The sequence below is a fragment of the Streptomyces sp. NPDC017520 genome, assembly GCF_044329855.1.
Lineage (GTDB): Bacteria > Actinomycetota > Actinomycetes > Streptomycetales > Streptomycetaceae > Streptomyces.
In genome coordinates, this window is the sequence record NZ_JBIRKB010000025.1 from 1 (window position 1) to 56,918 (window position 56,918).

A 56,918-nucleotide genomic window follows, 5' to 3' on the forward strand; every position below is an offset into this window, starting at 1 on the left:
CGGGCGGGGGGGGGGGGGTGGTGGGGGGGGGGGGGGGGGGGGCGGGGGGGGGGGGGGGGGGGGGGGGGGGGGGGGGGGGGGGGGGGGGGGGGGGGGGGGGGGGGGGGGGGGGGGGGGGGGGGGGGGGGGGGGCCCCCCCCCCCCCCGGGCGCGGGACCGGCGCGGGCCGGTCCGGTGTCAGGTCAGCCGATGGCCTTGTCGATCGTCCGCACGGCCGCGTCCCAGGCGTCGTCGGGGCTGGTGCCGCGCTGCTCCATGTTGTTGATCTGGGTGGAGATGGAGTCCTTGATCACGCCGTCCTTCGGGCCGAGGACCGCCTCGGGGATGGACTTCGCGCCGTCGGCGTAGATCTGGCCGATGGGGGCGTTGTTGAAGTACGGCAGGGTCGCGTTCTTCACGTCGGGCAGCTCGTAGGCGCCCTGGTTGGACGGGAAGACGCCGATCGCCTTGAAGACGGCGGCCTGCTGCTCGGGGGCGGTCAGCCACTTGACGAGCTTGGTGGCCTCGGCGACGTTCTTCCCGGACTTCGGGACGGCGAGGAAGGAGCCGCCCCAGTTGGCTGAGGTGTTGCCCGGGGCGCTGGTGATGTCCCACTTGCCCTTGTTGGCGTCACCGGCGTAGGTGGAGATCTGGCCGGCCATCCAGGCGGGGCAGACGACGGTGGCGACGGTGCTCTTGCGCAGGGCCGCCTGCCACTGGTCCTCGAACTGGGCCAGCCCCTGCGTCAGCTTCTTGGACGCGGCCTCGGCGGCGAGCTTCCAGCCCTTCTCGACGCTGGCGCTCTTGTCGTAGATCGGCTTGCCGCTCGCGTCGTAGTACTGCTCGGGGCTGGAGCTGACCACGGCGTTGAACATGGCGCTCGCGGAGTCCATGAAGTACGTGCCCTTGGGGGCCTTCTTCTTGTACTGCTCACCCAGGGCGAGGAAGTCCTCCCAGCCGCCCTCGGTCAGCTTCGCGACCTCGGTCCGGTCGGTGGGCAGTCCGGCCTTCTCGAACAGCTCACGGTTGTAGCAGAGGGACATGGGGCCGATGTCGGTGCCGGCGCCGATGACCGCGCCGCTGGGGGCGGTGGCCTGCTTCGCCTTCCACGACACCCACTCGTCCACGCTGATCGCCTTGGAGAGGTCGGCGAACGAGTCCGCCTTGGTGTCGACGATCTCCTTGATCCGGCCGACCTCGATGCCCTGGACGTCGGCGAGGCCGCTGCCGGAGTTCAGCTGCTGGAGGAGCTTGGGGTAGTAGTTCTTCTCCTCGGCGGTGGTGTCCTCCTTGACCGTGATCTTCGGGTTCAGCTCGTGATACTTCTCGAAGAGCCCGGCCTCCTTGTAGCCGAACTGCCCGAAGTCGGCCAGGGTCAGGGTGATGTTCCCGTCCGCGTCGGCTCCCTTGTCCGAATCGGACGAGCCGCCGCATCCGGTGAGGAGGAGGGCGGTGACCGTGAGGCCCGTGGTGGCCACGAAGGCGGTTCTCCTGCGTCGACCGGCAACGCTGCGGGTGATGCGCATTCCACTGCTCCTTGTTCCGGGAAGGGGAAGCGCGCGAGACCTTCCCCCAGAGTGGGAGCGCTCCCATGCGCCGTTGCCGGAAGGTTGCTGCCTGAAGGGGGTGGGTGTCAAGAGTTGAAGACGATTCCGTTGCCGAGGGATGTCCAGCGGGCGATCAAGGGGGTGTTGAGCCGCCCTCCCGTCGGAAGATGAACGGGGGCGGACCGGGCCGGGCGCGCTGCCGGACCACCCCGCCCCTGTTAATTTCTCCTTTATGTACCTTTTGATCACCCTGGTCGCCGACACCAGCTCCGGTGAGTGAGGCGGGATGGGCGTACTGCGTGACCATCCCGAACTGGCCCTCTTCTTCTGCCTCGCGGCCGGCTACCTCGTCGGCAAACTACGCGTCGGCCCGATCACGCTCGGCGGCATCTGCGGCACCCTGATCGTGTCGCTGCTGCTCGGCACGCGGCACGTCAGCGTCGACGACGACGTCAAGACCGTCTTCTTCGCGCTGTTCATCTTCTCCCTCGGCTACATGGCCGGACCGCAGTTCTTCGCCAACCTCAACCGCAAGAGCCTGCGCTTCTTCGCGCTCTGCCTGATCGAGGTGGTCTGCGTCCTGGGCATCGCCTACGGGCTCGCCAAGGCCTTCGACCTGGACGTGGGCACGGCATCCGGAATCCTCGCCGGGGCGGCCACCGAGTCCGCCGTCGTGGGGACGGCGACCGAGGCCATCGGCAAGCTGGAGGACCTGACCTCCGAGCAGATCAGCCAGTATCAGGGGCACGTGGCCACCGCGTACACGGTCTGCTACCTGTTCGGCCTGATCACCATCGTGCTCTACACCAGCCAGATCATGCCGATGCTGATGCGCATCAACCTGGCGGACGCCTCGCGCGAGCTGTGGGAGAAGATGCGCGGCGGCCAGGCCGGGCTGGAGTCCGACGAGCGCGAGGCGCTGCCCGGCATGGTCGGCCGCACCTATCTGGTGACGCTGGCGGACGGGCGGACCGTCGGCGGTCTGGAGAGCGCCCTGGGCGGGCGGATCACCGTCGAGGGCGTCAAGCGCGGCAGCAGGCTGCTGACGCCCTCTCCGGGCCTTGAGCTGACGCTCAGCGACCTGATCCAGGTGGTCGGGGAGCGGGCGGCCATCATCGAGGCGGGCCGGGAGATCGGCCCGGAGACCCCGGCCGTGCCGGGGCTCGACGCCCCGCTGGCCACCAGTCAGGTCGCGGTCACCGAGAAGGAGACGATCGGCGCCACGATCGACCGGCTGGAGAAGCGCCATCCGGAGTTCCGCAAGGACGGCGTCTACGTCACCGACGTACTGCGCAACGACCAGCACCTGCCCGCCAGCGGGGAGACGGTCCTCGCGCGGGGTGACGTGCTCACCCTGGTCGGCGCCCGGGGCGGGCTCAACCGGCTCGTCGCGAAGCTCGGCGCGGTGGTGAAGAACGACGCCACCGACTTCATCTACCTCGGTTTCGGCATCGTGGCGGGCTCCCTGCTCGGCCAGATCGTCGTGAAGCTCGGGGACATCCCGATGTCGCTCGGCACCGGCGGCGGCTGTCTGATCTCCGGCCTGGTCTTCGGCTGGTTCCGCTCCCGCAGCCAGACCTTCGGGGCGTTTCCGCCGCAGGCCGCGAGCACGCTCAAGGACATGGGGCTGGCCGTCTTCATCGCCTGCACGGGGCTGGCGGCGGGACCCCAGGCCTGGCCGCTGCTGAAGGAGTACGGGGCGCTGCTGCCGTTCGCGGGCATCGCCATGGTGCTGGTCCCGGCGACGATCTCCCTGGTCGTCGGGCGCAAGCTGCTGAAGATCGAGAAACCGCTGCTGATCGGCGCGATCGCCGGACAGCAGTGCTCGACCCCGGCGATCACCTCCATCACCCAGGTGGCCCAGAGCTCCGTACCGCTTCTCGGCTACACGATCACGTACACGCTCTCCAACTTCCTGCTGCCCCTGACCGGGCCCCTCCTCGTCGGCGTACTGGGGGCGTGACGTGATCGACTTCCTGAACCGGAACATCTTCCAGCCCCACCCCGAGCTGCTCGTCTTCCTCGTCGTCGCGTTCGGCTTCCTGCTCGGGAAGGTCCGCTACCGGACGATCGCGCTGGGCGCGGTGACGGGCTGTCTGGTGGCCGGGCTGCTGCTCGGGGCCCAGTTCGAGGTCCAGATCGACGACACGGTGAAGAACCTGTTCTTCATCATGTTCCTGTTCGCCCTTGGATACCGGGTCGGCCCGCAGTTCTTCAGGGGGCTGCGCAAGGACGGGTTGCCGCAGGTCGTCAACGCGGTGGTCGTCTGTGTGACCGGGCTGCTGGTGTCGTGGCTCTTCGCGAACCTGCTCGGTTACGGTCCCGGGCTCGGCGCCGGACTGATGAGCGGGGCGCTGACCCAGTCTGCCGCGATCGGTGTCGCCCAGGACGCGATCGGCACCCTGCCGGGCCTCTCCCCCGCCGAGGTGAAGACCCAGGAGAACCTGGTCGCCGTCGGGTACGCGGTGACGTATCCGCTCGGCACCATCCTGTGCGCGATGCTCCTGGCCAACGTCCTGCCGCGGCTCTACCGCCGCGACCTGGCGAAGGAGAGCGCGGAGCTGGCGGCGGAGCTGGACGCGCCGGACGAGAGCCCGGACGAGGGCGAGGGGTACTACGAGGTGGTGCTGCGCGCGTACAGCGTCGAGCGGCCCGATCTGGTGGGCCGCTCGGTGGCGGACTTCGAGGAGCAGCAGAAGGCGCTGGGCCGCCGGGTCTACCTCACCGGGATCCGCCGCGACGGCACGGTCCTGGAGCACGACCAGTCCCGCACACTGCGTCTCGGCGACACCGTCGCTGTCAGCGCCGTCCGGGGCGACCTGGTGGAGTTCGACGCCCGCACGCACATCGGGTCCGAGGCCGACGACGTGACGCTGCTGGGCTACCGCACCGAGACGCTGCACGTCGTCGTCTCGGAGAAGGCGCAGCTGGGCCGGACCGTGGAGGAGGTGCGGCGGGAGCCGTTCATGGTCGGCGTGTACATCGACAAGCTGTACCGGGCGGGGGCCCTCTTCCCCTACCGGCTGTCCACGAAGCTGGAGCGCGGTGACACGCTCGTCCTCACCGGCCCGGCACGCCTGGTCGGCCCGGCGGGCAAGGCGCTGGGCAAGCCCGTCCCGACGAGCTTCGCGACGGACATGGTCTGGGTCGGCCTCGGCATCTTCCTCGGCGGCTGCGTCGGCATCCCGGCGCTGACGGCGGGCGGGGTGCCGATCTCCCTGTCGACCTCGGGCGGCGGCCTGATCATGGGGCTCGTCTTCGGCTGGATCCGCGGCAAGTACCCGACGTACGGGAATGTGCCGCCCGGCGCGCAGTGGTTCATGGACACGCTCGGGCTCTGCCTGTTCGTGGCCGTCGTCGGCATCAACGCCGGGCCCGGATTCACCAGCGGGCTTTCCTCGGCCGGCTGGGGGCTGCTGCTCCTGGGCGCGGTCGCCACCGTCGTGCCGCTGATCGTCGGGTTCCTGGTCGGGCACTACGTGCAGAAGATCCGCTTCCCGATCCTGATGGGCGTCCTGGCGGGCGGCCAGACCACCACGGCGGCGATCGGCGCCGTCAACGAGACCTCGAAGTCCCAGATCCCCACCCTCGGCTACACCATCCCGTACGCGGTCGGCAACGTGCTGCTGACGGTGTGGGGCGCCGTGATCGTCCTGCTGAACCACTGACCCGCTACGGAGTGGACACCACCATGCCCAAGACCAGCATCAGCCGTGAAGAGATCCGGTCGTTCGCCCAGCTCTCCCCGTTCGAGCTGAAGGACAAGTTCATCCAGATCGCGACGGCCGCGCAGAGCGATCAGCCGGGTCAGAAGGGGAAGTCGACCCGGACGATGCTCAACGCGGGCCGAGGCAACCCGAACTGGGTGGCCACGGGGCCCCGCGAGGCGTACCACGCGCTCGGCTACTTCGCGCTGTCGGAGTCCCGCCGGGTGTGGACGGCCGACAACCTGGGCGGCATGCCGGAGGAGCCGGGGTGCGCGGAGCGCTTCGAGCACTTCGTCCGTACGCACCCGGAGCTGCCGGGCATCGAGCTGCTGAAGGCGAGCGTGGACCTGGCGGTGAAGCGGTTCGGTTTTGACCGGGACGCGTTCGTGCACGAGCTGGCGGACTCCTCGATCGGCGACAACTATCCCGTACCGGACCGGATCCTGCACCACACCGAGCAGATCGTGCGCGGCTACATCGCGGACGAGATGTTCGACCACCGGCCGCCGGAGGGACAGACGTTGAGCCTCTTCGCGACCGAGGGCGGCACGGCGGCGATGTGCTACGTCTTCGACTCGCTGATGAAGAACGGAATCCTGGAGAAGGGCGACCGGATCGCCCTGATGGTTCCGGTGTTCACCCCGTACCTGGAGATCCCGGAGCTGGACACGTACGACTTCGACGTGGTGCGGGTGGAGGCGAGCCTGTTCACGGAGACCGGGGTGCGGCAGTGGCGCTACCCGGAGGAGGAGATCGACAAGCTGGCGGACCCGTCGGTGAAGCTGGTCTGCTGTGTGAACCCGAGCAACCCGCCCTCCCTCGCGCTCTCCACCCGGGTCTCCGAGAGAATCGTGTCCGTCGTCGGCGAGCGGAACCCGAACCTGATCATCGTGACCGACGACGTGTACGGGACCTTCGTGGAGGGCTTCCGCTCGCTCGCGGCCGATCTGCCGCGCAACACGCTGCTCGTCTACTCCTACTCCAAGCACTACGGGGCGACGGGGTGGCGGCTCGGAGTGATCGCACTGCACGACGACAACGTGATCGACGCGATGCTGGCGGAACAGGACCGGGAACAGAAGAACCGGCTCGACAAGCGTTACGGCACCCTGTCGTTGGAGCCGGAGAAGATCCGGTTCATCGACCGGCTGGTGGCGGACTCCCGGCAGGTGGCGCTGAACCACACGGCGGGTCTGTCGCTGCCGCAGCAGATGATGATGGTGCTGTTCTCGCTGTTCGACATGTTGGACGAGGGCCAGGCCTACAAGCACCGGATCCGGTCGATCGTCCGGCAGCGGCTCGAACTCCTTCTGGAGGGCGCGCACATGAAGGTCTCGGAGGACCCGAAGCGGGCGGCGTACTACATCGAGCTGGATCTGCTGGCCGAGGCGGAGCGCGTGCACGGGAAGCCGTTCGCCGACTTCCTGGAGAAGAACTACGAGCCGGTCGACCCGCTGTTCCGGCTGGCCGAGCAGACGTCGGTGGTGCTGCTCAACGGCGGCGGCTTCGACGGCCCTCAGTGGTCGGTGCGGGTGTCGCTGGCCAACCTGGACGATCTGGACTACCTGAAGATCGGCCACCACCTGCGGGCGATCTTCGACGCGTACGCACAGGAGTGGCGGGCCCAGGCCGGGTGAGGTGCACGCCCCGGCCGGAGGTGGGGTGGGGTCCGGCCGGGGCGCGCGGTGGGGGGCCATGGTGCGGCTCGGGGCCCGAGGGGGACGTGCGGGCTGCTGGCCGCCGGTTTCCCCACCGCCACCGGGGCGACCGGTGGCAGCGGGGGCCGGCGTGGGGGGGGCTGTACCGCCGACGAGGAGGTACGACGAACACGCTAGCGGCAACGGAACGGGCAAAGAGGGTGTTACGGACCGCCGTTGAGGTTCTTAGGGCGGGCTTAAGGAACCCATCGGCGCGGGTTAATGCTGGGGCCCGGGGACGGTCGTGGCCCGGGGTTCCTTGCGCCGCTGCCAGCCGGCCCGGCGGCCGACCCGGCGGCCGTGACCGCGCCGGCCGCGCTCGGGGCGGCTGCCGTACAGGCCGATCCAGATCCGGACCTCCGTGCCGCCGAGGACGGACCGGCCGATGCGCAGGTCGCCGCCGGTGGACTCGGCGACCCGGCGCACGATGTCGAGGCCGAGGCCGGTGGAGCCGACGGACCCGCTCGCTCCGTCGCGCCCGCTGGCGCCCCGGGCGAGGGCGGCCTCCGGGTCGGAGATCCCGGGGCCGGCGTCGGAGACGAGCACGATGACCGCGTCGCCGCTGTGGTGGACGTCGACGGAGAAGGCGGTGCCCTCGGGGGTGTGGCGGAAGACGTTGCCGAGCAACGCGTCCAGGGCGGCGGCCAGTTCGGGGCGGGCCACGGGGATGCGCACCGTACGGTCGACTCCCGCGAGGCGCACCTCGCGGCCCTCGTCCTCCGCGAGCGCCGACCAGAAGCCCATGCGTTCACGGATCACCTCGGAGGCGTCGCAGCCCGCCCCCGCCTGCCCGCCCGGGGACTGCGGGCGCTGCTCGCGGGCGGTCCGGATGACCGTGTCGACCTCGCGCTCCAACTGCTGGACCGCCGCCCGGGTCTGTTCGGCCGCCGGGCCCTCGCCGAGGGACGCGGCGTTCAGCCGGAGCACGGTGAGCGGGGTGCGCAGCCGGTGCGAGAGGTCGGCGGCCAGCTCGCGCTCGTTGGCCAGGAGCTGGACGACCTGGTCGGCCATGGAGTTGAACGCGACGGCGGCGGACCGTAGTTCGGTGGGGCCGTCCTCGGGTACCCGGGTGCCGAGGCGGCCCTCCCCCAGGTCCTGGGCGGCGCCCGCGAGGCGCTGGGCGGGCTGCACCATCCGTACGCCGAGCCGGTCGGCGACCGCGACCGAGCCGACGATCAGCGCGACGCCGACGCCCGCCAGCGTCAGCCAGGCGGTGGCGACGCCGTGGGAGACCTCACCCTCGGGGACGAACACCTCGACGACGGCGATGTCCCCGGTGCCCAGCGCGGTCGGCTGGAGGAGCGCGAAGCCGCCGGTGACCTCGGTGATGGAGGCGCGCCCGGCCTTGCGCACGGTCGCCACGTCCTTGGGGGTGGCGCGCCGGGTGCCGATGTCCAGAGCCCCGCCCTCGGCGGGGACATGGACGGCGAGGCGTCCCCGGTCGCCCGGTTCGGTGGACAGGACGGCCCGGGTCAGCTCCTCGCGGTCGGTGGTGATGGAGAGCGTCGGGGCGATCATCGCGGCTTGGCGTTCGGCGTCGGAGAACGCCCGGTCGCTGGCCATCTCCCGGATGACGAGTCCGAGCGGCACGGCGAAGGCGATGACGACCATGGCGGTGACCGCGAGGCAGACCTTGACCAGGGCCCATCTCATGCGGGCGGCTCCGAGAGCGGCGTATCGAACGGTCTACCGGCCTGGGCGTCGGTCCTGGCGCCGGCCTGGGCGTCGGCCCTGGCACCGGCCTGGGCGTCGGTCCTGGCACCGGCCGGGGCATCGGCCGGCGGCTGGAGCTTCACGCCGACGCCGCGCAGCGTGTGCAGATAGCGCGGCCGGGCGGCGGTCTCGCCGAGCTTGCGGCGCAGCCAGGACAGATGGACGTCGATGGTCTGGTCGTCGCCGTAGGCCTGCTGCCAGACCTCGGCCAGCAGCTCCTTGCGGGCGACGACCACACCGGGCCGTCCGGCCAGGAAGGTGAGCAGGTCGAATTCGCGGCGGGTCAGGTCGAGTTCGGCCCCGTCGAGCTCGGCGGTGCGGCGCAGCGGGTCGATGGAGAGCCCGCCGACGCGGATGACCCTGGGCGGCGGCGCCTCACCGCCGGCGGCGCGCGAGCGGCGCAGCACGGCGGCCATCCGGGCGGAGAGGTGCTCGACGGAGAACGGCTTCGTCAGGTAGTCGTCGGCGCCGTCGTTGAGCAGCCGGACGATCTCGCTCTCGTCGTCCCGGGCGGTGGCGATGATCACGGGCACATCGGTGATGGACCGCAGCATCTTCAGCGCCTCGGCGCCGTCCAGGTCGGGCAGCCCGAGGTCGAGGATGACCACGTCGAAGCGGAAGTGCGCTACCTCGCGCAGCGCTTCGAGCGCGGTGCCCACGCTCCGTACCGTGTGGGAGGCCTCACTGAGGTGCCGGATGAGGGCGGAACGTACGAACTGGTCGTCCTCGACCACGAGCACACTTGCCATGGGCGGCACCGTACGCCATGCCGACGGGCCCGGTCGCGGTCCCGCCGGAAACCTCCGTAAAGGCCGGAGAAGGCCGGTTGTTCACGGCCTCCGGGGCCGGCGGGGCGAGCGGGGCGGGCCGGGTAGTGCAGGATGTGCCGATGCAACGAGGACTCGTACACGCGCTGGCGTGGACGCTCGCCACCGGCGCGGCGGTCACGCTCTGCTGGTGGGGCGTGCACACGGTCATGACGGGGACGGCCTACGACCCGCCCCGGGCCGTGCCGGTCTCGCTGGGTTCGGGGCCGCCTCAGCGCATCGGGCAGAGCACCGGGGAGCCGCTCGTCTCTTCGACGCACCGGACCTCCCCCTCCCCCTCCCCGTCCGTCTCCCCCTCCGCCTCGTCGCGCACCGGCGGGGCGAGCCCGTCGCCGTCCGCCCCGCGCCCCTCCCGTACGCCGTCGGCCACCCCGGCGAAGCCGCCCGCGCCGGCGACCTCGGGCAAGGTGAAGAACTATCGCACCGACGGCGGCCGGGTGGTGTTCGAGCTCGGCAGGCGCTCGGCGAAGCTCGTCTCGGCGACTCCGGAGCCGGGCTGGTCGATGCAGGTGTGGACGAACGACGCGTGGATCCGGGTGGACTTCAGCGACGGGGGCGGGAAGAACGGGAAGACGTACTCGGTGTTCTGCACCTGGAACGGGACTCCGCCGACGGTGCAGGTCGTCGAACCGTGATCAGGGTCGCCCCAGGGCGTCACGGGTTCTCGAAGACGGAGGGCGGCGGTGCGGGCGAGGGTCTGGCCGCCGCGTCGGTGACGACGGCCGCTCCGCCGGTGAAGTCGGTGAGCGCGCGGCCGTGTTCGACGCGGCCGGGGTGCGGGTCGCTCGCCACCCGCCGGGTGAACTCCGCGACCGGGAGCGCCACGGCCGAGGCGAGCAGGACCGCGTTGCCGAAGCGGCGGCCCCGCCACACCACCGGGTCGGCGGCCAGCGCCAGTTCGGGGAAGACGGCGGCGGCGGTGGCGACCTGGCCGCGCAGGTGGGCGAGCGGGGGGCCGTCGGCGAGGTTGGCGGCGTACCGCCCTTCGGGCTTCAGGACCCGGCGCACCTCGGCGAGGAATTCGGCGGAGGTCAGGTGGGCGGGGGTACGGGCGCCGCTGAACACGTCCGCGATGATCAGGTCGGCCCAGCCGTCCGGGAACCTGCCGAGCCCCTCGCGGGCGTCGGCGGCCCGGACCCGGACCCGGGCCTGGGGGTCCAGCGGGAGGTGGTCGCGGACGAGCTGGACGAGGGGCGCGTCGAGCTCGACGATCTGCTGGGTGGAGCGGGGGCGGGTCGCGGCGGTGTACCGGGCGAGGGTGAAGGCGCCGCCGCCCAGATGCAGGACGTGCAGCGGCTGGGGCGGGGGTGCGGCGAGGTCGATGACGTGGCCGAGGCGGCGCTGGTAGGCGAACGAGAGGTGCCCGGGGTCGTCGAGGTCCACGTGGGACTGCGGGGCGCCGTCGATCAGGAGCGTCCAGGCGCCCGGGCGTTCCCGGTCGGGTAGGAGCTCGGCGAGTCCGCCGCCGACCTGCTGGGAGACCGGCTCCCGCTCGGCCCGGCCTGATCCCCGGCCGCCGCGTGGACGCCCCTTCGCGCCGTCGGCTCCGCCCTTGCCCGCGGCCTTGTTCCGGCCGGCTGCCTTGCCCTTGCCCGCGGCCTTGTCCTTGCCTTGGGCCGGCGCTCCTCGACGTGCCACGTTCGCTGGTCCTTGCTGGTGGGGGCCCGGGTCGCCGGCCGCGCGGAGGTGTTCCGCCCGTCCGGCCATTATGGGCTCAGCAGCAGTTGTCGGCCGCCTCGATCAGCCGGGCGGCCTGGTCGAGGGCGGCGCGGAGCACGGCGGGATCGGTGACCGGGGCGTCCTCGGCGGGCGGGAGCAGCCAGCCGGAGCCGGAGCCGGGCGGCTCGGCGGGGATGCGCAGCCCACGGCCGTCGGTCCGCGTACAGGCGCTGCCCGGTACGTCCCAGGCGTCGGCGGTGCCCGGCGGAACGAGGAATCCGAGGGTGTCGCAGGCTCCGTCGTGCAGGACCGGGCCGACGGGCTCCTGGTCCCGTCCGCGGCGGAGGATGTCGACGGCCTCCAGCCCCTGCCGGGCGGGGACCGTGACGAGGTCGCAGGACTGGTCGCCCTGCGCCGGGGCCATCGGTTTCGTCGAGGTCGTCCGTGAGCCGGTCTCCCTGCCGAGATGCAACAAGGGAACCCCTCCTCTCATCGCCGAACGGAGCCACGCTCCGTCTCCACATGGACCAACGGCCCCGGTGCGTCAAGGGCTACGGGCCCACACCGCCGCAAAGGGTGGCAGTTCATGGCAGATCGGGGGCGGTACATCCCTTTCCTTCCGAAATGCTGCGTGTGCGCTCTGTCACAGCGGGTACGTTCTTGCTCCGCCGGGGCACCGGGATCCACGGGCCCCGGCCGCACCAGAGAGGGGCCGGCCATGGTGGCGACAGCGGCAGTTCCCAACCTCGCCTTCCGTCAGCTGCGCGGGCAGCGTTCCGCCGGGGAGTTCGCGGCGGCCGTCCGCAGAGCGGCGCGGGAGATCGGGGAGCAGGTCGCGTGCGACGCCCGCTACATCGGACGCGTGGAGTCCGGGGAGATCCGCTGCCCCAACTACGCCTATGAACGCGTGTTCCTGCACATGTTCCCGGGGGCGTCCCTGGCCGACCTGGGGTTCTCGGCCCGCGAGAGCGTACGGGGGCGGGGCGCCCGGGTCGTGTCCGAACCGCCGCCCGCGACGGCTCCACCCAAGTTCACCCCTACCCCCACCCCTTCCCCTTCCCCTCCTTCTTCCCCGACCCCTTCCCGCCCCGCCCCTCTCCACCGCGATACCGAAACCGACGACATCCCCGAGGAGAGCGACGTGCTGCGTCGCGTGTTCATGACGAGCGGCACCACCACGGTGGCGGCCGCTTCCCTGGGTCTCGGCGCGGCGCCCGCCTCCGCCGCCCGGGTCTCTCTGCCCGCGCAGCGCAGAGTCGGCGAGGCGGAGGTGACCGCCGTCGAGAAGGCCGTACGGCAGATCCGGCTGCTGGACGACCGGCACGGCGCCGACGGGCTCTACCGGCAGGCCGCCCAGCCGCTGCGCGCGGCGTACGAGCTGCTGGACGCCGGGACCACCGCACGGCGCGCCACCTCGGACCGGCTGCACGCGGGCGCGGGCGAGCTGGCCATCTCGGTGGGCTGGCTGGCCCACGACTCGGGCCGCTTCGACGACGCCCGCTCGCACTACGCGGAGGCACTGGCCACGGCGCGGCTGGCCGGGGACGCGGGACTTGAGGCGCACGCGTTCTGCAACACGTCGTTCCTGGCCCGGGACGCGGGGCGGCCCCGGGAGGCGGTACGGGCGGCAGAGGCCGGCCAGCGGGCCGCGCGCACGCTGGGGTCGCCCCGGCTGCTGGCCCTGCTCGCGCTGCGGGAGGCGGGGGGCCGGGCGGGGCTCGGGGACCGGACGGGGTGCGACCGGGCGATCGGGCGGGCCCGGGCGGCGTTCGACCGGGGCAGGGCGGCGGGTGATCCGGAGTGGATGAGCTTCTTCCGGGAGGCGGAACTGGAGCTGCTGGAGGCACAGTGCTGGTCGGCGCTGGGCGACTGGTCCCGGGCCGCGCGGCACGGACGGCGGGCGACGGCGCTCCAGGACGCGCACTTCACCCGGAACCTGGCGCTGTACCGGGCCCAGCTCACGGGTGACCTGGCCCGGGCGGGGCGGGTGGACGAGGCGGCGGCGACGGGGCACCAGGTGCTGGACCTGCTGACCCGGGTCCAGTCCTCGCGGATCCGGGGGATGTTGGCGGGGGCGGCGCGGGTACTGGAGCCGCGGGCCGGGGCGGGCCCGGTGGCCGCCTTCCTGACCCGCCACCAGGAGTCGGCCCCGGGCCCGGCGGGCGCCCCGTCGGTCCCGAGCGACCACCCCGGCCGGTAGGACGACTGCCCGGCCCGCCGGGGGCCATCCCAGCCGGTCCGGCGCTGGAGAACGAAAGCAGCCAGCACATTCTGGGGGCGCTACCCCAGCCCGTCCGGCGCTTGAGGACGGAACCGACCAGCGGATTCCGGGGAGCTGATCAGGGCCTCCCGCGCCACGGGACCCGTGAAGATCCCGCCCACCGGACGAAGGGTTCCGTCCTCAAACGCCGGACGGGCTTGGGGAGGACGGGGGGGAGGACGGGCTTGGGGGGTGAGCCCTCAGCGGTCCAGGTGGCCCGTGTCGTTCCAGCGTTCCATGGCCGGCAGGCCGTACGCCCAGCCCAGGACCGACAGCGACGTCGGGTCCAGGCGGATGCGGGCGCCGAAGGACAGGTCCTCGCCCAGCCATCGCGCGCCCAGCGCCCGCAGGATGTGGCCGTGGGCGAAGACCAGGACGTCCCGGTCCGCCGAGCGGGCCCAGGCGACGATCTCGTCCGCGCGGGCCGTGACGTCGGCGACGGACTCCCCGTCCGGGACCCCGTCGCGCCAGATCAGCCAGTCGGGCCGGTCCGCCTTGATCTGGGCCGGGGTCAGACCCTCGTACGCCCCGTAGTCCCATTCCATCAGCGCGTCCCACGGCACGGCCCGCTCCCCGAACCCGGCGAGTTGGCAGGTCTCGGCGGCCCGGACGAGCGGGCTGGTGCGGACCTCGACGCCGGGCAGCCCCGCCCACGGCGCCCGGTGCAGCCGCTCGCCGAGGAGCTTCGCGCCCTCGCGCCCGTCGTCCAGGAGCGGGATGTCCGTCCTGCCGGTGTGGTTGCCCCGGACCGACCACTGGGTCTGGCCGTGCCGGGCGAGCAGGATGCGCGATGCCATGAAGGCTCTCCCTGGAACGTTGGTGCTGCTGGGCCCTTCCATCATCCCGTACCGGCCCGGCAGGCAACCTCCCGGGCCGTGCGGGCGTCCCCACCTGAGCAGCGCCCCGGCCGGGAATTCGGACCAGGGCTGGGGACCGCTGCGTACGGGATGTCCGGAAGGGGACCCCCGGGGGACCGGCGGCACGGCGCCGCCGTACGGTTGAACGTTCGTCGTCGGCCGCATGAACATGGGGAGAGCTACCGGATGCCGCACGCCACCGCGCCGCCCGCGACCGGTCATCGGCCCCGCTGGTGGACGGAGCTGCCACTGATCGCGGTGGTGTACGCGCTGTATTCGGTGGGCCGGCTCCTGGTGCGCGGCGATGTGTCGACGGCGGTCGACCACGGCCTGGCGATCCTGCGGCTGGAACAGGCGCTGTACCTCAACGCCGAGCACCCGCTGAACCGTCTCTTCACCAGCACCCCGTCGCTCGGGATACCCGCCGACTTCGCTTATGCGTCCCTGCACTACCTGGTCACCCCGGCCGTCCTCATCTGGATGTTCCGGCGCAGGTCGGCCGCGTACCGGGCGGCCCGGGTCTGGCTGATGAACTCCACGCTGCTGGGGCTGGTCGGCTTCACGCTGATGCCGACCTGCCCGCCCCGGCTGCTCGACGCGAGCCACGGCTTCGTCGACACGATGGCGCAGTACAGCGCGTACGGCTGGTGGGGCGCGGGGGCGAGCGCCCCGCGCGGGCTGAGCGGGATGACCAACCAGTACGCGGCGATGCCCAGCCTGCACGTCGGGTGGTCCCTCTGGTGCGGGATCCTGCTGTGGCGGCACGGCCGCCACCCCCTCGTACGGGCGGCGGGCGTCGCCTATCCGCTGATCACCACGGTCATCGTGATGGGCACCGCCAACCACTACTTCCTGGACGCCGTCGCGGGCGCCGCGGTGATGGGCGTCGGAGCCCTGCTGGTCAGGCCCGTCATACGGGTCGCCGACCGGTTCAAGGCGTGGGGCGCGGCTCGGTTCACCGGGCCGGCCGCCGTCCTGTTCGCGGGGAGCGGCGGGGGCGGCCGGGCCGCTGTCGCCGGGTCCGTATCCGCGGGCGTGCCCCCGAATGTCAGTACCGGATGCAAGACTTCCCCGGGTGAGCGAATCCCCGGCCAGCGGACCACCTCCGCAGATCCCCCCGGCCCGGCAGTCAGCGGCACAACAGCCGGCGACGACGCCGCCGCCGCCGCGAGCGACGACGCTCCGGCAGCGGCTCGCTGAGCTGCGCGGCCCGTCCGTCCAACCGCACCCGCTCGACGCGAGAGCCCTGGCCGCCCTCGCCGCCAATCCCGGCTGCAAGCGGCGGGCCCTGCTCGACGGCGCCGGGGTGGACAAGGGCGTGCTGGCCACCGCGCTCGGCTCCCCCGCCCCCTTCGGGCAGTCCCAGTTCGCCTTCATGCGGGGCAACGCGTTCGAGGCGAAGGTCAAGGCCGACGGCGGGGCGGAGCTGCTGCGTCTGCTGTACGAGCGGCTCGGCGGCGGGGCCGACGCCCCGGCGGGGGACGCCGCCACGCCGGATCTGAGCGCCGCCGGTCCCGAGGGCCGCGCCGCGCGCACCGCGCTCGCGCTGCGGGAGGCCACGGCGGCGGGCGGCTGGGCGCTGCTGGACCACCCGATGCTGGCCCTGGAGGTGGCGGGCTCCCCCGCCTATCTGGAGCCCGACGCGGTCGTGGTGCACCCCGACGGCCGGTGGACGGTGGTCGAGATCAAGTCGTTTCCCATGATCGACGCGTCGGCCGACCCGTCGAAGGTCGGCGCAGCCGCCCGGCAGGCCGCGGTGTACGTGCTGGCGCTGGAGCGGGTCGCGGCGGTCACCGAGGGTGCGGAGGTCGGGCACCGGGTGCTGCTGGTCTGCCCCAAGGACTTCTCGAACCTGCCGACCGCCTCCGTCGTCGACGTACGCAAGCAGCGCGCCGTGACCCGCCGGCAGCTGACCCGGCTGACGCGCGTCGAGGACATCGCGGCGGCGCTGCCGGAGGGCACGACGTTCGATCCGGCGTGCCCGCCCGAGGAGCTGGACGCCGCCGTGGCGGCGGTGCCCCCGGCGTACGCCCCGGAGTGCCTGGCCGCCTGCGAGCTGGCCTTCCACTGCCGGGCGAGGTCCCGGGCCGAGGGGGCCGTGGAGACGCTGGGCCGCAGTGTGCGCGGTGAGCTGGGCGGGCTGACCACGGTGGCCGGGGTGCTGGCCGCCGCGGCGGGCAAGGAGGGCGATCCCGCCGATCCGACGGTCGCCGCGCTGCGCCGGGCCGCCGCCCTGCGTGCCGAGGCGCTGGAGAGCGCGTCCGCCGCACGCGCCGGGGTGGACGTGCCGGAGGGTGCGCCCACATGTCGCTGATCACCACCCTGGCCCGGCTGGAGGCCGTCGACACCGGCCGCGCCCAGCCGCTGGCGACCGTCCGGCACCGTCATCTCACCGACCGGCCGCTCGTGCTGGTGCCGCTGACCACCGCCGGTGAGGCCGGGGCCCCGCTCGGGGCGCTGGTCGGCACGGACCGGGAGGCGCCCCGGCTGCTGGCCGTCGCCCAGCCCCGCGACCGGGATCTGCGGTTCGCGTTCCTGGCCGAGCTGGCGGAGGCCGTCCTCCCGCACATCGAGGCGTACGCGGACGTCGTCGAGCCCGCCGAGCGGAATGAGACGGACCCGGCGACGGGCAAGAAGACCAAGGTCGAGGTCGAGCTGTGCACGGACGCCGCCCAGCTGATCGTGCCGAGCCGGGCGGGCGTCGAGTTCGTCCGGCTGCTGGGCCGCTCCATGCGTTTCCGCCGTACCGCCGAGGACGATCCGGACACCCCGTATCCGGCCCCGGCGCGGGTGCCGCTGCTCGGCCGCTGGCTGACGCACTACGGGGAGCGGGCCCGGGTGCCCGGATCCTCGCTGCTGCCCGCCGTCACGGATCTGCTGAACCGGCACTGGGCGACCGGGCAGAGCAGCCTGGAGGATCAGCACCTGGGCGCGCTGCTGGCCTGGATCGATCCACCGGCCGGCTCCTCGGGGGCCGAGGCCGCGCTCCGGGCCGAGCTGGCCCGGGACCGGGAGGGCCAGTTGCTGTGCCCGCCGGCGGGTCCGGCCACCGACCCGGACTTCGACAACCGCCTCCTCGCCCCGGCGATCGAGCGGTACGACCGGGCGCGCACGGCGCTCGCGTCCGCCGAGGACGGGCTCGCCGCCGATGCCCGCCTCGGTGAGCTGAGCGCCGCCGAGCGGGAGATCCGGTCGCTGCTGGCGCGGGTCATGCTGCCGACCTGGGACGCCGTCTGGCGGGGTCTCGACCTGCTGCGGGAGCTGCCCGAGGGGGCCCGGGCCGAGGACCGCTGGACCCGGGACCGGTGGTCGTTCACCGGGCACCGGGACCGGGTGCGTTCGGGCGAGCCGCCGCAGCCGCGCCGCGACGACGCGGTGACGGCGGCCCAGAAGCTGGCCTCCCGGGAGACCGCCCAGGCCCAGCTGGAGGCGCAGGAGGCGCTGGATGATCCGCTGGTGCTCGCGGGGCGGCGGCTGGCGGGCGAGGCGTTCCTCGCCACGGTGTCCGAGGTGGAGATGGCGTACACCGAGTCCAAGCGGCCCTCCCCGCGCCCGCTGGTCACCGTCCGCACGGACGAGCGTCCGCACCTGGCCGAGCGGACGAAGGTCTACCGCTCGCTGGAGGGCAAGCCGCAGACGGCGGAGTTCGTGCGGTACGCGGACGGGCCCCCGGCCGACGACGGCGAGGCCCCGCTGGTGCTGCGGATCCTGGACCGGATGGGCCGGAGCAAGGAGCCCGCGCCCGGTTCGGTTCCGGAGCCCGGCGAGCGGATCGCCTGGACCCTGTTCGAGCACGACCAGCGCGGCGGCCCGAAGCTTCCGGACCCGGAGGAGACGCCGTGGACCCACGGCGGCCCGCCGGGCGCGGACGCCGCCGTGCGTGCGGAGCGACCCGACCCCGTGACCCCGGAGGACCTGCTGTGAAGACCGTCGTCTGTGAGGGCCTGCTGTGATGAGGACCGTCTTCGACCCGGGTGCGGAGGCGGCGCGCGCGACCGGCGCGATCCTCGACGACACCCTCCGGGGCAGCGCCCGGGGCATCGTCGTGGACTCGCCCCCCGGAGCCGGGAAGTCGACGCTGGTGGTCCGGGCGGCCCTGGAGCTGGCCGCCGCCGGGCATCCGCTGATGGTGATCGCGCAGACCAACGCCCAGGTCGACGACCTGGTGGTGCGGCTCGCGGAGAAGGAGCCGGAGCTGCCGGTGGGCCGGCTCCACAGCAGCGACTCCGACCCGTACGACAAGGTCCTGGACGGGCTGGCGAACGTCAGGAAGTCGGCGAAGGCGGCGGATCTGGCCGGGCTCGACGTGGTGATCTCGACGGCCGCCAAGTGGGCGCACGTGAAGAACGTGGAGCCGTGGGGGCACGCGATCGTCGACGAGGCGTACCAGATGCGCTCCGACGCGCTGCTGGCCGTGGCCGGGCTGTTCGAGCGGGCGCTGTTCGTCGGGGACCCGGGCCAGCTGGACCCGTTCTCGATCGTCGGCGCGGACCAGTGGGCGGGGCTGAGCTACGACCCGTCCGCGAGCGCCGTGTCCACGCTGCTCGCGCACAATCCGGAGCTGCCGCAGCACCGGCTGCCGGTGTCGTGGCGGCTCCCGGCGTCGGCGGCCCCGCTGGTGTCGGACGCGTTCTACCCGTACACACCGTTCCGCAGCGGTACGGACCACGGGGACCGGAAGCTCTCCTTCGGGGTGGCGTCGGACGGTTCCGGCCCCGACCGGGTGCTGGACGAGGCGGCGGAGTCCGGGTGGGGGCTGCTGGAGCTGCCCGCCCGGCACACCCCGCGCACCGACCCCGAGGCGGTACGGGCGGTGGCGCTGGTGGTCCGGCGGCTGCTGGACCGGGGCGGGGTCGCGACGAGCGAGCGGGCCGAGGAGCCGGTGCCGGTGACGGCGGACCGGGTGGCGGTCGGCACGGCCCACCGGGACCAGGCGGCGGCGGTGCGGGCGGCCCTCGCGGAGCTGGGCGTCACGGGGGTGGCGGTGGACACGGCCAACCGCCTCCAGGGCCGCGAGTTCGACGTCACGGTGGTGCTGCACCCGCTGTCGGGACGGCCCGACGCGACCGCGTTCCACCTGGAGACGGGCCGCCTGTGCGTGCTGGCCTCGCGGCACCGGCACGCCTGCGTCGTGGTGTGCCGGGAGGGGGTGGCGGACCTGTTGGACGAGCACCCGTCCACGGAGCCGGTCCAGCTGGGCGTCACCGTGAAGTTCCCCGACGGCTGGGAGGCGAACCACGCGGTGCTGGCCCACCTCTCGGAACGCCGGGTCCGGTGGCGGCCCTGAGCCGGGGACGCGTGCCACCCCGCGTGGGAGGCGCTTCCCCGCGCCCCCGCCGTACGCCCCGGCCCCCTTGCGCGGGGTTGGACAATGGAGGGTGGCCGTCCGGATCCTCCGGTCATCAGGTCGTCCCAGGGAGGAACACCACATGACACAGTCCGAGCGGAACGAACGGCAGCGGCTGCGCCCCGCGCCGCTGCTTTTCGAGCCGTCTCAGGCCACGGCGGATCCGGAGCACTTCTTCGACCTGGAGTCGGTGGAGGACCCCCGTGAGCTGCTGGCCCGTGCGACCGAGCTGACGCAGGCCTTCCGGGCGGCCACGGACCGGTCGGTGGAGTTCCAGGCGATGGCGGCGGCCCAGCTCGCCGACCCGCGCCGGTTCGACCGGCTTACCGCGGCGGACGTGGCGGAGCGCGCGGAGTGGACCGAGGACTACGCGAAGAAGATGATCGAGTTCGGCCGCTCCCTGCTGGACGCGCCCAGAACCTGACCCACGTGGCCGAAGGGCGGTGGCGGGTGGCCGGGGGCCGGTGAGCGGGGGCACGCTCCGCCCGGTGGCCCGTGGGGCAGACAGGGCCGGTGGAGGGCAGATGTCCGGGACGCCAGACCAGGGGTCAGGTCCCGTGGCATATTCCGGCGGGCAAGATACCCCTTCCCCTCCCGGCCTGTCCCGGTTTCCAGCAACCCTGGGAATCCTTCCCGTCACTCCCGGTAGACCTTGTTCCATGAGCGCATGGCTGAAAGACGAAACGACCCTGCAAGCCGGTGCCGCCCCGCACCGCGGCGTCGACATCTTCGCCCTGCTGCGGGACGAGGCCGGCACGCAGGCCGCACAGGTCACGGCGGCCGGCGCCGCCTGGCTGGCGGGGGCCGCCCCCTATCCGCGCAGCACGCTCGCCCACTGGGAGGAGCGCCCCACGGCCCCCGGTGTGCTCCCCTGCGGTTCCGCTTTCGACGTGGTGAACGTGCCGGCGCTGTTCGGGCGACGGATGCTGGAGCGGCTCTGGGCCGAGGGGCCCGGCTCCGGTCCGGTCGCCACGCACCGGGGCCGGATGCTGCTGTTCGCCGCCCCCGGAACGGCCCAGCGGCTGCCCTCGCTGCTCGCCTGGGAGGAGTGGGGAACCAGTGGTTCCGGGGGCGCCGGAGACTCCGGGAAGCAGCGCGGCACGGTGCCGCCCCTGCTCTGTCACGGCACCGGCGACGCCGTGACCGTACCCCCGCTGACCTGCGCGTCGTCCGAGGGCGGGCCGCGTTGGGTGGTCGCCCCCGACACCCGCAATCCCTGGCTCCCGGGCCCCGATGTGCTGCTCTGGGCGTGTGTGCGGGTGAGCCGGTCCGCGTCGTCCCCGAGCGCCGGGCATTCGATTTTTCCTCGGGCGGATCAGGGTGCTAATGTCTACGACGTCACCAGGCGCCGTTAGCTCAGTTGGTTAGAGCAGCTGACTCTTAATCAGCGGGTCCGGGGTTCGAGTCCCTGACGGCGCACAGACAGAAGAAGCCCCCCGCGGAAGCGGGGGGCTTCTTCGTTCACCCGTGTGCGGCGAAGTCCTCCCCGGGGCTCTCCGCAGGGCCGTTCCGGACGCCGGTGGTGATCCGGACGGTCCAGGAGCCGGACGGGGTGCGGTCGGCGACCTCGACGCGGGTGTCGTCGCCCGGCACGGTGAAGGTCTCCCCGACGGCGAGCGGGGCGTCGGCCAGCGGCGGGTAGACCGAGCGGTCCCAGCAGGCCCCGGTGTCCGGGTGGGCGTCGACCACCTCGACGGGCCCCCCGCCGGAGGCCGTCTCGCTGCGGACACGGTAGATCAGGACGCCCTCGGCGCAGGTGTCCCGGTCGTTCCCGGTGGCGCTGCGGGCCTCGACGGCCAGGACGCTGTCGGCACCGGTGCGGACGACCGCGAGCCGGGTCCCGATCGACCCGCCGGGGACCGGGGCGGCGGCGACCGGTTCGAGGGTGAGGTCGGCCGAGCCCCGGACGCAGACGACCTGGCGTCCGCCGAGCCAGCCGAGCTTCCACTTGTGCCAGCCGAACAGGTCCGGGGCGAGGCCGAACTGGCTGCCCATGACGTCCCAGTCGCCGACGTGGGTGTCCCAGTCGCCCTTGCCGTCGGTGGGCCGGTGGTAGAGGTCGGCGAGGTCGAAGACGTGCCCGGTCTCGTGGGCGAGGACGTTGCGGTCGGGCGGGTGCTGTTCGAAGACGGTCACGACGCGCCGGATGTCACTGCCGTCGGCGCGCAGCGGCCGGTCGAAGTTGACGACCTTGGTGGCGTCGGAGTCGACGCCGGGGGCGTCGGGGTCGGCCACCAGGTAGACGACGTCGTACCGGGAGAAGTCCACGTCCGGGTCGGCTGCGTCGATGGCGTCCCGCAGGTAGGCGGTCCGCCGCTCGGCGTTCCAGTCACGCTCTATGCCGTACCAGGTGGAGTCGCGCGGCATCTGCGTCCAGGTCCGCCGCGGATGAGGGCGCAGGGTGAACCGGCCATAACTGGCACGCTCGAAGAAGCGGGTCGTGGCGGGGAAGTGGTCGGCGGTGAGCGCCTCGGGCGTGAGGGTGGGTTCGGAGTCCGGGAAGGACAGGAAGATCATGACCGCGTCCAGCCCCCGGTCGGGGCGCGGGTACGCCGTGTTCCAGGTGTCCAGGCCGAGCGAGTGGTGCGCCGCCGTCCGGGGCAGGGCGCAGGGCGTGGCGTCCTCCATGGCGGCCGCGGCGGGGCCCGCGACGAGGGACGTGGCGGCGAGCGCCAGGAGGGAGGTGGCGGCGGCGGCCAGACTGCGCAGCGGCGGCCGTTCCGCTCCCCCGGGTCCGCGACGGCACGGCACATCGACCTCCGGGTGGGGAAACACGGTCCATCCCGTCCACCCTGTGCCGCTTCACCACGCCACGCCCTGTTGTGCTGCCCCACACGGGTTCAGCGGAACAGAATCGCCACCCACACCTTCACGGAACGTCACCATCGACCATTCGCGCCACTCGATGAAACAGATCCGCACAGAAATGATCAGGATCGGGCAAAGCGGAACGTCTGCTCCCGTCACCTGACGGACCCGCACGGTGGCCCGGACCGGATGGTGAGCTGGAAGGGCCGACGCGGCACCCTCTATGCTTCACCACGCTTTCCCGCGTGGAACGGGCCCGTTCACGGGACCGCCACTCGGTGGCCAGTCCGACCCCACCAGTTCACGACGACCTTCACAGCGGGAGCGAGCGGTGAGCGGAACCTCCGAAGGGCCGAGCGCCCCGGCAGGCACGGCCTCCGGCGTGCCCCCCGCGCCGGTCACGGAGCGTCATACGACGGCGATGGGCCCAACGGCCACAGACCCAACGGACATGGGCCCGCCGGTCACGGACCGAACGCCCTGGGACCCCAGCGCCGGGACCCCACCCCCCGCCGACGGCGATCCCACCGCCTCCGAACTGCGCGACTACCGGGCCGCCTTCAACGCCGCCACGCTCCCCATGGGCGTCATCGACGGCCGGGGCCACGTCGTACGGGCCAATGAGGCGCTCGGCGGGCTCCTGGGCACCGCGGCGGCGGTCCTCGCCGGGCGGCAGGCGAGCGAGCTGCTCGACCTCGCGTCCGACGACCGCACCTGGCACGCCTACCGCGAGGTCCTGCTGGGCCGCCGCTCCCGGTTCCGCTGCACCCGCCGCCTCAAGCACCCCGACGGGCGCTCCCTGTGGGCCGAGATCACCGTCGTGCCGATGACCGGGGCGTCGGCGGCGGAGCCGGCCCGGGTCCTGCTGACGGTCGCGGACGTCAGCGACCGGCGCGAGCTCCAGGAGCGGCTGCGTCACCTCCAGATGCACGACCCGGTGACCCGGCTGCCCAACCGGACGCTGTTCTTCGAGCGCCTCGCCTCGGCCCTGGAGACCCCGCCGTACCAGGACGACTCCCTGCCGCCTCGGCAGCACGCCCGGATCGGGCTCTGCTACCTGGATCTGGACGGCTTCAAGGCGATCAACGACACCCTGGGGCACCGGACCGGGGACCGGCTGCTGGCCGCGGTCGCCGCGCGGCTCACCGACTGCGCCGAGAACGACGCCTCACGCAGTGCCGGCGGCAGCCGGCTGGTGGCGCGCCTGGGCGGCGACGAGTTCGCGATCCTGGTCGAGGACTCGGCGGGCACGGAGGAACTCGCCGAGCTGGCCCGCTCGGTCCTCGCCGCGCTCCAGCAGCCGTTCGACCTCGCCGGACAGCGACTTTCGGTCTCCGCGTCGATCGGGGTGGTCGAACGGACCGCGGCGGGCACCTCGCCCACGGGTCTGATGCAGGCCGCCGACACCACGCTGTACTGGGCGAAGGCGGACGGCAAGGCCCGCTGGACCCTGTTCGACCCCGAGCGCAACGCCCACCGCATGACCCGGCAGTCCCTCTCCTCCACGCTCCGGCCCGCCGTGGAGCGCGGCGAGTTCACGCTGGAGTACCAGCCGCTGGTCGGGATGGCGGACGGGGTGCTGCGGGGCGTCGAGGCGCTGGTGCGCTGGAACCATCCGCAGTTCGGTGTGCTGCCGCCGAATCGGTTCGTCCAGATCGCCGAGGAGGACGGGTCGATCGTCCAGCTCGGCCGGTGGGTGCTGCGCACCGCGTGCCGGCAGGCGCGGCGCTGGCAGCTCGACCACCCGGACGAGCCGCCGCTGTTCATCAGCGTCAACGTCGCCGTACGGCAGGTGTGGGACTCCGACCTGGTGGCCGATGTGGCACAGATCCTGGCCGAGACCGGACTCGCGCCCGGGCTGCTCCAGCTGGAGCTGACCGAGTCGGCGGTGATGGGTTCGGGCGGCCGTCCGCTGCGGGCGCTCCAGGCGCTGAGCGACATGGGCGTACGGATCGCCATCGACGACTTCGGGACCGGCTATTCGAACCTCGCCTACCTCAGCCGGCTGCCCGTCTCCGTGCTGAAGCTGGACGGGGCGTTCGTGAAGGGCTTCCGGTACGAGGACGGTACGCATCCGAGCCCCGCCGACGAGACGATCGTGGAGGCCATGGTGCAGCTGGCGCACCGCCTGGGCCTGACCGTCACCGCTGAGTGCGTGGAGACGGCCGGGCAGGCGGAGCGGCTGCGGCGGATCGGCTGCGACACCGGGCAGGGGTGGCTGTACTCACGGGCCGTGGCGCCGGAGCAGATCGCCGGGCTGATCGGGTCCCGGCCGCTGGAGGGCTGAGCATGACCGGTCGGGTCCCGGCCACTTGACGGCTGGCCGAGCGTGATCGGTCGGGTCCCGGCCGCTGGAGGGCTGACCGGGACCCGACCACGGCAGGCGGCAGCCCTACGGAGCGGCCGGCAGGCCGTACGCGTCCGCGATCAGGTCGTAGCTGCGCAGCCGGGCCTCGCCGCCGTGCGCGTTGGCGGTGATCATCAGCTCGTCGGCGCCGGTCCGCTTGGCCAGGTCGTCGAGGCCACCGCGGACCTCGTCGGCGGTGCCGTGGATCACGTTGGCGAGCCAGCCGTCGACGAACTCCCGCTCCATCGGGGAGAAGTCGTACGCCGCCGCATCCTCGGGGCTGGGGATCAGCCCCGGCCGGCCGGTGCGCAGCCGGACCATGGACAGGGCGCCGGTCAGCACCTGACGGCGGGCCTCGCGCTCGTCGTCGGCGGCCAGCGCCGAGACCCCGATCACGGCGTACGGGGCGTCCAGCGCGGCGGAGGGCCGGAAGGACTCGCGGTACAGGTCCAGTGCGGGAATGGTGTTCTGCGCCGAGAAGTGGTGCGCGAAGGCGAACGGCAGCCCCAGCGTGCCGGCCAGCCGCGCGCTGAAGCCGGAGGAGCCCAGCAGCCAGACCGGCGGCCGGTGGGCGGACTGCACCCCGCCGGGGGCGGTCGCCTGGACCGGGCCCGGCACAGCGTGGATCCGGGCGTAGGGGTGCCCGTCGGGGAAGTCGTCGTCCAGGAACCGGATCAGCTCCATGAGCTGCTGCGGGAAGTCATCAGCGCCCTCGTTGAGCCGGTCGCTGCGGCGCAGGGCCGCCGCCGTCGCGCCGTCGGTGCCGGGAGCCCGGCCGAGGCCGAGGTCGACCCGGCCCGGGGCCATCGCCTCCAGGGTGCCGAACTGCTCGGCGATCACCAGCGGCGCGTGGTTGGGCAGCATCACCCCGCCGGAGCCGAGCCGGATGCGCTCGGTGTGGGCGGCGATGTGCGCCAGGATCACGGCCGGGGAGGACGAGGCGACCCCGGGCATGGAGTGGTGTTCGGCGACCCAGAAGCGGTGGAAGCCGCGGCTCTCGGTGAGCTTCGCGATGTCCACGCTGGTGCGCAGGGCCTGGGTCGCGGTGCGGCCCTGCCCGACGGTGACCAGATCGAGCACGGACAGCGGAACGGCGGCCGTTCCGGCTGCGGCGCCCCGGATCCCGTCGGCATCGGCCGGGCCGCCGCTCGCACCCCCGGCCGCGTCACCACTCGTGTCGCTGCGGGTCTCGTCGCCTCGGATCTCGTCCACGTGTCGGCCTCTCCCGGTACTGCTGTCGTGCGGCTGCGTATCGGAGGGCTACAACAGGAGGATGGCTCCGCTTATTCCCGCGCATCATCCGGTGCCGAGTCCCGACGGCCCGGACGACCGGATGACCGGGACGACCGGACGACCGAGCGACCGGGACGACCGGACGACCGGACGCCGGGGCTACTCCCGTACCTCGATGCCCTTCGGCTCCAGCGACCTCAGCACCGGCTCACGGGTGGCGAACAAGGTGCCGAGCAAGGGGGCCCACGTCCGGCGGTCGGTGAGGCGCAACCCCTCCCACACCGTGACCTGGTTCGCCGTGAGCACCGGCTTGCCGAGCAGCTCCTCCAGCTCGGGGAGGTACGCGGAGGTGTGCAGGGAGGTGTCCGGGATCAGCACCACCTCGGCGTCCGGGTGGTCGGCCTCCCGCGCCAGCCCCTTCACCCGCTCCGGGGCCCAGGATCCGGCCTCGGCCGAGGACGCTGCCCCGCCGGACGCGGCGGCCACCACCTCGACGCCCGCCGACGCCAGGAACTCCGCGAAGAGCCCGGTGACGTCCTCGGGGTAGGGGGCGGCGACGGCGACCCGGCCGGCGCCCAGCTCCCGCACCGCGTGGACGAAGCCGATCGAGGTGCTGGAGGCGGGCAGACCCGCGCTCCGGGCGAGGGTGGCGACCTGCTCGTGGGCGCCCTCCCAGCCCGGCGCGAAGCTGCCGGCACTGGAGGCCCACAGCAGCGCCTCGGCCCCGGCGAGACGCAGTTCCTCGACGCCCTCGGCGATCCGGCCGGGGGCGCCCTGCTCACGCAGCGCGTCGGGACGGTAGGCGTCCTCCCCCGTCCCGGTGGAGAACAGGGGCAGCCGGATGTCGGTGTCGAGCAGGATCTCGGTCCGTGGGTAGTCGTCCTCGGCGGCGTGGCCCGGGTAGAGAAGTCCTACGGTCGTCATGTCCACCCTTCCCGTACGTCGACGGCTCGCCGCACTGCGCGGCGGCCCCGCCAGGGGGTCGCTGCGGGCCGCTCCGGACGCTCCGGCGGCCGCGACCGCGCGACCGGTCACTCTTGCCCCGACGTGTTCCCAGTATTCCCCCGCGCGAGCACCGGGGCGCGCGGCCGGGCCTCGTTGACGGCGGGGGAGCCTGCTGCGAGCGTGGGCGGATCCCGTACGTCCGTTCCGCCACGGAGGGCCGACCAGCGATGCCGGATCCCGTCCTGCTCGTCCTCGACGCCGCGCCCTCCCCGCGGCTCGGCCGGCTGACCGGCCGGGTGGACGTGCGGCACGCGGACGCCTCCTCGCTCGCCGGGCTGCTCCCGGCCGCCGACGTCCTGCTCGTGTGGGACCTCGCGTCCGACGCGGTGCGGCGGGCCTGGCCCGGACCGGGGGCCCGGCCGCGCTGGGTGCACACGGCGAGCGCGGGCGTGGACCGGGTGCTCTGCCCGGAGCTGGTCGCGTCCGACACCGTCCTCACCAACGCGCGGGGCGTCTTCGAGCGGCCGGTCGCGGAGTGCGTGGCCGGTCTGGTGCTGGCCTTCGCCACGGATCTCCCCGGCGTCCTGGAGTGCCGGCGGCAGCGGCGCCCGCACGAGCGGGAGGGGCAGCGGGTCGCCGGTTCGCGGGCGCTGGTCGTGGGCGCGGGACCGGTCGGCCGGGAGGTCACCCGGCTGCTGTACGGCCTGGGGCTCACGGTGGCGCTGGTGGGACGGACGGCCCGGCGCACGATCCACGGGGTGGCGGATCTGGACCGGCTGGCCGCGCGGGCGGACTGGGTGATCGCGGCGGTCCCGCTCACGGAGTCGACGCGCGGGATGTTCGACAGCCGGTTCTTCGGGCTGCTCCAGCCGTCGGCGCGGTTCATCGGCGCGGGGCGCGCGGCGACGGTGGTCGAGGCCGACCTGGTGGACGCGCTGAACCGCCGCTGGCTCGCGGGGGCGGCGCTCAGCACCTTCCAGGAGGAGACACCGGCCCCCGGGAGCCCGTTGTGGGACGTCCCGGGGCTCGTCCTGACACCGGCCCTGGGCGGGAACACCGCGGGCTGGCGGGACCGGCTGGGCGAGCAGTTCGTGGCGATGTACGAACAGTGGTCGCGCGGCCTGCCGTTGCCGAACACGGTCGACAAGGCCCTCGGTCACGCACCGTCCACGGACCTGCCCGACGGCGCGGGCCCGGGTGTCAACGGGTCAGCGGCGCCGCCCGGGTGATGAACTCCTCGATCGCCTGCCTCGCCCCGGCGTCCAACGCGTCGTGCTCGGCCTGGTCCTGTGCGGTCGACACGTCCCGTACGCACCGGTAGGCCTGTTCGGCGGCGAGGACCGCTTCTCGGTCGTCGGTGAGCAGTTTGACCCGGTAGAGCACGTGCCGGGTGGCGGTGCGAAGGCGGTGGGCCTCGTCGCGCGCCTCGATGAAGGCGTCTTCCGTACGCCCCTCCCTCATGCGGTACCAGCGGCCCGCCTGGCCGTGGCGGTAGTCCTCCACCGCCGCGGCGAACGACGCGTAGGCGGCCGTGCGCTCCTGCCGGAGCGCCTCCGACCGCGCGAACCGCTCGGCGCGCGAGGCCGCGAGGCGCTGGAAGAGGTGCGTGACCACTGCGCCCATGAGCGTGCCCCCGACCGCTACGACGCTTGTCCATATGGCAACCATGGCGCCACCAGATCACAGAAGTGGCTGATGCGGAGTCATGAGCCCCACGTGACGGGGGAACACGCCCCGCACTCCCCCGGTAGCGCTCCGCTCTCCTCCGGGCACGGGAAGGTCACCTTCCGGCCACTGTTGGGTTACATGACCCCTGCCTCCTGCATAGACGTACGGGATCGGGCAGGGGGTCACTCTGTCCGGACTGTTCGACCTCCAGGAGATTGCGAACCATGGCTGAATTCCCGAACCTGTCCCGCCGGGGTTTCCTCAACGGATCGGCGGCCGTGGGCGGCCTCCTCGTCGTTCCCGGCCTCCTCACCGCGTGCAGCAAGACCGACTCCGGCTCCGCGACCGGCGAGGGCGCCCTGGAGAAGCTCCGCAAGCAGGGCTTCGTACGGGTGGCCTACGCCAACGAGGCCCCGTACGGATACCTGGAGGGCGAGGAGCTCAAGGGCGAGGCCCCCACACTGCACCGGGAGATCTTCAAGGCGCTCGGGGTGGACGAGCTGAAGCCGACGCTCTCCGAGTGGGACGGCCTGATCCCCGGACTCCAGGCCGGGAAGTACGACGTGGTCAGCGCGGGCATGGCCATCACCCCGGAGCGCTGCGGCAACGCGATCTTCTCCGAGCCGGAGTTCATCTCGCCGACCGCTCTGATGGTGAAGAAGGGCAACCCGAAGAAGATCACCGATCTGGCCTCCGCGAAGGAGGCGGGGATCACCGTCGGCGTGATGTCGGGTGCGGTCGAGGGCAGTTACGCCAAGGGCGCGGGCATCGCCGAGGACAAGATCAAGACGTTGCAGAAGCCGCAGGACGGGGCCGACGCCGTCAAGGGCGGCCGGGTCGACGCCTTCCTGCTCACCGGCATCTCGCTCCGCTGGCTGGCGAAGACCAACCCGGACACCGAGGTCACCGAGGCGTTCGTGCCGCAGCTGGACGGCAAGGAGCAGTTCTCCCCCGGCGGCGCGGTGTTCCGCAAGGGCAACGAGGACCTGCGGGACTCCTTCAACCGCGAGCTGAAGAAGATCGTGTCGGACCGCTCCCGCTATGTGCAGCTGCTGGAGCCGTACGGGTTCGGGGAGACGGAGATCCCGCCCGCCGACCTGAAGACCGCGGATCTGTGCAAGGGCTGACGGGGCGGACGCGCACGCATGAGTGACTTCTTCTCCCTCCTCGTCGAGGAGCTCCCCCGGGTCCGCTCGGGCCTGTGGGTGACGCTCCAGGCCACGGTCCTGGGCGCGCTGCTGGCCGGGGTGCTGGCCTTCGCGCTGGGCCTGATGGCGGGCAGCCGGCTGCTCCTGGCCCGGGGGCTCTCCCGGGTGGTCGTGGAGTTCTTCCGGGGCACCTCCCTCTACATCCAGCTGTTCTGGCTCTACTACGCGATGCCGCTGCTGACCGGGTACGAACTGACCCCGGTCGTCTGCGGCGTGGTCGCGTTCGGCCTCAACTACGGTGCGTACGGCGCCGAAGTGGTGCGCGGTGCGATCAACTCCGTTCCGCGCGGCCAGTACGAGGCGGCGATCGCGCTCAACCTGAGCCCGTCCCGGCGGCTGTGGAAGGTGATCCTGCCGCAGGCCTGGGTCCAGATGATCCCGAGCTTCACCAATCTGCTGATCCAGCTGCTGAAGTGCACCCCGCTGCTGTGGCTGATCTCCGCCGCCGATCTGATGACGGTGATCCAGCAGCTGCGCGACCGTACCGGTGAGACCCTCACCGCCTATCTGACCCTGCTGGCCGCCTACTTCGTCCTGGCGTACGCGCTGACGATGCTGATGAATCTGCTGGAGCGGAGCGCCAAGCGGCGGCTCGGCCTGGACACCGGCGCGAAGAGCCTGTTCAGGAGCCGCAGCGCGGCCACGACCGCCGTGGGAGGTACCCGGTGAACGGCTTCGACTGGAACGCCGTCGGGGAGTCCCTGCCCCTCCTCCTGGAGGGGTTCAAGGTCACCCTGCTCGCCACGGTGCTCGGCACCCTGGTGGCCGCGGTGCTGGGACTGGCCGTCGCGATGGCCGGGCGTGCGCCCAGCAGGTTCGTGACGGTCCCGGTGCGGCTTGTCACGGAGTTCGTCCGCTCCACCCCGCTGCTGGTCCAACTGGTGGGTGCGGCGGCCCTGTTCAACTCGGTGGAGCCGCTGTACATCGGCATCGCCGTGCTGGGCGTCCACTACGCCGCGTACACCTCCGAGGTCTACCGGGCCGGGATCGACGGCGTGCCGAAGGGCCAGTGGGAGGCGTGCCGCGCGCTGTCGCTGTCGCCCCGGCGCACCTGGCAGGCCGTGATCCTGCCGCAGGCGGTGCGCAACGTGCTGCCCGCGCTCGGGAACTACGCGATCTCGATGTTCAAGGAGACGCCGTTCCTCGCCGTGATCACGGTGCAGGAGATGGTCTTCGAGGCCCGGAAGTACGGGGCCGAACAGTTCGCGTACACCGAGGTGTTCACCCTCGCCGGCCTGATCTTCCTGGTCGCGAGCTACCCCACGTCGCTGTTGATGAGAAAGCTGGAGAAGCGCCTTGGCCACTGAACCCCTCCCCCTGAAGAAGACGGAGTCGCCGGGGCCGGCCGCAGCTCCCGAGGACGCCGCCCCGGCCACCGCGCGCACGGGTCAGCCGCTGGTGCGGTTCGACAAGGTGGTGAAGCGCTACGGCGACCATGTGGTCCTGGACGAGCTGGACTTCACCGTGGACCGCGGCGAGCACGTCACGTTGATCGGGCCCAGCGGCTCGGGCAAGACCACGATCCTGCGGCTGCTGATGACGCTGGAGAAGATCAGCGACGGGGTGATCTGGGTCGACGGCTCCCCGCTGACCCACGTCCGCGCCCCGGACGGTTCGCTGAAGCCCGCGGGCGAGAAGCAGCTGCGCGAGTCCCGGAAGAAGATCGGGATGGTCTTCCAGCAGTTCAATCTCTTCCCGAACATGAAGGTGATCGAGAACATCACCGAGGCCCCGGTCAGCGTGCTCGGCAAGAGCCGCGAGGAGGCCGAGACGCGGGCCCGGGAGCTGTTGGACCTGGTCGGCCTCTCCGCCAAGGTCGACGCCCATCCCTCGCAGCTCTCCGGCGGGCAGCAGCAGCGGGTCGCCATCGCCCGCGCGCTGGCCATGGAGCCGGAGATCCTGCTCCTGGACGAGGTGACGTCGGCGCTCGACCCGGAGCTGGTGGCGGGCGTGCTGGAGCTGCTGGGGGACATCGCCCGGAACACCGACATCACCATGCTCTGCGTGACCCACGAGATGAATTTCGCCCGGGACGTCTCGGAGAAGGTGCTGATGTTCGACGCGGGGCGGGTCGTGGAGGCCGGATCCCCGGAAAAAATCTTCTCCGATCCGTCACACGAACGTACGCGCGAGTTCCTCAACGCGGTGCTGTGACCTCGCGGTTGAGACTCCGCCCATGACGGTGGCATATGCCAGGCGGGTGCGCCCCAGTTGACAGCTCCGGGGCGCGCCCACCGGCTCGTCGACTGACGCCCCGTACGGGGGTTTCGGCGGCTATCGTGAGGCGAAAGCTTGCGGTCACAACCTGGTAGGGGGGCACCGTGGCGTTGAAGCCCGAGCCGACCGCGCCGTTCCACTCGGTGCAGTACGCCCTGCGCGTGCTCGAAACGGTTTCCCAGCACGGCAACGGCGTGACCGATGCCCAGATCTCCCGCGATACGGGGCTGCCCACCGGCCACCTCGCCTCCCTGCTCCTCACCCTGCGCCGCGAGGGTTACGTGGAGCAGATCAGCGACGGGGCCTACGTCATCGGCGCCTCGCTGCTGCTGCTCGGCTCCGGGGCGGCCCGTCGCCAGGCCCTGGAGGACCGCCTCCAGCACATCCTGACCGAGCTGCGCGACTCCGTCGGCGCCGCGGTCTATCTCAGCCGGTATGTCGACGGCGAGGTCAGCGTGGAGCAGGTCGCGGACGGGCCGCTGACGCCGGCGGTCAACGAGTGGGTGGACTTCCGCTCCTCCGCGCACGCCAGCGCGGTCGGCAAGTGCCTGCTGTCCCAGCTCGACCACGACGGGCGGCGCGACCACCTCTCCCGGCACCGGACGGCCCGGCTCACCTCCCGGACGATCACCAGCGAGAAGATCCTCTTCTCGCAGCTGGACGCCCAGTCCGCCACGGTCCCGGTGCTGGATCTCCAGGAGTACGCGGTGGGCACCGTCTGCGCGGCCGTGCCGCTGACAGCCGGCTCCGCTGCGGGCTGCCTCGCCCTGTCACTGCCGATCGAGGACGCGCACCGGCTGCGGGCGGCGGCCGACCTCCTCAGCCGCCGGGCGGCGCCGGTTCTGCTGTCACTGGCGCTGTAGCGGCCGGACCGGATCCGCGCGGGGCGGCGGCGTCCCCCCGGGCCCGGGGGGCGGGGCGACGAGGGGTGTCATCAGCACTCATTCGGACCAGGTATTATTTTCGAGTCAGCAGGCGCCGTTAGCTCAGTTGGTTAGAGCAGCTGACTCTTAATCAGCGGGTCCGGGGTTCGAGTCCCTGACGGCGCACGACACACAGTGGGCGGTCTCCTTCACGGAGGCCGCCCACTGTGCTTTCTCCCTGGTCAGAGTGGTCTGCCGTGCTCGGCGCAGCGGGCGAGCAGGGCCTGGAGGCCCTCGGCGTCCAGCGGCGCGTACGAGCCGTCGCCGGCCGGGTCGAAGGCCGCGCCCGCCCGGAGGGCCAGGGCGGCCGTCACCTGGTCGCCGGTGACCGGGTCCGGGACCGCGTGGACGGCGGTGGCGGCCGCCTCCTCCCAGCGGGCCAGGAATTGCTCGATCATCGCGGCGGCCAGGTTCTCGGCCTTGGGCGCGCCGGTGGAGCCGGAGGTGAAGTAGAGGAGCATGCGGCTGTCGGCGCCGACCGGGGCGACGACCGCGTCGCCGGGCCGGGCGCCCGCGTAGGGGGCAAGGAGGGCGGCGTACGCCTCGGTGCCGGTGACCAGGACCCGTACACCCGGCAGCTCCAGGCCGTCGAGGAGCGGCAGGTGGGCGCGCTCGGTGATCAGGACCGGGGCTTCGGTGTGCAGGATGTCGCGGGCCGGTTCGGGGCCGCGCCGGGTCGGGTTGATCCCCGCGACGGCGGCCCCGGCCAGGGCCGCCGCGCTGAGCCACAGCGGGAACTCGGGGGTGTTGTCCAGCAGTATGCCGAGGTGCGGCACACCGCCTCGCGGAAGAAGGTCCGCGAGGAGCGCCGCCCGTGCGGCGGCGCCCTCGACCACCTGGTGATGACTGAGCACGGTGGGGCCGTGCTTCAGGGCGGGCCGGTGGTCACCCCATTGACGTCGTACGAGCTCCGCGACGGTGCCGGTACCTCTCATGGCGCCGCACGATAACTGAAGGAGCGTCAGAACTTAACGTCGGAGCAGGCGTAGAACGCGTTCTGGGTGTCCGCGACGTTCCACACCGCGAGGATGACGTGCTTGCCGTTCTTCTGCGTGGGAATCGTGCCCTGGTGGGTCAGCGTGGCCGGAGGCTGCTTGTTGCCGTAGGGCACGGTCATGAAGGGCTGCGATTCGAGCGCGGCCCGGGTGAGCGGCTTGGTGGAGTCCCAGCCGTCCTTGGTGATGTAGTAGCGGAAGTCGCTGGTGGAGTGGCGGGCGGTGAACTGCCAGCGGAAGCTGTAGCCCTGTCCGCCGGTGACCTGGGTGGCGGGCCAGTTGCCGCCACGCGGGTCGTCGAGCTGGGCGAACTGCCCGTTGCCGCCGGAGCAGATCTTGCCGTCCGCCGGTCCTGCCGCCGGGAAGCCCTTGAGCCCCTCGACGCTCTGCGGCTCCCACTGGATGTTGCCGCAGCCGGTCACCGTGCCGTTGGCACAGAGTTTCTGACGGCTGATCGGGGAGTCCGTGTAGCCGTGGCTGCTGGCGCTCGTGGTCGCGAGCACCGAGACGCCCGCTATCGCCAGACCGATCACGGCCGCGCTTGCCTTTTTCCGCATGGGCTGTCGCTCCTCTAGAACGTGGGGGAGGTTCCATGAGCATTGCTCGACTGCTGCGCGCTTGGTACGTGGTACTTGGTGCGTGGTGCTGTGCATGCGAGGTGCTGCGGTCTAGACCAAGTCTTAGATTATTGACGGGACGTGAACATGTCCAGACCAATGAGGGGTCATATTCCAGCGGCCGGCCGACTGCCCCGGGCCGCCCCCACACCCCTCCCCCACCTCGCCCGGCGCCCGCCGAGCACCTCAGGCCCCGTCTCCTCCCCCGCTGCGACCGGTGTAGAAGGCGACCGTCAAGTCCTTGACGAGTGCCTTGCGTTCGTAGTCGTCGAGTTCGACGATGCCGCGTGTGGTGAGCCGGTTGACGGTGTCGTCGACCGCGTCCACGACGGAAGTGAGCACGCTGTCCCGGTGCTTCGAGTCGATCGCGGCGATCCGCCGCCGCTGCATCGCCGCCGCGACCTCGGGGGCGTACTCGATGCCGGTCGGCTGCGCCGAGTACACCTCGACGCCCACGGGTTCGCAGTCCGCCTTCAGCATCCGGGTCAGGGCGTCGCCGACCGCCTCCGCGTCGCGCAGGCTCGGGGCGTCCTCGTGGAACGCGTCGGCGGGCAGCTGCGAGAGGACCCGGGCCATCGCGGCCTCGACCTGTGCGCTCAGATACGCCTCGTGGTCCTCGATGCCGAGGACGGCCCGGACCGTGTCCTCGATCCGCCACACCACGAGGACGACCACGCGCAACGCGGTGCCGTTCGCGTCGACGGCGGGCAGCGGCTCGCTGCGCCAGTGCCGCAGCCGTACGTCGACGCGGCGGCGCAGCAGCAGGGGCGAGACCCAGACGAGGCCGGTGCGCCGGACGCTGCCCCGGTAGTCGCCGAAGAGCGTCAGCACCCACGCGTACCCGACCCGGCCCCGCCCGAGGCCGCCGAGCGCGAGGAGCACCACGGTGGCGAGGAGGGCGAGCAGGGCCCAGGCGCCGAAGCCGATCCCGAGGTCGGCCCGGGGGGCGAGGCCGACGGCCGTCTGCCAGGCGGCGGGCAGTGCGCCGCGCCACCACAGGACGGCCAGTCCGCCGGCGATTGCGGCCGCGCCGACGAGGAGGGCGGCGGAGCCGGGCAGGGCGGGGCCGGGCCGTTCGGCGAGGCGGGGGTCGGCGACCGGCGCGGGCCGGGTCGACGGCTGGACGCGGGTCTGCGGCGAACGCGGCACGGGGGGCCGCCGGGTGGCGGGCGAGCGGTCGTCGGTGGCGGGGCGGCGGTCGTCGGTGGCGGGGCGGCGGACGACGGCCGCGGGCAGCGCCGCCGCGGCGCCAGGATCGCGCGACTCGGCCGGCTTGGCCGGCTCGGCCGGCTCCTGGTCGTCTCGGAAGAGGAGGTGTACGGGGATGGAGGCGGTGGTCTCGTTGGCGATGACGGAGTGGCGGCGGCCGGGGTACGAGGGCGTCGTCGCGGCCGGAGCGGGTGTCGCGGCGGCGGTCGGGGACGCGGGTACCGGTACTGGTACCGGTACGGAGAACGTGGCGGAGGCGGGCCTGCCGCCGGGGGCCAGGTCCAGGACGAGGTCCAGTTCGGTGTCGGGCCCGGGGTCGCCGTCCTGGGGCCCGTGTCCGGGCGGGGCCTGCCGGGCAGGGCCCTGGCCGGCGCCCGGCTCGGCCCCGTACGACGGATGCGGGGTCCACTCCGCCGAGCGTTCCGTCCTCAAACGCCGGACGGGCTTGAGATGGAGGTTCCCGTCGAGCGGCACAGGGCCGCCGGGGCTGGGGCGGCCGTCGGCGGCGACAGCCGGGGCCGGCCCGCCCGTCCGGCGGCCCGGGGTGGCACGGTCGGAGGCGGGACGCTCACCGACGGAGGCATCGTCGGCGCGACCAGCGGCAGCGGCGGCGGGGATCGGGCCCGGCCCGCCCGTCCGGCGGCCCGGGGTGGGGCCGAGGCGCAGGCTCGCGTTCGGGGACTCCGGGGCTCCGGTCCCAGGAGTCGCGGACCGGGCCTTGCCGGCGTCGGATGCGGCGGAGTCCCGGCCCGCGCGGCCGAGCAGCGTCGGTCCAGGCGCGTCGTCCGGCGGAGGGGAAGGCGGAAGCTCACCGTCCGGCGGCGGGGTCCCGTCGGCGGCCGAACCGAAGAGCGGGGGCGGGGAGCCCTTGCCCGCGCGGCCGAACAGCGGCGGCGGAAGCTCGGCCTCCGGCCCGGACCCGGCCTCCGGCCCGAACCCGGCCTCCGGCACCGGCCCTGGCGCGGGCTTCGCGTCCTGCGGAGGTGCGGAGTCGGCGCCCGGTCGGGGCGGAAGCCCACGCTCCGGCGGCGGGGTCCTGTCGGCGGCCGAACCGAAGAGCGGGGGCGGGCTTCCCTCGCCCGGCGGGGCGAAGAGGGACGGCGGGAGCTGGTCGTCCAGGGAGTTGGGGGTGGGGGTGGTCCGGGGGGTCTGGTCGTCGTTGGGGGTCACCGGGTACCGCTTCCTTTCCGTCACGTCCGTCACGTCCGTCACGCGAAGAGCCGGCGCCAGGTCTCCGGCCCCGGATAGCCGTCGGCCGCTCCGCCGCGCCAGCCCTGGGCCCGCTGGAACGCCTCGACGTTGCGGCGGTCGGCCTCGGTCCAGCGCGGGTCGGGGCCCGACACGTAGTGCTTGCCGTATCCCTTCTTCACCAACTGTTCGCCGAGCCGGTCGACATGGCTGTTGGACTGACCCGGCTTGAAATAGCCGCGTCCGGGGAACGCGACGGCTGTATTCGGGCTGCCGCCCGCACCGGCGGCCGGAATGTTCCGTCCGTCGCCGGTGGCCAGCAGGTGCCAGGTGTGCGGGCCCGGGAGGCCGTCCGCCTCCTCGCCCTGCCAGCCCTGCGCCCGCTGGAACGCCTGGGTCGCCCTCTGGTCGGCCGCGGTCCACACGGGCCCGGGGCCGACCGCGTAGAAACGTTCGCCGCCCCGCTGGACCAGCATCCGGCCGAGCTGGGTGACGTGATCGCTTTTGGTGCCGGGGCCGAACTGCTCGGCCCCGGGGAAGGCGGTGGAGGATCCGGAGCCGGGCGATCCACCCGTGACCCCCTTGTACCGGTACGCCACGTAACGGTCGGAGTTGTTCCAGTACGCCAGGGGCGTCGACTGCTTCCGCGTCCGCGGGCGCGCCTGCTCGTAGGCGACGTAACGGGTGCGCGTCGAGTCGGTCCAGCCGCCGAAGATCGTGACGTGCGAGCCCTCGGAGGGGTCGGCCGGGTTGTGGAAGAGGAGGATGTCGCCGGGCTGGAGGTCGGCGCGGGCGATCCGGGTCCCGTAAGCGGCGAGGCTGCCGGTCCACTCGTTGCTGCCGAGGTTCCAGGCCATCGAGACATAGCCCGAGCAGTCCTGGCGGTAGCCGTCCGACCAGTACTTCTCCATGCTGTACGGGACCTTCGCGCTCACCCACCGCTTGGCCCGGTCGATGATCTCGGCCCGGGTCGTCTTCGGCGCGGCCGATCCGGCGGACGGCGGGCCCGATGCGCCGGCGCCCCGCAGCGGCCCCTTCTCCCCCTGCGGGGTCGCCGGTTCCGGATCGGCTCCCCCGTCGGCGCGCGGGGCCAGAGGGACATACCCCGCGGCCGCGGACGCACCCGCGGCTCCGCAGGAGAGGACCACCCCGGCGGCCGTGGCCAGCACCAGGGCGCGGCGTGCGCCGTGCGCGGCGGGGTGGCCGCCGCGCCCCACCGGCAGAGCCCTCGCGGCGGAGCGGCGCCGCACGGCGCACCCCGCACATCCGCAGTCGATGGCGGGTTCGTACTCCTCGAAGACCGGCACAGTCATGCGATTCCCCTCCGCACTCGTCATTCGTCAAGATCTTTGGGCGCAGCCGTAACGGGCGTCAGTCTCTTAACTCTCCTGACATATCGCATTTTGACGGAACAAAGGAAAAAAACGACTATCTGACAGGGCGTGGCGTCCGGTAAATGGTTCGGAGCACCCCTGGGAGTCGGGTAGAGTTCTCCAGGTCAGCAGGCGCCGTTAGCTCAGTTGGTTAGAGCAGCTGACTCTTAATCAGCGGGTCCGGGGTTCGAGTCCCTGACGGCGCACGCACAGTCAAAGCCCCCTCACGTTCAGTGAGGGGGCTTTGATCGTTCCCTGCCCCCATCGGGCGACCCCCGCAGCGACGTGCGCCTACGAGGGTCCGGTCCCGCAACTCCGCGACGCGATCGGGCCGCCGGCAGGCAGGCCGGTGCGGCAGGGCGGGCCGCCCACGCCTCGCGCCTCGCACCCCCTCGCCGCCGGAGTAGATACACCCGATCGGCCGACCAGGTGCGGTGAACCCGCAAAGATCCCTGATGGCGAAGATCACTTGTCGAAGACGGGAAAAGGGGGTGGCCCGGGGCAGCGATGAGGTGCCATTGTTCGACTCGCGTTATCGAACAGATGCACGATTACTGGGGGGGTTCATCGATGCGAAGATCCATACGCCTGTCCGTGGCTGAGTCCGCACGAAGAGGCGGGGGCGCACGACGGCTGAGGGCACTGGCCGTGCCGCTGTCCGTGCTGCTGCTGGCCGAGGTCGGTGTGACGGTCGGCACCGCGGTCGCCGACGGCACGCAGGGCAGGAAGGTGGCCGACGCCGCTCAGGCGCCCGCGCGCGACAAGGCCGCCGAGGCCCCGGACGAAGTGTCGGCCCGTGTCGCCGCCGCTGCCCAGGAGCGTCAGATCGAGGTTCTCGGCGCACGGACCGAGAACACCACACTCTGGGCCAACCCCGACGGCACCATGACGCAGGAGACCCACGCCGGACCGGTCCGGTTCCGCGAGGGCACGACCTGGTCCGCCATCGACGTCGACCTGGAGAAGGCCGAGGACGGTTCGGTGCGGGCCAAGAGCCACCCCCGCGGCCTTGAGCTCGCCGGGCGCACCGGCGCCGCCGGCGGCGACCTGGTCACGCTCGGCGGCGGAGCGCACCAGGTCAGCCTGGGCTGGGAGGGCGCGCTGCCCGACCCCGTCCTCAAGGGCAACAAGGCCACCTATGTGAACGTCCGGCCCGCCACCGACCTGGTGGTCGAGGCGACGCGGACCGGGTTCGAGCAGTATCTGGTGGTCAAGGACCGATCGGCGGCCGACGCGGCGGCCCGTATCACTCTCCCGCTCTCGGCGGAGGGACTGAACACCACGCAGAACGCGGACAGCTCCGTCACGTTCACCGACACCAGGACCAAGAAGACCGTGGGCAGGCTCCCTGCCCCGGTGATGTGGGACGCCTCCCGCAACAAGCAGGGGCTCGCGGCGACCAACCGCGCCCCTGTGGGCCTGAAGGTCGCGGGGCAGGGCGAGGACCTGGAGCTGCGGCTGACCCCTGACCGGGAGTTCCTCGCGGACAAGGACACGCAGTTCCCGGTCACCATCGACCCTGCCGTCTTCTTCGGCACCAACTTCGACACCGCCGTACGCGACGGCGTGACCGAGGATCTCTCCGCCTCCATCGACCTGCCCGTCGGCCGTGAGTACGGCAAGCAGGCGGCACGCTCCTTCGTGCACTTCCCGAGGAACTTCGTCGTCTCGGGCAAGGAGATCCTCAACGCGGAGCTGAACCTCTACGCGGTCTGGTCCGACTCCTGCGAGCCGAGGTCATGGGAGCTCTGGGACACCGGGCTCACCTCCGCCTCCACCCGCTGGAGCAACCAGCCCGCCTGGCGCTCGAAGGCCGCGACCTCCACAGAGACCCTCGGCCACTCCCCGGCCTGCGGCTCCCAGTGGATCCAGACCGATGTCACCGGCCTGGTGAAGGAATGGGCCGTGGCGGACCGTGCGGAGAACGCCATCGGCATCCGCGCCACCGACGAGGCCGACACCAAGGCGTACAAGATCTTCGCCTCCGGCGACGCGCCGAGCAACGGACCGTCGATGCTGGTCACCTACGAGGTCCCGGCCGACCCCGTCCAGGACCACGTCACCTACTGGAACGACGTGCTGCAGGCGACCTACCGTCAGATCGGCGGCGCTCCGGGGCCGCTGGCCCGGGCCGGCGCGATGATGCACGGCGCGATCTACGACGCCGCGAACTCCGCGCAGTGCGCCCAGGGCTCCACGAAGTGCCTGGGGGACGCCTACCTCGTCAAGGTCGCCTCGTCCGGTGAACTGCCGGACATCAACAGCGCCATCGACCACGCGGCGTTCGACGTGCTGCGGTCGGTGTACCCGCAGCGCAACTTCGACGAGGATCTCGCGAAGGCTCGCGCCACCATCCCGGCCGGGGTCACCGGCGCCCAGCGTGCGGCCGGCACCTCCGTCGGCCAGCAGGCCGCGGCGGCCATGATCCAGGACCGGCAGAGCGACGGTGCCACCAGTAACACCTCGTACACGCCCAGCACGGCCCCCGGCCAGTGGCGGCCCACGGGAAGCGGCAACGCCGAGACCCCGGGCTGGGGCCTGCTCAAGCCGTTCGGCATGGCATCCGGTTCCCAGTTCCGTCCGAAGAGCCTCGCCACGCTCGCCGGCAGCTCCGAGGTACTGCGGAGCGCGGAGTACGCCAAGCAGGTCAACCAGGTGAAGTCCCTCGGCAAATCCGACTCGACCCAGCGCACGGCCGACCAGACGCAGGCGGCTCTCTTCTGGGCCAACGACCTGGACGGCACCTACAAGCCCCCGGGCCAGCTCTTCGAGTTCACCCAGACCGTGTCGCGGGACCGCGGGCTGTCCGTCACCGCGAACGCCAAGCTGTTCGCACTGACCGCCTTCGCCATGGCGGATGCGAGCATCGTCGCCTGGGACGCCAAGTACCGGACCGACCTGGACCTGTGGCGTCCGGAGTCCGCGATCCGGCTCGACGGGGACGGCAACGCGGCCACCACGGTCGATCCCAACTGGCAGCCGCTGTCGCAGAACCACCAGGGCAATCACTTCTCCCCGGCCTTCCCCGCCTACGTCTCGGGGCACGCCACCTTCGGCGGCGCGTGGGCGAAGGCGATGGAGCAGTGGTTCGCCACCGACGACATCACCTTCACCGGTACCACCAATGACCCGCACGCCACCGGTGTGACGCGCACCTTCAGCAGCTTCTCGGCGGCGGCGAACGAGAACGCCGTCGCCCGTGTGTGGCTGGGTGTGCACTACGACTGGGACGGCACCGAGGGTGTCACCTCCGGCGCCGACGCCGCCGCCTACGTCGCGGCGAACGAGATGAAGAACAACACGTCAGCCACCTGGGTCGCCTACGAGACGCTGAAGAACCTCGGCGGTTGTGACGCGCTGGGCAAGAAACTGGTCGCCGAGCACCGCTGGTCCACCTACCGGTGCGAGCGGGTCACCACGGCGAACACCGACCACGCGCTCTCCGTCAAGTAGCCCGCCCACCTCCAGGAAGAGACAGAAGCGATGCGTCTGTTGAACAAGAACTCCGGTACGTGGTCACGGGCCGCGATCGCCCTGACGGCCGCCCTGGTCGTCGGAGCGGTGGCCGCTCCCTTCTCCATGGCCGACCCCAAGCCGGAGAGCACCCGGGCAGCGCCCGCCGGCGACCCCGACCTGCTCCTCGCGACCCCCGGGGTGCCGCGGATCTCGGACAACGCCTACTCGGGCTTCCAGTTCTGCGGCATCCCGGACAACCCGCCGCGGGTCACTACCGACAGTCCGAGTCTGGCCGCCACCCTCGAATCGGTGACGCCCCCCGGATCCGTCGATAGGCCCGACGCGGACCGGCCGGGCCGGAAGGTCGTGTTCGAGGTGACCGGGACGGACGGCAGTCCGGTGCTCACCAAGAAGGCCACCACCAAGGCCAGTCACACCGCTGTCTACCAGTTCCCCCAGGGCAGGCTCGGCAACGGCGACTACCGCTGGAGGGTGCGGGTCCAGGACGGCCCCGCCACTTCGCAGTGGACCGCGTGGTGTGACTTCTCCGTGCGACTGACGGACTAGCACCAGCGCTCAGCACCATGGACGCCTGACATCCGCAGGGCCCCGGGAGACTTCCCGGGGCCCTGCGCATATCGGGCCCACGCGCGCCGTGACCGCGTGTGCGCGGGCGGAGAACGGGCTGAGGACACGTCAGCGTCACTGCCACCCGCTCTTGTTCGTCGCCCTTTGATTGACAACCCCGCGGTCTACGGCAAATATGCCTCGTGAGCCCGACCCCCAGGGTGTTCCGGGTGTTTCCCCTCCCCGGTGGCACGTCGTGCGATGCCACACGTGCGTCCTGGAGCCGATCTTTCAGCCGGGCTCGCCCCCTGCGACACACCGGAAAATAAGGAAACCCATGCTGCACAGCTTCACCCGGCGCGTGCCGGTGTCCATAGCCCTGGCTCTCGGGGCGGCGGTCGCGGCTACCGGCACCGCCGCTGCCACCGACGGCGGCAGCGGATGGCGTGACAAGGACGCCTCCGGCTACACCCAGCCCCGGACGCTGCCGGGCGGTGTCGACCCGGCCGAGACCAAGTGCGCCTTTCTGTCGGACGGCAAGCCGTGGACGGCCCAGCAGGGTCTGGCCGCCATCACGCCCGCGGCCGACGGCACCATCAGCCTCCAGGTGCGGGGGGACGGCGGGGGCTGCACCGTCTCACTGGCCTCCTACCTCGCGCACGGCCCGACGTTCGCGAAGTCGGGGCAGCAGGTGCTCGTCGGCTTCGACACCGTCAGCGTCGCGGACGGAGCATCCGACACGCTCACCATCCCCGTCCCCGACGCGGGCTGCTTCGCCCAGATCGACCTGTACAAGGGCAGCACCCGTTACGACGGCCAGGAGGGCGAAGGCCACGGCCCGGCTCCCAAGGGGCCGGACGGCGCGGTCATCGGTGACAAGCTGATCGCCGCGTGGAACGGGCCCGAGGGCGGCAAGGACTGCGTCACGGAGCCGTCTCCGGACCCGGTTTCGCCGTCCCCCAGCCAGAGCACGTCCACGCCGCCGTCCCCCGGGACGACGCCGTCCGACACCCCCTCCGACACCCCCTCGGACACCCCCTCGGGCACGCCGTCCGACACGCCTTCGAGCACACCGTCCGCGTCGGACGAGCCCGCCCCCACGCCGACGGCCTCCGAGTCGCAGCCCGCGACCGCGGGTGGTTCCGGCGACCTCGCCGAGACCGGCAGCAGCAACAACACCGTCGCCATCGCGGGCGGCGCTGTCGCCCTGCTCCTGGCCGGTGGCGGCGTGCTGTTCGCCATGCGCCGCCGCAGCGCCCACCGCAACGGCTGACGCGGTCCGCTCCCCCTGGTTCCTCTGCCTCGATGAACGGCTCCGGCCGCCCGTCGAGGCAGAGGGCCGTCAGACCTGGCTGTTCCGCTCCGCCGTGGCCTGCGCACCGGTGAGGTAGGCGGAGACGACCACGTTCGCCGTGTAGGAGCGGGTTTCGTGGTCGTACGTTCCGCCGCAGGTGATCAGCCGCAGCTCGGCCCGGCCGTCCTCGCGGGGTCCGTACGCCTTCTGCGCGTCGAAGCGTGTCCGGGTGACGAGCTGGACGTCGTCCACGGTGAACTCCGCGACGCTGCCGTCGGCCCGGGTGACCTCGATCCGGGCGCCCGGCTTCACCGCGCTGAGCCCGTAGAAGACCGCCGGCTTGGTGTCGGTGTCGACGTGGCCGACGAACAGGGCCGCGCCCTTCGCGCCGGGCTGGGTGCCGTCGCCGTACCAGCCGGCGGTCTTCGGCATGCCGTACGGGGGCGGGTCGATGGCCCCGTCCCGGTCGAGGCCGCGGGTGATGACGGGGGCCGAGATCCCCACGGAGGGGACCTCGACGCGTTCGGGGGCCGCCCCGTCGAGCGGGTCGTGGGCCGGGGGCAGCTCCGCCCCGAGGGGGCGGCCGACCGCGGCCACATCGCCGGTGGTGGGCCCCGACAGGCCGCCGAGCCCGCCGCCGGCCTCCCGGCCCCAGATCCACAGGCCTAGCAGCAGCACGGCCCAGGTCACTCCGGTGAGCAGTCGCCCGTTGCCTGCCGGGCGGTCCGGGGCTCCCATGTCAGCTGCCGGCCGGGTCACGGCGCCGGCGCGAGGTGCGCAGGGCGACGGCGACGGCCGCGACGGCGGCGAGCACCAGACCGATCACCGCGTGCCGGGTGCCGGGGCCCTCGGCCTCGGTGGACCGTTCGGCGAGGGTGACGGCGCCTCCGCCGCCCGCCTTGACGGGTGCGGCGGGCGAGGGGCGGTGGTGGTGGACGACGGTGAGGGTGCCGGTCGCCTTCCCCCGGCCGTCCTTGCACGTCACCCGGACGTCGTAGGAGCGGGGTTCGGCGTCGTCCCGGATCCGGGCCTCGGCGAAGAGGCCCTGGTCGTCGGCGGGGCGGAAGCGGGCCTCCGAGGAGAAGGCGTCGGAGTTGCCGGTCGCCTCGCGGCCCTTGCCGCAGACATCGACCCACAGCTCCACCTTCCCGCCGGGGGCGATGGTGGACGGGGTGACCGAGACGGTGCCGGTGCGCCGGTCGTCGTCACCGGCCGGGGCGGCCGGGGATGCCAGGGCGGCGGGTGCGGGCACGGCTATGAGCGCGGCCGCCGCTGCGGCACAGAACGTGAGGGGCAGTGAACGCATCGTGAACCTCCTACGGGAAGGTTCACGCCCGCGGCGGCGGCCCGCATCCGCAGTCCTCCATTCGGGCGACGTCAGGGCGACGGTGCCGACGACGGTGCGGAGGACGGTTCGGACGATCGCGGATGCGGCCCGCGCAGGTCAGCGCCGGTCCGGCTACGCGGCCCCGTCCGCCTTGCCCGCCTGCTGCTTCCCCTGGTCCACCTGGTCCGGCAGGTCGATGAGGTCCACCAGGTCGGCGATGGACTCGACGACGTGCGAGGGGCCGTACGGGTAGCGGTCGATGTCCGCGACGGACGTCAGCCCGGTGAGGACGAGGAAGGTCTGCATGCCCGCTTCCAGGCCCGCGAGGACGTCGGTGTCCATCCGGTCGCCGATCATGGCGCTGGTCTCGGAGTGCGCGCCGATGGCGTTGAGGCCGGTCCGCATCATCAGGGGGTTCGGCTTGCCCGCGAAGTACGGGTCCTTGCCGGTGGCCTTGGTGATGAGGGCGGCGACCGAGCCGGTGGCGGGCAGCGGGCCCTCGGCGGACGGTCCGGTCTCGTCGGGGTTGGTGCAGATGAAGCGGGCGCCCGCGTTGATCAGCCGGATCGCCTTGGTGAGCGCCTCGAAGCTGTACGTCCGGGTCTCGCCGAGCACCACGTAGTCCGGGTCGTGGTCGGTGAGGACGTACCCGATGTCGTGCAGGGCGGTGGTGAGACCGGCCTCGCCGATGACGTACGCCGTGCCGCCGGGGCGCTGGTCGTCGAGGAACTGGGCGGTGGCGAGCGCGGAGGTCCAGATGTTCTCCACGGGCACGTCCAGGCCCATGCGCTTCAGCCGGGCGTGCAGATCGCGCGCGGTGTAGATGGAGTTGTTGGTGAGGACGAGGAAGGGCAGCCCGGAATCCCGCAGCCGCTTGATGAAGGCATCGGCACCGGGGATGGGGGTGCCCTCGTGGATGAGGACGCCGTCCATGTCGGTGAGCCAGGATGAGATGGGCTTGCGCTCTGCCATGTGTCGGGACTCCTGCCGTACGCACTGCGTGCTGGGGGTGCCCGGACCACGCCGTCCCGGCACCCCCAGCATAATTAGCCGGTGGTGACCTTGACCCCGTCGATCACCCAGTACCAGTTGTTGCTGCCGGTGTAGTGGAACCGGAAGCTCACGTTGGCGGCCCCGGACGGGACGTCCAGGGTGAGCGACTGGGGCTGGGAGATCACGTCGGACGTGTAGCGCTTCACCTCGACGGGCGTGCCGCCGTTCCAGGAGGCGAGGACGCGGGCGCTCTGGCCGCCCTCCTGCCGGTAGAGGGTGGTGAGGCCGAGGGTGACGGTGGACTTGCCGCCGACCGCGTACGCCGGGGTGACGAGCGTGGAGTCGAACGGGCCCGACGAGGCCTTGTCGGCCCACTCGTCGGAGTCGGCGACCGCGAAGATCCCGCGCGAGCGGACGTTCAGCTCGCGCGACTGGTCGCGCTGGCCGCGGCTCCAGAACTCGTCGGTGGCGAAGGACCAGCCGCGCCACTCGGCCACTCCTCCGGTGCCCATCGCGGAGTTCACGACGGACCAGCCGCTGGGCGCGGTGTGGGTCCAGCCGAGGACGCCGGCCGGGATGCCGGTCTCGTCGACGCGGGCGGAGAGGGCCGGGTACAGGGCCTCGAACGGGTCGGTGGAGCGCTGCTGGACCGGCTTGCCGTCCAGGCCCCAGGCGGGGTCGGGTGTGATGCCGAGCTGGTGGAAGACGGTGGCGGCGACGTCGACGAGGCGGGTGTCGGCGGGGCGGGCGCCGGCCGCGATGCCGGGGCCCTGGGCGAGGACGAAGGTGCGTCGCTCCTCGATCGCGCTGCCGCCGTGGCCGCCGGAGTCGGTGTGGCCGTGGTCGGTGGTGACGATGACGGTCCACCGCTCGGTGGCGTAGGAGGGGCGGGCCCTGATCGCGGTCAGGAGGCGGCCGAGGTAGCCGTCCTGGACGTCGATCGCGGCGCGGTACGCGGCGCTGGCGGCACCGGAGTTGTGGCCGGCGATGTCGGTCTGGCCGAAGTAGACGAAGAGGACGTCCGGGTTCTGGTTCCGGAGGATCGACTCGGTCTCGGCGGCGATGGTGGCGTCGTGGCCGGTGTAGCCGTCACGGTCGCCGTCGAGGACGAGCTTGGCGTCGGCGCCCGGGGTGACCGTGCCCTGGGCGTCCAGGGGCTTCCAGTCGACGGCGGCGTAGGTGGAGAGCTGGGGGCGGACCTGGGCGAGGCGGGCGAGGAAGCCGGGGTACTTCCCGTAGTTCTTCCCGGCGAAGGAGTTGTCCTTGACGCCGTGCTTGTCGGGCCAGACGCCGGTGGAGATGGTCGACCAGCCGGGGCCGGAGGAGGTGGCGGCCATCGGGTCGGCGTACAGCAGCGAGGTGCCGTACGTCCCGTTCGCCATCATCGACTTGAGGTGCGGGGCCTTGGCGGCGGCGATGACGTCGTGGCGCAGCCCGTCCATGCCGACGACGAGCACCTTGTCCTTGCTGGTGCCCTCGGGGAGGGTCGGAGCGGCATGCGCGGGAGTGGCGGTGGCGAGGGAGCCGCCGACGGCGGCGGTCGTGGCCGCGGCTGCGGTGGTGGCGAGCACGGAGCGGCGGGACAGGCAAAGGGACCGGGACACGTGATCCTCCAGGGAGAGGGCGGGTCGAACGGGGGACGCAGTACGCGAACTGCCTTCTGGACCAGACCCGTTACTTTCGCGAGACAATCGGGCCGGGTCCAGACCTTCGCAGGAATCCGTGGCGGAGAGGTGACCGGTCAGCTTCCGGTGGCCGACTTCCAGGCGTCGATGTACGTGTCCAGGTTGGCGCCGATGTCCGCCCAGTCGGGCTCGAAGATCTCCACGCCCTCCATCAGCCGGGCCAGTTCGACGGCGTTGGCGTCGGTGGCCTCGATGTCCTTGCGGGCGGCGAAGCCCCCGCCGACCGCGCTGACGTCGCGCTGGGCCTGCTCGGAGAGCATGAAGTCGAGCAGCTTCTTGCCGTTCTCGCTGTGCGGGCCCTTCGCGACGAGACCCGCCGCGTACGGCAGGGCGAAGCTGGTGGGCTTCCCGTCGCCCTTGGCGGGGAACCAGATGCCGAGGTTGGGCATGTCCTTGGACTGGGCGAAGTTCATCTGGACGTCCCCGTTGGCGGCGAGGAGTTCCCCCTTGTCGACCTTGGGGGCGAGCTTGCCGGTGGAGGCGGACGGGCCGACGTTGTTGGTCTGGAGCTTCTTCAGGTACGCCATGGCCGGCTCCTGCCCGCCGAAGTCGTGCATCGCCTTGATGAGGACGGCGGTGCCGTCGCCCGCGACGCCGGGGGTGGAGTACTGGACCTTCTCCTTGTACGACGGGTCGAGCAGGTCCTCCCAGGTCCGGGGCGGGCTCTTCAGCTCCTTCTTGTTGTGGATGAACCCGAAGTAGTTGTTGACGACGGAGGTCCACTTCCCGTCGGCCGCCCGGTCGGCGCCGTCGACCTGGTCGGCGCCCTTGGGCTCGTATGCCGTGAGGAGGCCCTTGGCGTCGGCCTGCTGGATGAAGGGCGGCAGGGTGACGAGCACGTCGGCCTGGGTGTTGGACTTCTCGCGGACGGCGCGCTGCACCATCTCGCCGGAGCCGCCCTCCACGTACTTCACCTCGATGCCGGTCTTCTTCTCGAAGTCCTTGAAGACCTTGTCGTACCAGCCGTCGCCGTTCTCGCCCTTGAGGCCGTCGGCGCTGTAGACGGTGACGGACTTCTCGTCGGAGGCGGCGGAGGAGCCGCCGCAGGCGGTGAGGGTGACGGCGGCGAGGCCGGCCAGGGGGAGGGCGAGGGCGCGGGCACGGTTGCGGCTGCGGTTGCGCATGGGGATTCTCCAGGGGTACGGGGCGGGGATCAGCGGTAGGAGGCGCGGGTCCGGATGCGGGAGACGGCGGCCAGAACGAGGAGCGTCGTCGTCATCAGGACCACGGCGAGGGCGGCGCCGGTGAAGAGCGAGCCCCGGTCGGTGGCGGCGAAGATCTGCACCGGCAGCGGGGTCCAGTCCGGCGGGTAGAGCATCATCGTGGCGCTCAACTCGCCCATGGACAGGGCGAAGCAGAGCCCGGCGGCCGAGGTGAGCGAGGGCAGCAGGAGAGGCAGCCGGATCCGCCACAGGACCCGGGCGGGGCTCGCCCCGAGGCCGGCGGCGGCCTGTTCGTGCATCGGGTCCAGACGGCGCACGGCGGCGGAGACCGACTGGTACGCGAACGCGGTGACGAGGACGGTGTGGGCGAGGATCACGATCCAGCGCGTCCCGTTGAGCAGCACGGGCGGCTGACTGTAGGCCACCAGCACCGCGAGTCCGACGACCACCGATGGCACGGCGACCGGCAGGATGAACAGGGCGTCCAGGAGCCGCTTTCCGCGCTTGCGGAGAGAGGCGGCGGCGAGAGCGGCCCAGCCGCCGAGGGTGAGCGCCAGCACGCTCGCGGCCACGGCCGTGACCAGGCTGGTGGTCAGCGCCTGGAGGGAGTCGCCGCTCGTCGCGGCGGAGTAGCGCTCGACGGTGGGTCCGGAGGGGAAGGCGCCGGACCAGTTCGTGGCGAGGGACGCGGCGAGGATGACGAGCAGGGGGACCGCGAACAGCGGGACGAAGAGGAGGAGGAAGACGGCCCAGGTGGCCCACTTCCCGGCCCGGCTATGCACCAGCACGACGGCTCACCACCCGGTAGAGGCTGTAGAGGCCCACGGAGATCGCGATGTTGACGACGGCGACGACGCAGGCGGCCGGGTAGTCCGACTCCAGGATCGCCTTGCTGTAGACGAGCATCGGCAGCGTCGTGACGTCCTTCGCCCCGGTGAACAGGACGATCCCGAACTCGTTGAGGCACATCACCAGGACGAGGCTGCCGCCCGCGGCGAGGGCCGGGAGCGCCTCGGGCAGGATGACCTGCCGGATGATCCGGACGGGCCCGGCGCCGAGCGAGGAGGCGACCTCCAGCTGTCCGGTGTCGAGCTGGGAGAACGCGGCGAGCAGCGGGCGCATGACGAACGGTGTGAAGTAGGTGATCTCGGCGAGCAGGACGCCCCAGGGGGTGGTCAGGAAGTGGAAGGGCCCCTCGGACGCCCCGGTGACGTCGGTCCAGAGCCCGTTGGCCATCCCGACGGATCCGTAGATGAACAGCAGGGCCAGGGTGATGAGGAAGGACGGGAAGGAGAGGAACACGTCGATGAACCGGGCGACCGCCTTCCCGCCGGGGAACGGGACGAACGCGATGATCAGCGCGAGGACGAACCCGAGGACGAGGCAGCCCACGGTCGAGCCGACGGCGAGCCACACGGTGGTGGTGAGCGCGTCGCGGAAGACCTCGGAGGCGAAGACGTCGGCGTACGGGTCGAGCGAGACGCCGCCCTCGTCGGGGGTGACGGACTGCTGGACGATGAGGGCCAGCGGGTAGAGGAACGCGAGCGCGAGGACGGCGACGGGCGGCAGCGCCCAGACCCAGGTGGGGACGGAGCGGGACCGTGCGGGGGCGGGGCCGGGCGCGGCGGGGGTGGCCGGTCCGGCGGGGGTGCGGGGCACGGCGGCGGTGGCAGTGCCGGTGGCGGCGACAGTGCCGGTCATGGGCCGACCCCCGCCGGGTCGGCCGCCCCCGCCTGGTCGCCCGCCCCCGCCTGGTCGCCCGCCCCCGCTGGGAGCAGCACCGCGTCCTCGGCCGCGAAGTGCAGGGTGACCGGGTCGCCGATGGCCGGGGGCTCGCGCAGTTCGCGGAGGTCGGCCATGAGGCGGTGGCCGTCGACGTCGGCGTGGACACGGTGGGTGGAGCCGCGCCACTGGACCTCGGTGACGCTGCCGGTGAGCGCGTTGGGCCCGTCTCCGAGGCCGACCAGGTGCGGCCGGACGCAGAGGGTCGCGGTGGCTCCGGGGGCGGCGGGGCCGGTGGGGGCGGCGAGCCCGTGTCCGCCGAATGCGACGGCTCCTTCACCGGTGACGGTGACCGGGAGAAGGTTGGCGTTGCCGACGAACGAGGCGGTGAACTCGGTGCGCGGGCGGCGGTACAGCTCCTGGGGGGTGCCGCAGTCCTGGAGCCGGGCCCGGTCCATGACGGCGATCCGGTCGGCGAGGGTGAGGGCCTCGACCTGGTCGTGGGTGACGTACAGGATCGATACGTCCGGCAACTCCCGGTGCAGCCGCGCGAGTTCGGCGAGCATGCCGGAGCGGAGCCGGGCGTCGAGGGCGGAGAGCGGTTCGTCGAGGAGCAGGACGCCGGGGCGGATGGCGAGCGCGCGGGCGATGGCGACGCGCTGCTGCTGGCCGCCGGAGAGCTCGCGCGGATGGCGCTCGGCGTACGCGGCCATGCCGACGAGTTCGAGCGCCTCGGTGACCCGGCCGGGGATGTCGGCCTTCGGGGTGCGGTGGGCCTTGAGCCCGAAGGCCACGTTGTCCTTGACCTTGAGGTGCGGGAAGAGGGCGTACTGCTGGACGACCATGCCGATGCCGCGCCGGTGCGGGGGCAGGGCGGTGACGTCCCGGCCGCCGAGGAACACCCGCCCGGAGGCGGGGCGGACGAACCCGGCGACGGCCCGCAGGGCGGTGGTCTTGCCCGAGCCGGACGGCCCGAGGAGGGCCATCACCTCGCCGGGTCCGACGGTGAGGTCGAGCCGGTCGAGGACGACGTTCCCGCCGTAGGCGACGGTGACGCCCTCGAAGCGGATGCCGCCGGGGGCGGCGGGGGCGGCCCGACCGGGGCCGCGCCCACCGGCGGCGGGGGCCTGGGCGGGGGCGCTCATGCCCCGGCCCGGGCAGCGGCGGCGGGCAGCCCGGCCGCCTCGGCGCGCGCGACGAGGTCGGGCAGCTCGGCGACGGACCCGAGCACGTGGGTCGCGCCGTGCCGGGCCAGCTGGTCCTTGTCGTGGGCGCCGGTGAGGACCCCGGCGACGATCCCGGCGCCGGAGCGTACGCCGCTGAGCATGTCGTACGAGGTGTCGCCGGCCACCACGGTCCGCCGGACGTCCTCCACGGCTCCGGTGCGCAGGAAGGCGGCCAGCACCATGTCCGGGAACGGCCGGCCCCGGCCGCCCGCGTCGGCGGGGCAGAGGGTGAGCGGGACGAGGTCCTGCCAGCCGAGGGCGGCGAGGATGGCGTCCTGGGTGGTGCGGGCGAACCCGGTGGTCAGGACGACGGTGCGGCCCTCGGACGCGAGCCGCTCGACGGCCTCGCGGGCGCCGGGGAGCGGGGCGATGCGGCCGCCGTCGACGAGTTCGCCGTACGCCTCCTCGAAGGCGATGTTGGCCTGCTGAGCCCTGTCCTCGCCGCCGTCGCCGTCCTCGTCCTCGCCCTCGGCGGCGAAGAGGTGCCGGAAGACGGTGATCTTGGATTCGCCCATGGTGGCGCGTACGTAGGCGAGTTGGCGGGCGTGTTCGTCGGATCCGGGGCGCACGCCGAGGCGTTGGGCGGCTGCGGAGAAGGCCTGCTCGACGAGGCCGTCGTCGGCGACGGTGGTGCCGGCCATGTCGAGGACGACGAGGCGGTAGGGGTCGCGTGTGCTGTCGGTCGGGGAAGTCATGTGTTTCACCAGCCCAGTTGGTCGGCGGTCGTTTCGGCGATGGCGGGCGAGCACGTCATGCCGCGCCCGCCGGGCCCGGTGACGAGCCAGACCCCGTCGGACACCTGCTGCCGGTGGACGACGCGTGAGGTGTCGGTGCACTGGGCGTAGACGCCCGCCCAGCGGTGGCGGACGCGCGGCAGGGGGCGGCCGAGGAAGGCCTCGACGACCCGGGTGAGGTGCTCGTAGGGCTCCTCGACGGTGTCGAAGGCGAAGGGGTGCCCGTACTCGTGGGTGTCGCCGATGGTCAGCCCGCCGTCGCGGCGCTGCACCATGAGGAGCTGCATGCGGTGCTCGGCGGCGACCGGGTCCTGGGCCTGTCCGGCGTTGAGGGCGTCGAGCGCCTCGCCCCGGTAGGCGGGGTAGTAGCGGAAGCTGTCGGCGTCGGCGACGGAGGTGGTGAGCGGTTCGCCGAGCGGGTCGGTCTGCATCATCTGGAGGCGGACGCGGCGCACGGGCAGCTCGGGCCCGGCGAGCTCCCGGACCAGCCCGCCGAGCCAGGCGCCGGTCGCGAGGATCACGGCGTCACCGGTGTGGACGTCGCCGTGGTCGTCGCGCACGGAGGCGGTCCCCACGACGTCACGCACCTCACGGCCGGCGAGGTAGGTGTACCGGCCGGAGGCCAGCAGGTTTTCCTTCAAGGCGAGTTGGGCGGTGCGCGGTTCGACCGCCGCGTCCCGCTCGCACCACAGGGCGGCGGTGAACGCTCCGCGCAGCGCCGGGTTGATCGCCCGGGCCTCGTCGGCGGTGAGCAGCTTGTAGCCGCGCGCCGCCGCGTCGGGCCGGGCGACGGCCGCCTCGGCGACGGCGATCTCGCGTCCGGTGCGCAGCGGGGTGAGCGAACCGCAGGCCCGGAAGCCGACTCCGGGCACCCGCTCCCCGACGGCCTCCCACAGCTCGCGGGCGCGCAGGGCGGTCTCCAGCTCCTCGCCGCCGGCCCGGCCGCTGACCCATATCTGTCCGAAATTGCGGAGCGATGCCCCGCGCGCCTCGCTCTCGCGCTCGATCTGTACGACCTCGTGGCCGCGGCTGACTGCGTGCCAGGCGTGCATGGCTCCCACCACGCCGGCTCCTACGACGATGACTCTCACGACGGCCACGCTCCTCGGGACGGGTGTCCCGCACGCGTCCGTTCACCGACGGGACGGTGAACGACCCCGCAAGTTTGGACCAGACCCATTATCTTTCCGTGACGTGAATGGGTCTCGGCCCGTGTGGTGAAGCAGGCGACGGTCCCTCTCAGCTCCGCTCCTCGCCTCGCAGACGGGTGGAGAAGGAGAAGCGGTCGCCCCGGAACAGGGTCCGCACGCGCTCCAGCGGCCGGCCGTCGGCGTCCCGGGAGAGCCGGTGGATCAGGAGCATCGGCAGGGCGGGCGGGGTCCCGATGAGCAGGGCCTCGCGGGGGGTGGCGAGCACGGTCTCGATCCGCTCGTCGGCGTCGCCGAAGGCGATTCCGAGGCGGTCGCGCAGGTAGGCGTAGAAGGAGGAGTCCGGGTCGAACTCCGTGTCCAGGTCCGGGACGCGGGCGACACCGACGTACGTGCTCTCCAGGCCGACGCGCTCGTCGTCGGCGAGCAGCACCCGCTCCAGGTGCCAGACCGGCTCGCCCCGCTCGACCGCGATCTCGGCGGCGAGCGCCTCGGGGCAGGGGAAACGGTCCAGGCCGATCAGGTGACGGCCGGGCCGACGGCCCTGGCGGCGGACGCCCTCGGTGTAGCTGGCCAGCGAGAGCGGCTGCTCCAGCTTGGGTCCGGCGACGACCGTGCCGCGCCCCTGCCGCCGCAGCCGCCCTTCGAGGAGGAGTTCGCGCAGGGCCTGGCGGACGGTCTCGCGCGCGACCTCGTGCCGCTGGGCGAGTTCCCGCTCGGTGGGCAGGAGCCCGCCCTCGCCCAACTCGTCCAGCAGCACCGCGATACGGGCCTTGACCGCGTAGTACTTCGGGATACGGCCGTGCTCGGGGATGCCGGAGCGGATCGGTGCGCCAGGTGCCTGGTCGTTCGGGTAGTCCACGGCCCGATGGTTGCAGACGCGGGTGAACGGGCGGCGCTACGGGCTCCGTTCCGGCCCCCGCCGGGGCGGCCCCGCACCACGGAACGTACGGCGACAGCCGGTCAGTCCGTGGCGCGGCGGGCCCGGCGGGCATGCCGCAGCAGGGCGGCCCCGCCGAGCAGGAGCACCCCGGCGGCGACCCCGGCCCAGGCCGGTGACTCCGGTCCGGTGCGTGCGAGTTCGGGGAGCGGGCGGCCGAGGCCGTCGCGGGGCGGGCGCCCGGGGTGGTCCTCGTCGGCGCCCCTGCCCTCCTCCCCGGCTCCGGGGCGGGTCGGCGGCCGGGGGCCGGGGTCGCGGTCCGGGGACGGGTCCCGACCGGTGCCGGGGCCCGTGCGGGTGCCGTCACCCGCCTCGGTACGGGGGCCGTCGCCCGGGTCCGTGCGGGCGTCGTCGCCCGGGTCGGCGCGGGTGCCGTCGCCCGGGTCGGCGCGCTCCGGGTCGGCGGGTTCCGGAGAGGGACGTTCCAGGCCGGGGCGCTCCGAGCGCGGGCTCTCCGGCTGCGGGCTCTCCGGCCGCGGGCGCTCGGGCCGGGGCTGTTCCGGTTCGCGGATGCCGCCCGTGGCGCCGTCGACGATCACGAAGGGGTAGTCCTCCAACTCCCCCACCCATTCGCCGTCCTCGCGCCCGCCGCCCTTGGCCTTGTCCTGGTGGCGGCGCTGGACGACGGCGGCGTGGGCGGTGACCGGGCCGGGGGCGGTGTCGGAGGTGAAGGCCATCCGGACGCGGACGGAGACGGTCGCGCCGGCGGGAACGGTGAACCCGCGGAAAGCGTCACCGGAGCCATCGGCATCAGCATCGGAGCCGGTGCCCGTGCCCGCGTCCGTGTCTTCCGTGCCCGTGCCCGCGTCCGTGTCTTCCGTGTCCGTGTCTTCCGTGTCCGTGTCTTCCGTGTCCGTGTCTTCCGTGTCCGTGTCTTCCGTGTCCGTGTCTTCCGTGTCCGTGCGACTGGATGTCCCCGCCCCGCCCCCTTCCCCGCCCTCCGCCTTCTCGCGCCGATCGTCCGGCTCGCCGCCGAAGACGCCGATCTGCTCGTCGCGGTCGGTGCTCTCCCAGGTGACCCGGTGTTCGATCCCGGGGCGGCCGGGCTCGGAGAACTCCAGCTGGATCTGGTCCGACGTCAGCCTGCGGTCGCGGTCGGCGAGGACGAGGACCGGGTGCAGGGCCCGGCAGGGCGTGTCGGTGGTGTTGGTGAGGTCGAGGAACCAGGTGCCATAGCCGCCGCCGGAGGCGTATCTGTCCGGGGCGTCCTGGATCCGGGTCTCGATGGGGAAGTCCTTGGCCTCCGGGTCGCCGCAGACGGGCTGCTGGTCGGCGGCCAGGGAGGCCGGGGCGGGCGCGGCCGTCAGGGCGGCGGCCTGCGGACCGCCCAGGAGCGCGGCGGGCACGGTGATCCCGGCGGCCAGCCCGAGGGCGGCGAGCGCACGGGCATCGCGCAGCCGTGCGCAGGAGGTGGGGGGCATGGGGGTCACCCTTCGCTGCTCGCGGACGACCGGGGCGGGGGCCTCGGTGGTGGCCTCCGACGCCACCACGCGCGCGCGGACTCAGAGAGTCGACATGCCGACTTGATTCATAGGATCACCCGACTGCACCTCCGTCTCGTTCCTTTCCTTGCTCCCCCGCCTCGTCACCCCACTCGACTCCCCCGCCCTGCTCCCCCGCCTCGCCCCCCTCACCCGACCCCCCTGCCGCTCCCCCGCCTCGTCCCGTCACCCGACTCCCCTGCCCGGCTCCCCGGCCCGCTGCCGGACTCCGTGCCCGACCCGCGCCCCACCCGTCCGAACACCGGCGCGAGCACCAGCTGCGCCGCGCCCTCCGCGACCGGCCGGTCACCGCCCCGGGCGACCGTGACGGTCACGCCCGCGCCCGCCCCGCCCCGCGCCGCCCGCTCCTCGATCACGGCCCGGACGCCCCGTACGTACGCGTCCTCGTCGGCCGCCACCGTTCTGCCGCCCAGGACCACCCGGTCGACGCCGAGCAGGCCGACCAGGTTCGCCGCGCCCGTGCCCAGGACCCGGGCGGCCTCCCCCCGGTCGCCGCGCGCCTCGGCGGCCAGGCACAGCGCCTCGATGCAGCCGCGCCCGCCGCAGCCGCAGAGCGGGCCGTCCAACTGGAGGGTCTGGTGGCCAAATTCGCCCGCCTCCGTCCGCGCGCCCCGGTGCACCTCGCCGCCGAGGACCAGGCCCGCGCCGAGCCCCGTACCGAGGTGGAGGTAGGCGAAGTCGCCGCCCGGCTCGTCGAGCGACAGGGCCAGGGCGAGGGCGGCGGCGTTGGTGTCCTTGTCCAGCACCACCGGCAGCCCGGTCCGTTCGGCCAGGGCGGTGCGCAGCGGATACCCGTCCCACTGCGGGAATCCGGTGACCCGGCGCAGCACCCCGTCC

46 protein-coding genes, 3 tRNA genes and 2 pseudogenes (1 of these 51 running past the window's edge) are annotated in these 56,918 nt (G+C 72.8%); 24 read left to right on the forward strand and 27 right to left on the reverse strand.

Translation table 11 applies throughout. From position 1 onward, the window contains the following. Window positions 1–398: 398 nt before the first annotated feature. Window positions 399–1,505, reverse strand: a pseudogene (locus ACH4KB_RS35245) (ABC transporter substrate-binding protein); the annotation flags it as partial. Between the two features lie 307 nt (window positions 1,506–1,812). Between ACH4KB_RS35245 and aspT (ACH4KB_RS35250) the strand changes: the two are divergent. The 3 genes from aspT (ACH4KB_RS35250) to ACH4KB_RS35260 are packed head-to-tail and all read left to right on the forward strand — an operon-like array spanning window position 1,813 to window position 6,870. Then, a complete protein-coding gene (gene aspT / locus ACH4KB_RS35250) occupies window positions 1,813–3,489 on the forward strand; it encodes an aspartate-alanine antiporter (protein ID WP_398070743.1) in 1,677 nt (558 codons plus the stop codon). Between the two features lies 1 nt (window position 3,490). Beyond that, window positions 3,491–5,194: an aspartate-alanine antiporter gene (gene aspT / locus ACH4KB_RS35255; RefSeq protein ID WP_398070745.1), complete on the forward strand. Its 1,704-nt coding sequence runs from the start codon at window positions 3,491–3,493 to the stop codon at window positions 5,192–5,194. Between the two features lie 23 nt (window positions 5,195–5,217). Further along, entirely contained in the window at window positions 5,218–6,870 is a 1,653-nt protein-coding gene (locus ACH4KB_RS35260) for a bifunctional aspartate transaminase/aspartate 4-decarboxylase (RefSeq protein ID WP_398070747.1), read from the forward strand. 279 nt (window positions 6,871–7,149) lie between these two features. On the opposite strand, the gene ACH4KB_RS35265 is transcribed toward ACH4KB_RS35260, so the two are convergent. Then, window positions 7,150–8,583, reverse strand: coding sequence for an ATP-binding protein (locus ACH4KB_RS35265; protein ID WP_398070749.1), 1,434 nt, complete (start codon window positions 8,581–8,583; stop codon window positions 7,150–7,152). Further along, entirely contained in the window at window positions 8,580–9,392 is an 813-nt protein-coding gene (locus ACH4KB_RS35270) for a response regulator transcription factor (RefSeq protein WP_398070751.1), read from the reverse strand. Before ACH4KB_RS35270 ends, ACH4KB_RS35265 begins: the two co-directional genes overlap by 4 nt. 140 nt (window positions 9,393–9,532) lie before the next feature. Between ACH4KB_RS35270 and ACH4KB_RS35275 the strand changes: the two genes are divergently transcribed. Beyond that, the gene (locus ACH4KB_RS35275; protein ID WP_398070753.1) at window positions 9,533–10,105 is read left to right on the forward strand and encodes a hypothetical protein; all 573 of its coding nucleotides are present in this window, start codon (window positions 9,533–9,535) and stop codon (window positions 10,103–10,105) included. Between the two features lie 19 nt (window positions 10,106–10,124). On the opposite strand, the gene ACH4KB_RS35280 is transcribed toward ACH4KB_RS35275, so the two are convergent. Together ACH4KB_RS35280 and ACH4KB_RS35285 are read right to left on the reverse strand one after the other, a co-directional pair. Beyond that, on the reverse strand, window positions 10,125–11,108 hold the full coding sequence (locus ACH4KB_RS35280; RefSeq protein ID WP_398070755.1) for a spermidine synthase: 984 nt from the start codon (window positions 11,106–11,108) through the stop codon (window positions 10,125–10,127). Between the two features lie 76 nt (window positions 11,109–11,184). Beyond that, complete coding sequence (locus tag ACH4KB_RS35285; RefSeq protein WP_050359751.1) at window positions 11,185–11,553, reverse strand: hypothetical protein; 369 nt, start codon at window positions 11,551–11,553, stop codon at window positions 11,185–11,187. 294 nt (window positions 11,554–11,847) lie between these two features. Here ACH4KB_RS35285 and ACH4KB_RS35290 point away from each other — a divergent pair, with 294 nt between their 5' ends. After that, window positions 11,848–13,329, forward strand: coding sequence for a tetratricopeptide repeat protein (locus tag ACH4KB_RS35290; protein WP_398070757.1), 1,482 nt, complete (start codon window positions 11,848–11,850; stop codon window positions 13,327–13,329). Between the two features lie 260 nt (window positions 13,330–13,589). On the opposite strand, the gene ACH4KB_RS35295 is transcribed toward ACH4KB_RS35290, so the two are convergent. Then, window positions 13,590–14,186: a histidine phosphatase family protein gene (locus tag ACH4KB_RS35295; RefSeq protein WP_398070759.1), complete on the reverse strand. Its 597-nt coding sequence runs from the start codon at window positions 14,184–14,186 to the stop codon at window positions 13,590–13,592. A gap of 246 nt (window positions 14,187–14,432) precedes the next feature. Here ACH4KB_RS35295 and ACH4KB_RS35300 point away from each other — a divergent pair, with 246 nt between their 5' ends. The 7 genes from ACH4KB_RS35300 to ACH4KB_RS35330 all read left to right on the forward strand — a co-directional run bounded on the left by ACH4KB_RS35300 (window position 14,433) and on the right by ACH4KB_RS35330 (window position 21,012). Beyond that, window positions 14,433–15,446 carry a phosphatase PAP2 family protein gene (locus ACH4KB_RS35300; protein ID WP_398070761.1) on the forward strand — a complete coding sequence of 338 codons (1,014 nt, stop codon included), beginning with the start codon at window positions 14,433–14,435 and terminating at the stop codon, window positions 15,444–15,446. Between the two features lie 106 nt (window positions 15,447–15,552). Continuing rightward, entirely contained in the window at window positions 15,553–16,560 is a 1,008-nt protein-coding gene (locus ACH4KB_RS35305; RefSeq protein WP_398070899.1) for a hypothetical protein, read from the forward strand. Then, window positions 16,551–18,170: a hypothetical protein gene (locus tag ACH4KB_RS35310; RefSeq protein ID WP_398070763.1), complete on the forward strand. Its 1,620-nt coding sequence runs from the start codon at window positions 16,551–16,553 to the stop codon at window positions 18,168–18,170. Before ACH4KB_RS35305 ends, ACH4KB_RS35310 begins: the two co-directional genes overlap by 10 nt. Before the next feature lie 28 nt (window positions 18,171–18,198). Beyond that, window positions 18,199–19,533: an AAA domain-containing protein gene (locus ACH4KB_RS35315; RefSeq protein ID WP_398070901.1), complete on the forward strand. Its 1,335-nt coding sequence runs from the start codon at window positions 18,199–18,201 to the stop codon at window positions 19,531–19,533. Window positions 19,534–19,675: 142 nt separating this feature from the next. Beyond that, complete coding sequence (locus ACH4KB_RS35320) at window positions 19,676–20,017, forward strand: hypothetical protein (RefSeq protein WP_398070765.1); 342 nt, start codon at window positions 19,676–19,678, stop codon at window positions 20,015–20,017. A 235-nt stretch (window positions 20,018–20,252) separates the two neighbouring features. After that, the gene (locus ACH4KB_RS35325) at window positions 20,253–20,948 is read left to right on the forward strand and encodes a bifunctional DNA primase/polymerase (protein ID WP_398070767.1); all 696 of its coding nucleotides are present in this window, start codon (window positions 20,253–20,255) and stop codon (window positions 20,946–20,948) included. Continuing rightward, window positions 20,939–21,012, forward strand: a tRNA-Lys gene (locus tag ACH4KB_RS35330). Before ACH4KB_RS35325 ends, ACH4KB_RS35330 begins: the two co-directional genes overlap by 10 nt. A 42-nt stretch (window positions 21,013–21,054) precedes the next feature. Here ACH4KB_RS35330 and ACH4KB_RS35335 read toward each other — a convergent pair. Beyond that, complete coding sequence (locus ACH4KB_RS35335; protein ID WP_398070903.1) at window positions 21,055–22,344, reverse strand: M6 family metalloprotease domain-containing protein; 1,290 nt, start codon at window positions 22,342–22,344, stop codon at window positions 21,055–21,057. A gap of 508 nt (window positions 22,345–22,852) precedes the next feature. Here ACH4KB_RS35335 and ACH4KB_RS35340 point away from each other — a divergent pair. Continuing rightward, complete coding sequence (locus tag ACH4KB_RS35340; RefSeq protein ID WP_398070768.1) at window positions 22,853–24,688, forward strand: putative bifunctional diguanylate cyclase/phosphodiesterase; 1,836 nt, start codon at window positions 22,853–22,855, stop codon at window positions 24,686–24,688. A 105-nt stretch (window positions 24,689–24,793) separates the two neighbouring features. Here the strand turns inward: ACH4KB_RS35340 and ACH4KB_RS35345 are convergent, their stop codons facing one another. Both ACH4KB_RS35345 and ACH4KB_RS35350 read right to left on the reverse strand, forming a co-directional pair. Then, on the reverse strand, window positions 24,794–25,960 hold the full coding sequence (locus ACH4KB_RS35345) for an LLM class flavin-dependent oxidoreductase (protein WP_398070770.1): 1,167 nt from the start codon (window positions 25,958–25,960) through the stop codon (window positions 24,794–24,796). Between the two features lie 180 nt (window positions 25,961–26,140). Next, window positions 26,141–26,905: a decarboxylase gene (locus tag ACH4KB_RS35350; protein WP_398070772.1), complete on the reverse strand. Its 765-nt coding sequence runs from the start codon at window positions 26,903–26,905 to the stop codon at window positions 26,141–26,143. Between the two features lie 248 nt (window positions 26,906–27,153). Between ACH4KB_RS35350 and ACH4KB_RS35355 the strand changes: the two genes are divergently transcribed. Beyond that, entirely contained in the window at window positions 27,154–28,155 is a 1,002-nt protein-coding gene (locus ACH4KB_RS35355) for a D-2-hydroxyacid dehydrogenase (RefSeq protein WP_398070774.1), read from the forward strand. On the opposite strand, the gene ACH4KB_RS35360 is transcribed toward ACH4KB_RS35355, so the two are convergent. Beyond that, the gene (locus ACH4KB_RS35360) at window positions 28,127–28,594 is read right to left on the reverse strand and encodes a hypothetical protein (protein WP_398070775.1); all 468 of its coding nucleotides are present in this window, start codon (window positions 28,592–28,594) and stop codon (window positions 28,127–28,129) included. The two genes, ACH4KB_RS35355 and ACH4KB_RS35360, sit on opposite strands and share 29 nt — an antisense overlap. 224 nt (window positions 28,595–28,818) lie before the next feature. Between ACH4KB_RS35360 and ehuB the strand changes: the two genes are divergently transcribed. The 6 genes from ehuB (at window position 28,819) to ACH4KB_RS35390 (ending at window position 33,068) form a co-directional block, all read left to right on the forward strand. After that, window positions 28,819–29,721 (forward strand): ectoine/hydroxyectoine ABC transporter substrate-binding protein EhuB, encoded by a 903-nt coding sequence (ehuB, locus tag ACH4KB_RS35365; protein WP_398070777.1) that lies wholly within the window; start codon window positions 28,819–28,821, stop codon window positions 29,719–29,721. Window positions 29,722–29,739: 18 nt separating this feature from the next. Further along, on the forward strand, window positions 29,740–30,471 hold the full coding sequence (ehuC, locus tag ACH4KB_RS35370) for an ectoine/hydroxyectoine ABC transporter permease subunit EhuC (protein WP_398070779.1): 732 nt from the start codon (window positions 29,740–29,742) through the stop codon (window positions 30,469–30,471). Beyond that, on the forward strand, window positions 30,468–31,109 hold the full coding sequence (gene ehuD / locus ACH4KB_RS35375) for an ectoine/hydroxyectoine ABC transporter permease subunit EhuD (protein WP_398070781.1): 642 nt from the start codon (window positions 30,468–30,470) through the stop codon (window positions 31,107–31,109). The genes ehuC and ehuD overlap by 4 nt, the downstream gene beginning before the upstream one ends. After that, on the forward strand, window positions 31,099–31,956 hold the full coding sequence (ehuA, locus tag ACH4KB_RS35380) for an ectoine/hydroxyectoine ABC transporter ATP-binding protein EhuA (protein WP_398070783.1): 858 nt from the start codon (window positions 31,099–31,101) through the stop codon (window positions 31,954–31,956). Before ehuD ends, ehuA begins: the two co-directional genes overlap by 11 nt. Before the next feature lie 167 nt (window positions 31,957–32,123). Next, window positions 32,124–32,882: an IclR family transcriptional regulator gene (locus ACH4KB_RS35385; protein ID WP_398070786.1), complete on the forward strand. Its 759-nt coding sequence runs from the start codon at window positions 32,124–32,126 to the stop codon at window positions 32,880–32,882. A gap of 112 nt (window positions 32,883–32,994) precedes the next feature. Further along, window positions 32,995–33,068: transfer RNA gene (locus tag ACH4KB_RS35390), tRNA-Lys, on the forward strand. 290 nt (window positions 33,069–33,358) lie between these two features. Here the strand turns inward: ACH4KB_RS35390 and ACH4KB_RS35395 are convergent. The 4 genes and pseudogenes from ACH4KB_RS35395 to ACH4KB_RS35410 form a co-directional block, all read right to left on the reverse strand. After that, window positions 33,359–33,877: pseudogene (locus ACH4KB_RS35395) on the reverse strand (AMP-binding protein); the annotation flags it as partial. Window positions 33,878–33,903: 26 nt separating this feature from the next. Further along, window positions 33,904–34,494, reverse strand: coding sequence for a lytic polysaccharide monooxygenase (locus ACH4KB_RS35400; RefSeq protein WP_398070788.1), 591 nt, complete (start codon window positions 34,492–34,494; stop codon window positions 33,904–33,906). Between the two features lie 246 nt (window positions 34,495–34,740). Further along, window positions 34,741–36,966: an SPFH domain-containing protein gene (locus tag ACH4KB_RS35405; RefSeq protein ID WP_398070905.1), complete on the reverse strand. Its 2,226-nt coding sequence runs from the start codon at window positions 36,964–36,966 to the stop codon at window positions 34,741–34,743. Window positions 36,967–36,971: 5 nt separating this feature from the next. Beyond that, window positions 36,972–38,264: a peptidoglycan-binding protein gene (locus ACH4KB_RS35410; RefSeq protein ID WP_398070790.1), complete on the reverse strand. Its 1,293-nt coding sequence runs from the start codon at window positions 38,262–38,264 to the stop codon at window positions 36,972–36,974. A 192-nt stretch (window positions 38,265–38,456) separates the two neighbouring features. Between ACH4KB_RS35410 and ACH4KB_RS35415 the strand changes: the two genes are divergently transcribed. The 4 genes from ACH4KB_RS35415 (at window position 38,457) to ACH4KB_RS35430 (ending at window position 43,620) form a co-directional block, all read left to right on the forward strand. Beyond that, window positions 38,457–38,530, forward strand: a tRNA-Lys gene (locus tag ACH4KB_RS35415). A gap of 442 nt (window positions 38,531–38,972) precedes the next feature. Next, entirely contained in the window at window positions 38,973–41,777 is a 2,805-nt protein-coding gene (locus tag ACH4KB_RS35420) for a DNRLRE domain-containing protein (RefSeq protein WP_398070792.1), read from the forward strand. 30 nt (window positions 41,778–41,807) lie between these two features. Next, entirely contained in the window at window positions 41,808–42,347 is a 540-nt protein-coding gene (locus ACH4KB_RS35425) for a hypothetical protein (RefSeq protein ID WP_398070794.1), read from the forward strand. Between the two features lie 337 nt (window positions 42,348–42,684). Then, a complete protein-coding gene (locus ACH4KB_RS35430) occupies window positions 42,685–43,620 on the forward strand; it encodes an LAETG motif-containing sortase-dependent surface protein (RefSeq protein ID WP_398070796.1) in 936 nt (311 codons plus the stop codon). A 69-nt stretch (window positions 43,621–43,689) separates the two neighbouring features. Here ACH4KB_RS35430 and ACH4KB_RS35435 read toward each other — a convergent pair whose 3' ends face one another. The 13 genes from ACH4KB_RS35435 to ACH4KB_RS35495 form a co-directional block, all read right to left on the reverse strand. Next, window positions 43,690–44,379 carry a class F sortase gene (locus ACH4KB_RS35435; RefSeq protein ID WP_398070798.1) on the reverse strand — a complete coding sequence of 230 codons (690 nt, stop codon included), beginning with the start codon at window positions 44,377–44,379 and terminating at the stop codon, window positions 43,690–43,692. A 1-nt stretch (window position 44,380) separates the two neighbouring features. Beyond that, a complete protein-coding gene (locus ACH4KB_RS35440; RefSeq protein WP_398070800.1) occupies window positions 44,381–44,947 on the reverse strand; it encodes a hypothetical protein in 567 nt (188 codons plus the stop codon). A gap of 153 nt (window positions 44,948–45,100) precedes the next feature. Continuing rightward, window positions 45,101–45,940: an HAD-IIA family hydrolase gene (locus ACH4KB_RS35445; RefSeq protein WP_398070803.1), complete on the reverse strand. Its 840-nt coding sequence runs from the start codon at window positions 45,938–45,940 to the stop codon at window positions 45,101–45,103. Window positions 45,941–46,014: 74 nt separating this feature from the next. After that, the gene (locus ACH4KB_RS35450; RefSeq protein ID WP_398070805.1) at window positions 46,015–47,565 is read right to left on the reverse strand and encodes an alkaline phosphatase family protein; all 1,551 of its coding nucleotides are present in this window, start codon (window positions 47,563–47,565) and stop codon (window positions 46,015–46,017) included. Window positions 47,566–47,702: 137 nt separating this feature from the next. Then, the gene (locus ACH4KB_RS35455; protein WP_398070807.1) at window positions 47,703–48,770 is read right to left on the reverse strand and encodes a 2-aminoethylphosphonate ABC transporter substrate-binding protein; all 1,068 of its coding nucleotides are present in this window, start codon (window positions 48,768–48,770) and stop codon (window positions 47,703–47,705) included. Window positions 48,771–48,799: 29 nt separating this feature from the next. After that, entirely contained in the window at window positions 48,800–49,597 is a 798-nt protein-coding gene (locus ACH4KB_RS35460) for an ABC transporter permease (protein WP_398070809.1), read from the reverse strand. Next, window positions 49,584–50,510 (reverse strand): 2-aminoethylphosphonate ABC transporter permease subunit, encoded by a 927-nt coding sequence (locus ACH4KB_RS35465; RefSeq protein ID WP_398070811.1) that lies wholly within the window; start codon window positions 50,508–50,510, stop codon window positions 49,584–49,586. Before ACH4KB_RS35465 ends, ACH4KB_RS35460 begins: the two co-directional genes overlap by 14 nt. Next, on the reverse strand, window positions 50,507–51,676 hold the full coding sequence (locus tag ACH4KB_RS35470) for an ABC transporter ATP-binding protein (RefSeq protein ID WP_398070812.1): 1,170 nt from the start codon (window positions 51,674–51,676) through the stop codon (window positions 50,507–50,509). Before ACH4KB_RS35470 ends, ACH4KB_RS35465 begins: the two co-directional genes overlap by 4 nt. Continuing rightward, the gene (locus ACH4KB_RS35475; RefSeq protein ID WP_398070814.1) at window positions 51,673–52,452 is read right to left on the reverse strand and encodes a phosphonatase-like hydrolase; all 780 of its coding nucleotides are present in this window, start codon (window positions 52,450–52,452) and stop codon (window positions 51,673–51,675) included. The genes ACH4KB_RS35470 and ACH4KB_RS35475 overlap by 4 nt, the downstream gene beginning before the upstream one ends. Window positions 52,453–52,457: 5 nt before the next feature. Continuing rightward, window positions 52,458–53,582: a TIGR03364 family FAD-dependent oxidoreductase gene (locus tag ACH4KB_RS35480; RefSeq protein ID WP_398070816.1), complete on the reverse strand. Its 1,125-nt coding sequence runs from the start codon at window positions 53,580–53,582 to the stop codon at window positions 52,458–52,460. Window positions 53,583–53,730: 148 nt separating this feature from the next. After that, window positions 53,731–54,501 carry a GntR family transcriptional regulator gene (locus ACH4KB_RS35485; protein WP_398070818.1) on the reverse strand — a complete coding sequence of 257 codons (771 nt, stop codon included), beginning with the start codon at window positions 54,499–54,501 and terminating at the stop codon, window positions 53,731–53,733. A 101-nt stretch (window positions 54,502–54,602) separates the two neighbouring features. Further along, the gene (locus ACH4KB_RS35490; protein WP_398070820.1) at window positions 54,603–56,000 is read right to left on the reverse strand and encodes a peptidase; all 1,398 of its coding nucleotides are present in this window, start codon (window positions 55,998–56,000) and stop codon (window positions 54,603–54,605) included. A 209-nt stretch (window positions 56,001–56,209) separates the two neighbouring features. Further along, window positions 56,210–56,918: the 3' portion of an ROK family protein gene (locus tag ACH4KB_RS35495; protein ID WP_398070822.1), read on the reverse strand. Its footprint extends 491 nt past the window's final position; 709 of the gene's 1,200 nt are visible here — the last part of the coding sequence; its start codon lies beyond the right edge, outside the window — the gene reads right to left on this strand; it ends in the stop codon at window positions 56,210–56,212.

Bases quoted from the DNA above. Each gene is read 5' to 3' on its own strand.
- aspT (WP_398070743.1), top strand. From the start codon at position 1,813: ATGGGCGTACTGCGTGACCATCCCGAACTGGCCCTCTTCTTCTGCCTC.
- ACH4KB_RS35260 (WP_398070747.1), top strand. From the start codon at position 5,218: ATGCCCAAGACCAGCATCAGCCGTGAAGAGATCCGGTCGTTCGCCCAG.
- ACH4KB_RS35265 (WP_398070749.1), bottom strand. From the start codon at position 8,583: ATGAGATGGGCCCTGGTCAAGGTCTGCCTCGCGGTCACCGCCATGGTC.
- ACH4KB_RS35270 (WP_398070751.1), bottom strand. From the start codon at position 9,392: ATGGCAAGTGTGCTCGTGGTCGAGGACGACCAGTTCGTACGTTCCGCC.
- ACH4KB_RS35275 (WP_398070753.1), top strand. From the start codon at position 9,533: ATGCAACGAGGACTCGTACACGCGCTGGCGTGGACGCTCGCCACCGGC.
- ACH4KB_RS35285 (WP_050359751.1), bottom strand. From the start codon at position 11,553: ATGGCCCCGGCGCAGGGCGACCAGTCCTGCGACCTCGTCACGGTCCCC.
- ACH4KB_RS35290 (WP_398070757.1), top strand. From the start codon at position 11,848: ATGGTGGCGACAGCGGCAGTTCCCAACCTCGCCTTCCGTCAGCTGCGC.
- ACH4KB_RS35295 (WP_398070759.1), bottom strand. From the start codon at position 14,186: ATGGCATCGCGCATCCTGCTCGCCCGGCACGGCCAGACCCAGTGGTCG.
- ACH4KB_RS35300 (WP_398070761.1), top strand. From the start codon at position 14,433: ATGCCGCACGCCACCGCGCCGCCCGCGACCGGTCATCGGCCCCGCTGG.
- ACH4KB_RS35310 (WP_398070763.1), top strand. From the start codon at position 16,551: ATGTCGCTGATCACCACCCTGGCCCGGCTGGAGGCCGTCGACACCGGC.
- ACH4KB_RS35315 (WP_398070901.1), top strand. From the start codon at position 18,199: ATGAGGACCGTCTTCGACCCGGGTGCGGAGGCGGCGCGCGCGACCGGC.
- ACH4KB_RS35320 (WP_398070765.1), top strand. From the start codon at position 19,676: ATGACACAGTCCGAGCGGAACGAACGGCAGCGGCTGCGCCCCGCGCCG.
- ACH4KB_RS35325 (WP_398070767.1), top strand. From the start codon at position 20,253: ATGAGCGCATGGCTGAAAGACGAAACGACCCTGCAAGCCGGTGCCGCC.
- ACH4KB_RS35340 (WP_398070768.1), top strand. From the start codon at position 22,853: ATGGGCCCGCCGGTCACGGACCGAACGCCCTGGGACCCCAGCGCCGGG.
- ACH4KB_RS35350 (WP_398070772.1), bottom strand. From the start codon at position 26,905: ATGACGACCGTAGGACTTCTCTACCCGGGCCACGCCGCCGAGGACGAC.
- ACH4KB_RS35355 (WP_398070774.1), top strand. From the start codon at position 27,154: ATGCCGGATCCCGTCCTGCTCGTCCTCGACGCCGCGCCCTCCCCGCGG.
- ACH4KB_RS35360 (WP_398070775.1), bottom strand. From the start codon at position 28,594: ATGGTTGCCATATGGACAAGCGTCGTAGCGGTCGGGGGCACGCTCATG.
- ehuB (WP_398070777.1), top strand. From the start codon at position 28,819: ATGGCTGAATTCCCGAACCTGTCCCGCCGGGGTTTCCTCAACGGATCG.
- ehuC (WP_398070779.1), top strand. From the start codon at position 29,740: ATGAGTGACTTCTTCTCCCTCCTCGTCGAGGAGCTCCCCCGGGTCCGC.
- ACH4KB_RS35400 (WP_398070788.1), bottom strand. From the start codon at position 34,494: ATGCGGAAAAAGGCAAGCGCGGCCGTGATCGGTCTGGCGATAGCGGGC.
- ACH4KB_RS35410 (WP_398070790.1), bottom strand. From the start codon at position 38,264: ATGACTGTGCCGGTCTTCGAGGAGTACGAACCCGCCATCGACTGCGGA.
- ACH4KB_RS35425 (WP_398070794.1), top strand. From the start codon at position 41,808: ATGCGTCTGTTGAACAAGAACTCCGGTACGTGGTCACGGGCCGCGATC.
- ACH4KB_RS35430 (WP_398070796.1), top strand. From the start codon at position 42,685: ATGCTGCACAGCTTCACCCGGCGCGTGCCGGTGTCCATAGCCCTGGCT.
- ACH4KB_RS35435 (WP_398070798.1), bottom strand. From the start codon at position 44,379: ATGGGAGCCCCGGACCGCCCGGCAGGCAACGGGCGACTGCTCACCGGA.
- ACH4KB_RS35440 (WP_398070800.1), bottom strand. From the start codon at position 44,947: ATGCGTTCACTGCCCCTCACGTTCTGTGCCGCAGCGGCGGCCGCGCTC.
- ACH4KB_RS35445 (WP_398070803.1), bottom strand. From the start codon at position 45,940: ATGGCAGAGCGCAAGCCCATCTCATCCTGGCTCACCGACATGGACGGC.
- ACH4KB_RS35455 (WP_398070807.1), bottom strand. From the start codon at position 48,770: ATGCGCAACCGCAGCCGCAACCGTGCCCGCGCCCTCGCCCTCCCCCTG.
- ACH4KB_RS35465 (WP_398070811.1), bottom strand. From the start codon at position 50,510: ATGACCGGCACTGTCGCCGCCACCGGCACTGCCACCGCCGCCGTGCCC.
- ACH4KB_RS35470 (WP_398070812.1), bottom strand. From the start codon at position 51,676: ATGAGCGCCCCCGCCCAGGCCCCCGCCGCCGGTGGGCGCGGCCCCGGT.
- ACH4KB_RS35475 (WP_398070814.1), bottom strand. From the start codon at position 52,452: ATGACTTCCCCGACCGACAGCACACGCGACCCCTACCGCCTCGTCGTC.
- ACH4KB_RS35490 (WP_398070820.1), bottom strand. From the start codon at position 56,000: ATGCCCCCCACCTCCTGCGCACGGCTGCGCGATGCCCGTGCGCTCGCC.